This is a genomic window from Rhizomonospora bruguierae, assembly GCF_018397995.1.
Classification (GTDB): Bacteria; Actinomycetota; Actinomycetes; order Mycobacteriales; family Micromonosporaceae; genus Rhizomonospora; species Rhizomonospora bruguierae.
The window spans coordinates 105,656-161,663 of the sequence record NZ_BBQH01000010.1; the positions used below are offsets into that span (position 1 = coordinate 105,656).

57 protein-coding genes and 1 pseudogene (1 of these 58 only partly in view) are annotated in these 56,008 nt (G+C 73.4%); 26 read left to right on the forward strand and 32 right to left on the reverse strand.

Features of this window, described 5'->3' with window-relative positions:
• The coding region (locus KJS59_RS30790; RefSeq protein WP_249713754.1) for a DUF3866 family protein at positions 1-213 on the forward strand (213 nt) is incomplete at its 5' end.
• A gap of 98 nt (positions 214-311) precedes the next feature.
• Here KJS59_RS30790 and pafA read toward each other — a convergent pair.
• From pafA to rfbA, 4 genes are read right to left on the reverse strand one after another with little or no spacing between them, the layout of a single operon-like run.
• Positions 312-1,670 (reverse strand): Pup--protein ligase, encoded by a 1,359-nt coding sequence (gene pafA, locus KJS59_RS00535; RefSeq protein ID WP_213450183.1) that lies wholly within the window; start codon positions 1,668-1,670, stop codon positions 312-314.
• Positions 1,671-1,728: 58 nt separating this feature from the next.
• Complete coding sequence (locus KJS59_RS00540) at positions 1,729-2,346, reverse strand: dTDP-4-dehydrorhamnose 3,5-epimerase family protein (RefSeq protein WP_213450184.1); 618 nt, start codon at positions 2,344-2,346, stop codon at positions 1,729-1,731.
• A complete protein-coding gene (locus KJS59_RS00545; RefSeq protein ID WP_213450185.1) occupies positions 2,343-2,945 on the reverse strand; it encodes a class I SAM-dependent methyltransferase in 603 nt (200 codons plus the stop codon). Before KJS59_RS00545 ends, KJS59_RS00540 begins: the two co-directional genes overlap by 4 nt.
• Before the next feature lie 9 nt (positions 2,946-2,954).
• On the reverse strand, positions 2,955-3,824 hold the full coding sequence (rfbA, locus tag KJS59_RS00550) for a glucose-1-phosphate thymidylyltransferase RfbA (protein ID WP_213450186.1): 870 nt from the start codon (positions 3,822-3,824) through the stop codon (positions 2,955-2,957).
• A gap of 71 nt (positions 3,825-3,895) precedes the next feature.
• Between rfbA and rfbB the strand changes: the two genes are divergently transcribed.
• The 6 genes from rfbB to KJS59_RS00580 are packed head-to-tail and all read left to right on the forward strand — an operon-like array spanning position 3,896 to position 9,187.
• The gene (gene rfbB / locus KJS59_RS00555) at positions 3,896-4,888 is read left to right on the forward strand and encodes a dTDP-glucose 4,6-dehydratase (protein WP_213450187.1); all 993 of its coding nucleotides are present in this window, start codon (positions 3,896-3,898) and stop codon (positions 4,886-4,888) included.
• Entirely contained in the window at positions 4,885-5,763 is an 879-nt protein-coding gene (gene rfbD / locus KJS59_RS00560) for a dTDP-4-dehydrorhamnose reductase (protein WP_213450188.1), read from the forward strand. Before rfbB ends, rfbD begins: the two co-directional genes overlap by 4 nt.
• Positions 5,760-6,194 (forward strand): DUF2304 domain-containing protein, encoded by a 435-nt coding sequence (locus KJS59_RS00565; RefSeq protein WP_213450189.1) that lies wholly within the window; start codon positions 5,760-5,762, stop codon positions 6,192-6,194. Before rfbD ends, KJS59_RS00565 begins: the two co-directional genes overlap by 4 nt.
• Positions 6,195-6,198: 4 nt before the next feature.
• Positions 6,199-6,882 carry a glycosyltransferase family 2 protein gene (locus KJS59_RS00570; RefSeq protein WP_249713755.1) on the forward strand — a complete coding sequence of 228 codons (684 nt, stop codon included), beginning with the start codon at positions 6,199-6,201 and terminating at the stop codon, positions 6,880-6,882.
• On the forward strand, positions 6,879-8,162 hold the full coding sequence (locus KJS59_RS00575; RefSeq protein ID WP_213450191.1) for an MATE family efflux transporter: 1,284 nt from the start codon (positions 6,879-6,881) through the stop codon (positions 8,160-8,162). The genes KJS59_RS00570 and KJS59_RS00575 overlap by 4 nt, the downstream gene beginning before the upstream one ends.
• A complete protein-coding gene (locus KJS59_RS00580; RefSeq protein WP_213450192.1) occupies positions 8,159-9,187 on the forward strand; it encodes a glycosyltransferase family 2 protein in 1,029 nt (342 codons plus the stop codon). The genes KJS59_RS00575 and KJS59_RS00580 overlap by 4 nt, the downstream gene beginning before the upstream one ends.
• Positions 9,188-9,287: 100 nt before the next feature.
• On the opposite strand, the gene prcA is transcribed toward KJS59_RS00580, so the two are convergent.
• The 7 genes from prcA to arc form a co-directional block, all read right to left on the reverse strand.
• Positions 9,288-10,133: a proteasome subunit alpha gene (gene prcA, locus KJS59_RS00585; RefSeq protein ID WP_213450193.1), complete on the reverse strand. Its 846-nt coding sequence runs from the start codon at positions 10,131-10,133 to the stop codon at positions 9,288-9,290.
• Positions 10,134-10,187: 54 nt separating this feature from the next.
• A complete protein-coding gene (gene prcB / locus KJS59_RS00590) occupies positions 10,188-11,027 on the reverse strand; it encodes a proteasome subunit beta (RefSeq protein WP_213450194.1) in 840 nt (279 codons plus the stop codon).
• A 133-nt stretch (positions 11,028-11,160) separates the two neighbouring features.
• A complete protein-coding gene (locus KJS59_RS00595; protein ID WP_213450195.1) occupies positions 11,161-11,370 on the reverse strand; it encodes a ubiquitin-like protein Pup in 210 nt (69 codons plus the stop codon).
• Between the two features lie 143 nt (positions 11,371-11,513).
• A complete protein-coding gene (gene dop / locus KJS59_RS00600) occupies positions 11,514-13,031 on the reverse strand; it encodes a depupylase/deamidase Dop (RefSeq protein ID WP_376771102.1) in 1,518 nt (505 codons plus the stop codon).
• Between the two features lie 9 nt (positions 13,032-13,040).
• The gene (locus KJS59_RS00605) at positions 13,041-14,288 is read right to left on the reverse strand and encodes a hypothetical protein (protein ID WP_213450196.1); all 1,248 of its coding nucleotides are present in this window, start codon (positions 14,286-14,288) and stop codon (positions 13,041-13,043) included.
• Positions 14,289-14,365: 77 nt separating this feature from the next.
• Positions 14,366-16,528, reverse strand: a complete 2,163-nt coding sequence (locus KJS59_RS00610) for a glycosyltransferase family 39 protein (protein ID WP_213450197.1) — start codon at positions 16,526-16,528, stop codon at positions 14,366-14,368.
• A gap of 114 nt (positions 16,529-16,642) precedes the next feature.
• Positions 16,643-18,424, reverse strand: a complete 1,782-nt coding sequence (gene arc, locus KJS59_RS00615; RefSeq protein WP_213450198.1) for a proteasome ATPase — start codon at positions 18,422-18,424, stop codon at positions 16,643-16,645.
• A 168-nt stretch (positions 18,425-18,592) separates the two neighbouring features.
• On the opposite strand from arc, the gene KJS59_RS00620 reads away from it, so the two are divergent.
• Positions 18,593-18,913, forward strand: a complete 321-nt coding sequence (locus KJS59_RS00620; RefSeq protein WP_213450199.1) for a ferredoxin — start codon at positions 18,593-18,595, stop codon at positions 18,911-18,913.
• A 119-nt stretch (positions 18,914-19,032) separates the two neighbouring features.
• Here KJS59_RS00620 and KJS59_RS00625 read toward each other — a convergent pair whose 3' ends face one another.
• The 3 genes from KJS59_RS00625 to KJS59_RS00635 are packed head-to-tail and all read right to left on the reverse strand — an operon-like array spanning position 19,033 to position 21,712.
• The gene (locus KJS59_RS00625) at positions 19,033-19,617 is read right to left on the reverse strand and encodes a hypothetical protein (RefSeq protein WP_213450200.1); all 585 of its coding nucleotides are present in this window, start codon (positions 19,615-19,617) and stop codon (positions 19,033-19,035) included.
• Between the two features lie 8 nt (positions 19,618-19,625).
• Positions 19,626-20,525: a tRNA (adenine-N1)-methyltransferase gene (locus KJS59_RS00630; RefSeq protein ID WP_213450458.1), complete on the reverse strand. Its 900-nt coding sequence runs from the start codon at positions 20,523-20,525 to the stop codon at positions 19,626-19,628.
• Positions 20,526-20,560: 35 nt separating this feature from the next.
• The gene (locus KJS59_RS00635) at positions 20,561-21,712 is read right to left on the reverse strand and encodes a M50 family metallopeptidase (protein WP_213450201.1); all 1,152 of its coding nucleotides are present in this window, start codon (positions 21,710-21,712) and stop codon (positions 20,561-20,563) included.
• Positions 21,713-21,786: 74 nt separating this feature from the next.
• Here KJS59_RS00635 and KJS59_RS00640 point away from each other — a divergent pair, with 74 nt between their 5' ends.
• The 5 genes from KJS59_RS00640 to KJS59_RS00660 all read left to right on the forward strand — a co-directional run bounded on the left by KJS59_RS00640 (position 21,787) and on the right by KJS59_RS00660 (position 28,408).
• The gene (locus KJS59_RS00640) at positions 21,787-22,674 is read left to right on the forward strand and encodes a RecB family exonuclease (protein WP_213450202.1); all 888 of its coding nucleotides are present in this window, start codon (positions 21,787-21,789) and stop codon (positions 22,672-22,674) included.
• Between the two features lie 110 nt (positions 22,675-22,784).
• Positions 22,785-24,089, forward strand: a complete 1,305-nt coding sequence (locus KJS59_RS00645; protein ID WP_249713756.1) for a sensor histidine kinase — start codon at positions 22,785-22,787, stop codon at positions 24,087-24,089.
• A gap of 29 nt (positions 24,090-24,118) precedes the next feature.
• Complete coding sequence (locus KJS59_RS00650; protein ID WP_213450203.1) at positions 24,119-24,802, forward strand: response regulator; 684 nt, start codon at positions 24,119-24,121, stop codon at positions 24,800-24,802.
• Between the two features lie 292 nt (positions 24,803-25,094).
• Positions 25,095-25,859 (forward strand): ABC transporter ATP-binding protein, encoded by a 765-nt coding sequence (locus tag KJS59_RS00655; protein WP_249713757.1) that lies wholly within the window; start codon positions 25,095-25,097, stop codon positions 25,857-25,859.
• Complete coding sequence (locus KJS59_RS00660) at positions 25,859-28,408, forward strand: ABC transporter permease (RefSeq protein ID WP_213450204.1); 2,550 nt, start codon at positions 25,859-25,861, stop codon at positions 28,406-28,408. Before KJS59_RS00655 ends, KJS59_RS00660 begins: the two co-directional genes overlap by 1 nt.
• Positions 28,409-28,544: 136 nt before the next feature.
• On the opposite strand, the gene KJS59_RS00665 is transcribed toward KJS59_RS00660, so the two are convergent.
• Both KJS59_RS00665 and KJS59_RS00670 read right to left on the reverse strand, forming a co-directional pair.
• On the reverse strand, positions 28,545-29,657 hold the full coding sequence (locus KJS59_RS00665) for a terpene synthase family protein (RefSeq protein ID WP_213450205.1): 1,113 nt from the start codon (positions 29,655-29,657) through the stop codon (positions 28,545-28,547).
• A gap of 105 nt (positions 29,658-29,762) precedes the next feature.
• Positions 29,763-30,434 (reverse strand): HAD family hydrolase, encoded by a 672-nt coding sequence (locus tag KJS59_RS00670; protein WP_213450461.1) that lies wholly within the window; start codon positions 30,432-30,434, stop codon positions 29,763-29,765.
• A gap of 136 nt (positions 30,435-30,570) precedes the next feature.
• Between KJS59_RS00670 and KJS59_RS00675 the strand changes: the two genes are divergently transcribed.
• Together KJS59_RS00675 and KJS59_RS00680 are read left to right on the forward strand one after the other, a co-directional pair.
• The gene (locus tag KJS59_RS00675) at positions 30,571-30,903 is read left to right on the forward strand and encodes a hypothetical protein (RefSeq protein ID WP_213450206.1); all 333 of its coding nucleotides are present in this window, start codon (positions 30,571-30,573) and stop codon (positions 30,901-30,903) included.
• Positions 30,900-31,040, forward strand: coding sequence for a hypothetical protein (locus tag KJS59_RS00680; protein ID WP_213450207.1), 141 nt, complete (start codon positions 30,900-30,902; stop codon positions 31,038-31,040). Before KJS59_RS00675 ends, KJS59_RS00680 begins: the two co-directional genes overlap by 4 nt.
• A 66-nt stretch (positions 31,041-31,106) precedes the next feature.
• On the opposite strand, the gene KJS59_RS31665 is transcribed toward KJS59_RS00680, so the two are convergent.
• The 4 genes and pseudogenes from KJS59_RS31665 to metH form a co-directional block, all read right to left on the reverse strand.
• Complete coding sequence (locus KJS59_RS31665) at positions 31,107-31,514, reverse strand: aminoglycoside phosphotransferase family protein (RefSeq protein ID WP_306345132.1); 408 nt, start codon at positions 31,512-31,514, stop codon at positions 31,107-31,109.
• Positions 31,515-31,566: 52 nt separating this feature from the next.
• Positions 31,567-32,016: pseudogene (locus KJS59_RS32080) on the reverse strand (aminoglycoside phosphotransferase family protein); the annotation flags it as partial.
• Between the two features lie 6 nt (positions 32,017-32,022).
• A complete protein-coding gene (locus KJS59_RS00695) occupies positions 32,023-32,451 on the reverse strand; it encodes a VOC family protein (protein WP_213450210.1) in 429 nt (142 codons plus the stop codon).
• A gap of 297 nt (positions 32,452-32,748) precedes the next feature.
• A complete protein-coding gene (metH, locus tag KJS59_RS00700; RefSeq protein WP_213450211.1) occupies positions 32,749-36,279 on the reverse strand; it encodes a methionine synthase in 3,531 nt (1,176 codons plus the stop codon).
• 163 nt (positions 36,280-36,442) lie between these two features.
• Between metH and KJS59_RS00705 the strand changes: the two genes are divergently transcribed.
• The gene (locus KJS59_RS00705; protein ID WP_213450212.1) at positions 36,443-37,312 is read left to right on the forward strand and encodes a PAC2 family protein; all 870 of its coding nucleotides are present in this window, start codon (positions 36,443-36,445) and stop codon (positions 37,310-37,312) included.
• 117 nt (positions 37,313-37,429) lie between these two features.
• Entirely contained in the window at positions 37,430-38,221 is a 792-nt protein-coding gene (locus KJS59_RS00710; RefSeq protein WP_213450213.1) for a GntR family transcriptional regulator, read from the forward strand.
• Positions 38,222-38,264: 43 nt separating this feature from the next.
• Here KJS59_RS00710 and mshC read toward each other — a convergent pair whose 3' ends face one another.
• From mshC to KJS59_RS00740, 6 genes are all read right to left on the reverse strand, one after another.
• Positions 38,265-39,503, reverse strand: a complete 1,239-nt coding sequence (gene mshC / locus KJS59_RS00715) for a cysteine--1-D-myo-inosityl 2-amino-2-deoxy-alpha-D-glucopyranoside ligase (RefSeq protein ID WP_213450215.1) — start codon at positions 39,501-39,503, stop codon at positions 38,265-38,267.
• Positions 39,504-39,587: 84 nt separating this feature from the next.
• Positions 39,588-40,391 carry an SCO1664 family protein gene (locus KJS59_RS00720; RefSeq protein ID WP_213450216.1) on the reverse strand — a complete coding sequence of 268 codons (804 nt, stop codon included), beginning with the start codon at positions 40,389-40,391 and terminating at the stop codon, positions 39,588-39,590.
• Positions 40,391-40,963: a DUF3090 domain-containing protein gene (locus KJS59_RS00725; protein ID WP_213450217.1), complete on the reverse strand. Its 573-nt coding sequence runs from the start codon at positions 40,961-40,963 to the stop codon at positions 40,391-40,393. The genes KJS59_RS00720 and KJS59_RS00725 overlap by 1 nt, the downstream gene beginning before the upstream one ends.
• 63 nt (positions 40,964-41,026) lie before the next feature.
• Positions 41,027-41,740, reverse strand: coding sequence for an MSMEG_4193 family putative phosphomutase (locus KJS59_RS00730; RefSeq protein WP_376771103.1), 714 nt, complete (start codon positions 41,738-41,740; stop codon positions 41,027-41,029).
• A gap of 10 nt (positions 41,741-41,750) precedes the next feature.
• Entirely contained in the window at positions 41,751-42,587 is an 837-nt protein-coding gene (locus KJS59_RS00735; RefSeq protein ID WP_213450219.1) for an undecaprenyl-diphosphate phosphatase, read from the reverse strand.
• A complete protein-coding gene (locus KJS59_RS00740; RefSeq protein WP_213450221.1) occupies positions 42,584-43,636 on the reverse strand; it encodes an LLM class F420-dependent oxidoreductase in 1,053 nt (350 codons plus the stop codon). Before KJS59_RS00740 ends, KJS59_RS00735 begins: the two co-directional genes overlap by 4 nt.
• Before the next feature lie 144 nt (positions 43,637-43,780).
• Here KJS59_RS00740 and KJS59_RS00745 point away from each other — a divergent pair, with 144 nt between their 5' ends.
• A complete protein-coding gene (locus KJS59_RS00745) occupies positions 43,781-44,752 on the forward strand; it encodes an aldo/keto reductase (RefSeq protein WP_213450223.1) in 972 nt (323 codons plus the stop codon).
• Between the two features lie 72 nt (positions 44,753-44,824).
• Entirely contained in the window at positions 44,825-45,016 is a 192-nt protein-coding gene (locus tag KJS59_RS00750) for a DUF5703 family protein (RefSeq protein WP_213450226.1), read from the forward strand.
• 29 nt (positions 45,017-45,045) lie between these two features.
• Here KJS59_RS00750 and KJS59_RS00755 read toward each other — a convergent pair whose 3' ends face one another.
• From KJS59_RS00755 to KJS59_RS00765, 3 genes are read right to left on the reverse strand one after another with little or no spacing between them, the layout of a single operon-like run.
• A complete protein-coding gene (locus tag KJS59_RS00755) occupies positions 45,046-45,729 on the reverse strand; it encodes a hypothetical protein (protein ID WP_213450227.1) in 684 nt (227 codons plus the stop codon).
• 29 nt (positions 45,730-45,758) lie between these two features.
• On the reverse strand, positions 45,759-47,066 hold the full coding sequence (locus tag KJS59_RS00760; RefSeq protein ID WP_213450228.1) for a M20/M25/M40 family metallo-hydrolase: 1,308 nt from the start codon (positions 47,064-47,066) through the stop codon (positions 45,759-45,761).
• A 54-nt stretch (positions 47,067-47,120) separates the two neighbouring features.
• Positions 47,121-47,774 carry a DUF2231 domain-containing protein gene (locus KJS59_RS00765; protein ID WP_213450230.1) on the reverse strand — a complete coding sequence of 218 codons (654 nt, stop codon included), beginning with the start codon at positions 47,772-47,774 and terminating at the stop codon, positions 47,121-47,123.
• Between the two features lie 133 nt (positions 47,775-47,907).
• Between KJS59_RS00765 and KJS59_RS00770 the strand changes: the two genes are divergently transcribed.
• The 3 genes from KJS59_RS00770 (at position 47,908) to KJS59_RS00780 (ending at position 50,667) form a co-directional block, all read left to right on the forward strand.
• Positions 47,908-48,894 (forward strand): LysR family transcriptional regulator, encoded by a 987-nt coding sequence (locus tag KJS59_RS00770; protein ID WP_213450231.1) that lies wholly within the window; start codon positions 47,908-47,910, stop codon positions 48,892-48,894.
• Positions 48,895-49,000: 106 nt separating this feature from the next.
• Positions 49,001-49,381 (forward strand): BatC protein, encoded by a 381-nt coding sequence (locus tag KJS59_RS00775; RefSeq protein WP_213450233.1) that lies wholly within the window; start codon positions 49,001-49,003, stop codon positions 49,379-49,381.
• Positions 49,378-50,667: a cupin domain-containing protein gene (locus KJS59_RS00780; RefSeq protein ID WP_213450234.1), complete on the forward strand. Its 1,290-nt coding sequence runs from the start codon at positions 49,378-49,380 to the stop codon at positions 50,665-50,667. Before KJS59_RS00775 ends, KJS59_RS00780 begins: the two co-directional genes overlap by 4 nt.
• Position 50,668: 1 nt before the next feature.
• Here the strand turns inward: KJS59_RS00780 and KJS59_RS00785 are convergent, their stop codons facing one another.
• Together KJS59_RS00785 and KJS59_RS00790 are read right to left on the reverse strand one after the other, a co-directional pair.
• A complete protein-coding gene (locus KJS59_RS00785; protein ID WP_213450235.1) occupies positions 50,669-51,310 on the reverse strand; it encodes a nucleoside/nucleotide kinase family protein in 642 nt (213 codons plus the stop codon).
• Positions 51,311-51,390: 80 nt separating this feature from the next.
• Complete coding sequence (locus tag KJS59_RS00790; protein WP_213450237.1) at positions 51,391-52,212, reverse strand: TrmH family RNA methyltransferase; 822 nt, start codon at positions 52,210-52,212, stop codon at positions 51,391-51,393.
• A 54-nt stretch (positions 52,213-52,266) separates the two neighbouring features.
• Between KJS59_RS00790 and KJS59_RS00795 the strand changes: the two genes are divergently transcribed.
• The 3 genes from KJS59_RS00795 to KJS59_RS00805 are packed head-to-tail and all read left to right on the forward strand — an operon-like array spanning position 52,267 to position 55,180.
• Positions 52,267-53,154, forward strand: coding sequence for a Rieske 2Fe-2S domain-containing protein (locus tag KJS59_RS00795; RefSeq protein ID WP_213450238.1), 888 nt, complete (start codon positions 52,267-52,269; stop codon positions 53,152-53,154).
• A gap of 34 nt (positions 53,155-53,188) precedes the next feature.
• A complete protein-coding gene (locus KJS59_RS00800) occupies positions 53,189-53,374 on the forward strand; it encodes a hypothetical protein (RefSeq protein WP_213450239.1) in 186 nt (61 codons plus the stop codon).
• Entirely contained in the window at positions 53,375-55,180 is a 1,806-nt protein-coding gene (locus KJS59_RS00805) for a thiamine pyrophosphate-requiring protein (RefSeq protein WP_213450240.1), read from the forward strand.
• A gap of 71 nt (positions 55,181-55,251) precedes the next feature.
• Here KJS59_RS00805 and KJS59_RS00810 read toward each other — a convergent pair whose 3' ends face one another.
• Entirely contained in the window at positions 55,252-55,524 is a 273-nt protein-coding gene (locus KJS59_RS00810; protein ID WP_213450241.1) for a hypothetical protein, read from the reverse strand.
• Positions 55,525-55,634: 110 nt separating this feature from the next.
• Here KJS59_RS00810 and KJS59_RS00815 point away from each other — a divergent pair, with 110 nt between their 5' ends.
• Positions 55,635-56,008, forward strand: partial view of a hypothetical protein gene (locus KJS59_RS00815; protein WP_213450243.1) — the 5' end (the start) only. It continues 1,009 nt past the right edge of the window; the window shows 374 of its 1,383 coding nt (coding positions 1-374); it begins with the start codon at positions 55,635-55,637; its stop codon lies off the right edge, out of view.

Below are 56,008 nucleotides of genomic sequence, written 5' to 3' on the forward strand. Positions count from 1 at the left end.
CTCGCTCCGCTGCGCGCCCGCCACACCGTCGTCACGGTGCCGACCGAGGGCCTGGACGCGGCGCTGCGCGCGCTGCCGGTGAAGCTGTCGACGATGGGCCGCGACCTGGACGCCGACCACGCCTACTTCCTCGCCGCCGCGGCCGCGGGCCGCCACGCCGCCCGCCCCGGCGCCACCCCACCCGCGGCCAGCTCGCCACCGGGTGCCGGCTGACGCTACCCGGCCTGCTCCCCGTTCAGGTTGAGGACCGCGGCCGGCGAAACCCACCTCCGCGCCCCCGCGGCGTCGTAGGTGGCGACCGCCGCCCACCCCTACATGCTGGCGATCAGGCGCTCCACCCGCTCGTCGTACGCCCGGAACGGGTCCTTGCACAGGACCGTCCGCTGCGCCTGGTCGTTCAGCTTCAGGTGGACCCAGTCCACGGTGAAGTCGCGCCGCTTGTCCTGGGCGTGGCGGATGAACTCGCCGCGCAGCCGGGCCCGGGTGGTCTGCGGCGGGGTCTCCTTGGCCTCGAAGATCTCCAGGTCGCTGGCCACCCGGTCGACCTGCCCGCGCCGCTCCATCAGTGCGTACAGCCCCCGGCCGCGGCGCAGGTCGTGGTACGCGAGGTCCATCTGTGCCACCCGGGGGTGGGCCATCGTCAGGTCGTGCTTGGCGGCGTAGCGCTCGATGAGCTTGAGCTTGGCGACCCAGTCGATCTCCCGGGCGACCGGCTCCAGGTCACCGTTCTCCACCGCGGCCAGCACCCGGCCCCATAGCTCGACGACCCGCTTGGCCGTCTGGTCGCCGCCCCGGCGCTCGACGAACTCGCTGGCCCTGGCGAAGTACTCCTGCTGGATCTCCAGGGCGCTGGCCTCCTTGCCGGAGGCGAGCCGGACCTTGCGCCGGCCGGTGATGTCGTGGGAGACCTCCCGGATGGCCCGGATCGGGTTCTCCAGGGAGAGGTCCCGCATGACGACCCCCGCCTCGATCATGCGCAGCACGATGTCCGCGCTGCCGACCTTGAGCAGGGTGGTGACCTCGTTCATGTTGGAATCGCCGACGATCACGTGCAGGCGGCGGTAGCGCTCGGCGTCGGCGTGCGGCTCGTCCCGGGTGTTGATGATCGGGCGGGAGCGGGTGGTGGCCGAGGAGACGCCCTCCCAGATGTGCTCGGCGCGCTGGGAGAGGCAGTAGACGGCGCCGCGCGGGGTCTGCAGCACCTTGCCGGCGCCGCAGATGAGCTGCCGGGTGACCAGGAACGGGATCAGCACGTCGGCCAGCCGGCCGAACTCGCCGTGCCGGGAGACCAGGTAGTTCTCGTGGCAGCCGTACGAGTTGCCGGCCGAGTCGGTGTTGTTCTTGAACAGGTAGATCTCGCCGGCGATGCCCTCGTCGTGCAGCCGCTTCTCGGCGTCGACCAGCAGCCCTTCGAGGATCCGCTCGCCGGCGCGGTCGTGCGCGACCAGGTCGATGACCGAGTCACACTCCGGGGTGGCGTACTCGGGGTGGGAGCCGACGTCCAGGTAGAGGCGGGCGCCGTTGCGCAGGAACACGTTGCTGGACCGGCCCCACGAGACGACCCGGCGGAACAGGTACCGCGCCACCTCGTCCGGCGACAGCCGGCGCTGCCCGCGGTAGGTGCAGGTGACCCCGTATTCGGTTTCGAGACCGAAAATGCGCCGCTCCATGACAGAACACTAACCGTCCCGGCCGGTTCCGGTCACGACCGCGCGCCGGAATCCGCCGCTACCGGTCAACGCCGCCGGGAAGACTCCCGAGGCTTTCCGTGTAGGCCAGGCAGGCGCCGTACTCGGGCAGCAGGCCGGCGGCGCGGACCTCGGCGAACCCGGGCGCGGCAGCGTCCCGGTCGGACAGCAGGGGCCGCTCGATCGGCCATTCGATGCCCAGCTCCGGGTCCAGCGGGTTCACCGTGTGCTCGCCGGTCGGGTTGTACGTGGTGGAGCACAGGTAGCTCAGCGTGGCGTCGTCGGTCAGCGCGCAGAACCCGTGCCCCAGACCTTCGGCGATGTACACCGCCTTGCGGTCCACGTCGTCGAGGCGGACCGCCTCCCAACGGCCGAAGGTGGGCGAGCCGACCCGGATGTCCACGATCACGTCGAGCACCGCGCCGCGCGCGCAGGTGGCGTACTTGGCCTGGCCGGGCGGCACGTCGGCGAAGTGGATGCCGCGCACCACGCCGCGCGCCGAGATCGACAGGTTCGCCTGGGCCAGCCGCAGCGGGTGGCCGACCGCCTCGGCCAGCCGGTCGTACCGGTACGCCTCGAGGAACGTGCCGCGGGTGTCGCCGTGCTGCTGCGGCGTGATCTCCCAGGCGCCCTCGACGCCGAGCTGTCGGATCTTCATAACCGTGCCACCGTCACGAACTCGTTGTACGCGAAAACCCTGCCCGCCGCGCGGGGAAACGGGAACGAGTACTGCTTCTCGACGGTCAGCCCGAGTTCCTCGCAGAGCTGGGCGGCCTCGGCGAAGCCCACCCAGCGCACATGGGTGACGTCGCTGGCGTAGCCGCGCTCCTGCGGGGTGATGAACACGGTCCGGCCGCCGGGGCGCACGCACGGCAGGTACGACTTGACCACCTCGCGGGCCTGCCCGGCGGGCAGGTGCTCGAGCAGGTGGGCGGCGAGCATCGCGTCGAACGCGCCGGGTGCGGCGTGCCCGTCCCGGAAGAACTCCTCGCTGGTGTAGGCGACCAGGCCGCGGGCCCGGCAGGTGTCGATGGAGCTGGGGTTGTGGTCGACCCCGACCCCGTTGCCGCCGAGGTGCGCCAGGTTGCGCCCGATGCCGCAGCCGACGTCCAGGGTGCGGCCCAGGTTCAGCCGCCGGATGTTCCACCGGTAGGGCGCCTGCACGTCCAGGACCCGCTTCCACCGGGCGCCGGAGAGGCGCCGGAGGCGATCGGTGTAGTCGACACCCTCGGTGCCGGGGGAATCCGTCGGGGGCACCGGGGCAGCCTACTCGACATCGTCGAGCAGCCGGAGCAGGTAGTCGCCGTAGCCGCTCTTGGTCAACGGCTCGGCCAGCGCCCGCAGCTGAGCGTCGTCGATGAAGCCGGCCCGCCAGGCCGCCTCCTCCACGCAGCCGATCTTCAGCCCCTGCCGCTCCTCGATGACCCGCACGTACTCGGCGGCCTGCATCATCGAGGCGAACGTGCCGGTGTCCAGCCAGGCGGTGCCCCGGTCCAGCACGGTCACGGTCAGCTCGCCGGCCTCCCGGTACGCCTCGTTGACCGCGGTGATCTCCAGTTCGCCGCGGTCGCTGGGCTTCAGCTCGCGGGCGATGTCGACCACCCGGCGGTCGTAGAAGTACAGCCCCGGCACGGCGTACCGGGACTTGGGCCGGGCCGGCTTCTCCTCGATCGACAGGACCCTGCCCTCGTCGTCGAAGTCCACGACGCCGTACGCCTCGGGGTTGGCGACCTGGTACGCGAAGACCCGGCCGCCGGTCAGCTCGGTGCCCTCGTTGAGCTGCCGGCCCAGGCCCACCCCGTGGAAGATGTTGTCGCCGAGCACCAGGGCCACGGACGAGTCACCGACGAAGTCGCCGCCCAGCACGAACGCCTGGGCGATCCCCTCCGGCCGCGGTTGCGCCACGTAATCAATCGAGATGCCCCACTGGCTCCCGTCGCCGAGCAGCCGGCGGAACTGCGCCTGGTCCTCCGGGGTGGTGATCACCAGTACCTCGCGCACCCCGGCCATCAGCAGGGTGGTCAGCGGGTAGTACACCATGGGCTTGTCAAAGACCGGCATGAGCTGCTTGGAGACGGCCCGGGTGATCGGCCAGAGCCGGGAGCCGGTGCCGCCCGCGAGAAGGATGCCACGCACCCGAGAAGACTACCGGCAGCGGCCGCGCCGGCAGCGGCCGCCGCCGCCCGCTCGACTACACTGCGTGCCTCGTGAGGCTTCTCGTCACCGGCGGCGCCGGGTTCATCGGTTCGCAGTACGTGCGCACCCTGCTGTCCGGCGGTTACGGCGCCGAGGCGGCCAGCGCGGTCACGGTCCTGGACGCGCTCACCTACTCGGGCAACCGGGCGAATCTGGCGCCGGTCGTGGCCGATCCCCGGCTCACCTTCGTGCACGGGGACATCACCAACGCCGTGCTGGTGGACGACCTGATGCCGGGCCAAGACGCGGTGGTGCACTTCGCCGCCGAGTCGCACGTCGACCGGTCCATCCTCGGCGCGGCCCCGTTCGTCACCACGAACGTGCTCGGCACCCAGGTGCTGCTGGACGCGGCGCTGCGGCACGGCGTCGGCCGGTTCCTGCACGTGTCCACCGACGAGGTGTACGGCTCGATCGAGAGCGGCTCGTGGACGGAGGAGTGGCCGCTGGCGCCGAACTCGCCGTACTCGGCCGCGAAGGCCGGCTCGGACCTGATCGCGCTGGCGTACCACCGCACCCACGCGCTGGACGTGGTCGTCACCCGCTGCTCGAACAACTACGGTCCGTACCAGTTCCCGGAGAAGGTCATCCCGCTGTTCGTCACGAACCTGCTGGCCGGGCTGAAGGTCCCGCTGTACGGCGACGGCGGCAACATCCGGGACTGGCTGCACGTGGCCGACCACTGCACCGGCATCCAGCTGGCGCTGACCAAGGGGCGGGCCGGCGAGGTCTACCACATCGGCGGCGGCACGGAACTGACCAACCTCGAACTGACCCAGCGCCTGGTCGAGGCGTGCGGGGCCACGTGGGAGGCGGTGGAGCGGGTGCCCGACCGCAAGGGCCACGACCGCCGGTACTCGCTGGACATCACGAAGATCTCGCGCGAGCTGGGGTACGTCCCGTCGGTCGACCTGGACCGCGGCCTGGCGGAGACGGTCGCCTGGTACCGGGAGAACCGGTCGTGGTGGGAGCCGCTGCGGGCCGGGGTTGCGCTGGCCGAGGGATGAACTGGCTGATCACCGGCGCGGGCGGGATGCTCGGCCGGGACCTGCGGGCGGTGCTCGCCGGAGCGGGCGAGGCGGTAACCGCGCCGACCCGGGCCGAGCTGGACATCACGGACCCGGCCGCGCTGCGCGCCGCGGTCGCCGGCCACGACGTGGTGCTCAACGCCGCCGCCTGGACGGACGTGGACGCCGCGGAGACCGCCGAGGCGGCGGCCACGGCGGTGAACGGCGACGCGGTCGCGGCGCTGGCGCAGGCGTGCGCCGCCGGGGGCGCCGTCCTGCTACACCCCTCCACCGACTACGTCTTTCCGGGTGACGGCGCCACCCCGTACGCCGAGGACGCGCCCACCGATCCGATCAACGCGTACGGGCGCGGCAAGCTGGCCGGGGAGCGGGCGGTGCTGTCGATCCTGCCGGAGACGGGGTACGTGGTGCGCACCGCGTGGCTGTACGGCGAACACGGCAAGAACTTTGTGCAGACCATGCTCGCCCTGGCCGCCCGGCGGGAGACCCTGGACGTGGTTGACGACCAGCGCGGCCAGCCCACCTGGTCGTACGCGCTGGCCCGGCAGCTGGTGGCGCTGGCCGGTTCGGGCGCGCCGGCGGGCGTCTACCACGGCACCGCGGCCGGCGAGACCACCTGGTACGGGCTGGCCCGGGCGGTGTTCGCCGCGGCCGGTCTGGACCCGGAGCGGGTGCGGCCCACCACGAGCGATCGGTTCCCCCGGCCGGCGCGCCGCCCGGCGTACAGTGTGCTCGGCCACGACCGGTGGGCGGGTTCCGGCGTCCCGGTGCAGCCGGACTGGCGGGACCAACTCGCCGAGGCGCTGGGCCGGCCCGGGTTCCGTGCCCTGTTCCCCTCCGGAGATGTGCAGTGAACGTCCGGCTCACGATCCTCACCGCGTGCATCGGTCTCGTCGTGCTCGCGGTCATCCTCGAGTTGCTGCGCCGCCGGCAGCTGCGGGAGAAGTACGCGCTGCTCTGGCTCGGCACGCTCGTGGTGATCATCCCGCTGGCGGTCTTCCCGGGCCTGCTGGACAACCTCGCCGGCCGGGTCGGGATCGCTTCCGGCGTGAGTCTGGTGCTGTTCCTGGGTATCGTCTTTCTGCTTCTCGTCTGCGTGCACCTGAGCTGGGAGGTCAGCCGGCTGGAGGAGGAGACCCGAACCCTCGCCGAGGACCTGGCGCTGCTGCGTACCGAGGCGATGGCGGCGATCGCGCGGATCCAGGGACCGGGCGCCGCCGGGAAGAACGAGGATGTCCTGCACCGCACCGAGACCGAGGCAGGAACGCGTAATGATCAACAATAGCCGCGTGTTGATCGTCATCCCGGCGCTCAACGAGGCCGGGTCGATCGGCGACGTGGTGCGCGAGGTGCGCGGCGAACTGCCCACGGTCGACGTGCTCGTGGTGGATGACGGCTCGACCGACGACACCGCCCGGCTGGCCGCCGCCGCCGGCGCGATCGTCGCCCGGCTGCCGTACAACCTGGGCGTGGGCGGCGCGATGCGGCTCGGCTACCGGTACGGCTACGAGCACGACTACGACGTGGTCATCCAGGTGGACGCGGACGGCCAGCACGACCCCCGGTACGTGCCGAAGCTGGTGGACGCGCTCAGCGAGGCCGACCTGGTGATCGGGGCGCGCTTCGCCGGGGAGGGCGACTACACGGTGGCCGGTCCGCGCCGCTGGGCGATGGCGATGCTCTCCTGGGTGCTGTCGCTGCTGGCACACACCCGGCTCACCGACACCACCTCCGGCTTCCGGGCCGCCAACCGCAGCGCCATCGAGATGTTCGCGTTCTGGTACCCCGTCGAGTATCTCGGCGACACCATCGAGACGCTGGTGCACGCCTGCCGCCGGGGGTACCGGGTGCGCCAGGTGCCGGTGGCGATGCGCAAGCGGATGGCGGGCACACCCAGCCACTCCCCGGTCAAGGCGATGATCTACCTGGGCCGGGCGTTCGCGGTCCTGACCCTGGCCATGATCCGCCGGTGAGGCGCCTGCTGCGGCTGCTCCCGCCGGGCACCGTCGCCGTCGGTGGTGGCCTCGCGGTGCTGGGCGTCGCCGCCTACGTGCACCTGGCCATCGCGGGGCACACCCTGGACCGCGCCGACATGTCGTCGGTCTCGGTGCTCTGGTCCATCGTCTTCTCCATCGGGCCGGGCCTGTTCTTCCCCATCGAGCAGGAGCTCGCCCGCCTGGTCGCCGCCCGCCGGGTCGGCAACGAGCCGCCCGGCCCGGTGCTGCGGCGCGGCGCCACGCTCGCCGGTGGCCTGCTGATCGCGCTGATCGCGCTGACCGCCGCCGGCTCCCACCCGCTCGCGGACCGGCTGTTCGGCGGCGATACCGGCCTGGTCTGGGCGCTGTGCGGCGCGTTCGTCGGCCTCGCCCTCGCGCACACCACCCGCGGTCTGCTCGCCGGCCTCGGCCACTTCGCCTGGTACGGGGTGCAACTCGGGGCGGACGGGGCGCTGCGCATCGGCATGGCGGCCGCGATCGGGGTGCTGGGCATCCGGTCGGCGCTCTGGTTCAGCCTGGTCCTGGTGTTCGCGCCGGTGGTCTCCGTGCTGGTGACCCTGCCGCCGGTGCGCCGGGCGATCGGGCCGGGCCGCCCCATCCCGTGGTCGGCGCTGGTCCGCGGCCTCGGCCTGCTGACCGTCTCCGCGCTGCTCGCCCAGCTCGTGGTGAACATCGCGGTGGTCAACGTGCGCCTGATCGCCCCGGGCGACGTGGTGGTCGCTGGGGCGCTGCTGTCGGCCCTGGTGCTGGTCCGGGTGCCGCTGTTCGTGTTCGCCTCGCTCCAGGCGTCGCTGCTGCCCGGGCTCGCCACGCTGGTCGCCTCCGGCGACCGGGCCGGCGCCCGCCGCCTGCTCGTCCGCGCCCTCGCCGTGGTCACCGCGCTCGGCGTCGCCGGCGGCACGGTGGCGGTCGCGCTCGGCCCGTGGCTGGTCCGCCTGCTGTTCGACGCCCCCGACGTGCTCACCGCCGCCGACTTCGCCTGGCTGGCGGGCGGCACCCTCGCGTACCTGTGGGCGATGGTGCTCGGCCAGGGGGTGCTGGCACAGAACCGGCACCGCGCCCAGGCGCTGGCGTGGGTGGTCGGCACCGCCGCGCTCGTCGCCGCCACCCTCGCCCCGCTCGGGGTCGCGCTGCGGGTCGAACTCGGGTACGCGGTCGGCTCGCTGGTCGTGGCCGTCGCCATGGCCTGGCTGCTGGCCCGCGCCACGCCCGCCGCCCGGTCGCCGGAGGTGCTCGCGGGTAGGGTTTCGGCATGAGTCCCCGGGTGACCGCGGTGATGCTGGCCTACGGCGCCGAGCCGTACCTGCCCGAGGCCGCGCGGGCCGTGCTCGCCTCCACCGGCGTCGACGTCGACCTGGTACTGGTGGACAACGGCTGCACCACGGACGGCGTCGACGTCGTCAAGGGCCTGCCCGGCGCCCGGGTGCTGCGCCCGGCCCGGAACACCGGCTACGCCGGCGGCTGCCGGGTCGGCGCCGCCGAGGCCACCGGCGACGTGCTGGTCTTCGTCAACTCCGACGCGATTGTCGCGCCCGGGGCGCTGGCGTCGCTCGCCGCCGCGGTCGCCGACCCGGCCGTGGGCGGGGCGATGGCCTCCGTGCGCCTGGCCAGCGACCCGGACCTCATCAACACCGCCGGCAACCCGCTGCACTTCATGGGCCTGTCCTGGGCCGGGGGCAACGGCTCACCCGCCACCCGGTTCGCGACCCGGCGCCCGGTCCCCTCGCTCAGCGGGTGCTGTTTCGCCATCCGGCGGGAGCTGTGGGTGGAGCTCGACGGCTTCGCCGAGGAGTACTTCGCCTACCACGAGGACACCGAACTCAGCCTGCGCCTGTGGCAGCGCGGCCTGCGCGCCGAGTACATCCCGGACGCGGTCGCCGTGCACCACTACGAGTTCTCCCGCAACGCCCTCAAGCAGTACCTGGTCGAGCGCAACCGGCTGATCACCCTGTTCACGGCGTACCAGGCCGGCACGCTCACCGTCCTCGCCCCCATGATCGTGGTGACCGAGGGCGCCCTGCTGGTCGCGTCCCTGCTCGGCGGCTGGTCGGGCCCGAAGGTACGCGGCTGGGGCTGGCTTTGGCGCAACCGGGCCTGGCTGCGCGCCCGCCGCGCCCACCTGCGACGGGAACGCACCGTCCCCGACGCCGCCCTGGCCCACCTGATGACCGCCACCGTGGACCCGTCGAACGTCGAGGCACCACCCGGCATCGGCGCCTACAACGTGCTCGCCCGCCTGTACTGGCGCGCCGCACGCCCCCTGCTCCCCCGCCGCCTGTAACCCCTTCACCTCCGCGAAGCGCGGCGGCACCCAGCGACCCGGTACCTTCCCGCTGGGCGTTCCATCGGAGCGCCCAGCGGGCCTTGGCCTGACCTCTCGCTCAGTCGGTCGACGGGGTCTGATCGTCGTCGTCGCCGGCCGGGGCGGTGGGCTCCTCGTTCACCTGGTTGGCCGAGGTCGGGGTCGAGGGCTTCTTCGCCCCGGCCTCCGGACCCGGCTCCTCCTGCGCCGCCTCGGCCGCGGCCGAGGAGTTGCCGAGCAGGGCGGTCAGCGCCGCGCCGGTGATGCGGCGGAAGGTGCGGCCGGGGCGACGGCGGTCGAGGATGGCGACCTCGAGCTGGTTGGCGGCGATCTCACGGGAGCCACCGCCCTCCCCGCCGGTGCTGCCCAGCGCCTCGACGGCGAGCTTCAGCGCCTCGGCGAGGGTGGCGTCCTTGCGGTGCCGGGAGCGCAGCGACCCGGAGATCTGCTCCGCCTGGCCGCCCATGACCATCACGCCCGGCTCATCGTTGACCGAGCCGTCGTAGGTGATCCGGTACAGCTCGTCGGTCTCGGGCGAGGAGCCGACCTCGGCGACGCAGATCTCCACCTCGTACGGCTTCTGCTGCTCGGTGAAGATGGCGCCGAGCAGCTGCGTGTACGCGTTGGCGAGGGCCTTGCCGGTGACGTCCCGGCGGTCGTAGCTGAACCCGTTGAGGTCGGCCATGCGCACGCCGCCCCGACGGAGGTTCTCGAACTCGTTGTACCGACCCACGGCGGCGAAGCCGATCCGGTCGTAGATCTCGCTGACCTTGTGCAGCGCGCTCGACAGATTCTCCGCGACGAACAGCACGCCGCCCTCATAGCTCAACACCACGGCGCTGCGCCCGCGGGAGATGCCCTTGCGGGCCAGCTCCGCGCGGTCGCGCATGATCTGCTCGGGCGAGGCGTAGAACTGCATGGCCACTGCGGCTGGGCTCCTTCAACCGGTCGACGTCGGGGCGGTGGGTGGCGCGCGGGGTCACCCGCCGGGGTTGCTCATACGGTCGTTGATCACGGCCTGGCCGACGGCGGCGGCCTCGTCATCGCTGAGCCGGCGAGTGCCCTCCGCCGTGGCCAGCATGACGACCGGGAAGATCTTGCGGCTGAGGTCCGGGCCGCCGGTGGCGGTGTCGTCGTCGGCCGCATCGTACAGCGCCTCGACCGACAGCCGGACGGCCTCGTCGGCGGTCAGCCCGGTGCGGAACCGCTTCTTCAGCGCCGACTTGGCGAACAGCGAGCCGGAGCCGATCGCGTCGTACCCGGTCTCCTCGTAGAGCCCGCCGGCCACGTCGAAGCTGAAGATCCGGCCGGCCCGGCCGGGGTCGGCGGCGGCGAGGTCGAAGCCCGCGAACAGCGGGACGACCACCAGGCCCTGCATGGCGGCGCCGAGGTTGTTGCGGACCATGGAGGCGAGGCGGTTGGCCTTGCCGTCCAGCGAGAGCATGGTGCCCTCGATCTTCTCGTAGTGCTCCAGCTCGACCTGGAACAGCCGGATCAGCTCGATGCCGACGCCGGCGGTGCCGGCCATGCCGATCAGCGAGTACTCGTCCGCGGGGTGCACCTTCTCGATGTCCCGGCTGGCGATCATGTTGCCCATCGTGGCCCGCCGGTCGCCGGCCATGACGGCGCCGTCGGCGCAGGTGATCGCGACGATCGTGGTGCCGTGCGGCGCGATGTCGGCGGACAGCCCCGGCGGCAGCGGCCGGCGCCCGGGCAGCAGCTCCGGAGCGGCCTGCGTGAGGAACTGCGTGAAGGAGGACGTCCCGGGCGCGGTCAGCAACTGCGACAGCCGCCCGGATGGTTCAGAACCCGCTGGCACCGATATCCCTTCGCTAAACGATCCCGCGGCACTGGGCCGCAGCGCTGAGGCCGTTGAGGCAAGCACAATATCCCGCGCGGTCCCCGGGCGTGCGAGGCACGCCCGGAGGCGTCGCACACACGCGCCCGGGCGGCTACTGGCCGCCCTTCTGCACGTAGCCGCGCACGAACTCCTCGGCGTTCTCCTCCAGGACCGAGTCGATCTCGTCCAGCAGGTCGTCCACGTCCTCGCTGATCGCCTCGTGCCGCTCGGCAACCTCGGCGTTCACCTCCGGCGTGGCCTCGACATCCTCGTCCCGCCGGGATCGGCCCGACTGCGACTGGCCTGAATCGCGGGTAGCCATCCCTGCCCCCTCCTCCAAGGTCGGTTAGGAAGAACCTACCTCGCCCCACCGACCAAACCACGGCCCCGGACCACGTTTCGCACCGAACCGAACAAAGTGAGCGGGCGCGTCGAGCGGCCGGCGCGTCGGGCAGCGGGCGGGGCTCACCCGCCGGTCAGCGCCTCGAGCAGGTCCTTGGCGCTTTCGCACCGGTCGAACAGGGCACCGACGTGCTTGCGGGTGCCCCGCTCGGGCTCCATCATCGGCACCCGGACCAGCGACTCACGCCCCACGTCGAAGATGACCGAATCCCAACTGGCGGCGACCACCTCGGAGGCGTACTGGGCCAAGCAACGGCCCCGGAAATAGGCGCGGGTGTCCTCCGGCGGCTCGACCATCGCCTCCCGGATCTGCTCGTCGGTGAACAGCCGCTTCATCGCGCCCCGGGCCACCAACCGTTGGTACAGGCCCTTCTCCGGGCGCACGTCGGCGTACTGGAGGTCGACCAGTTGGAGCTTGTGCGAGGCCCAGCCCAACTTCTCCCGCTCCCGGTACCCCTCCAGCAGGCGCAGCTTGGCGACCCAGTCCAGTTCGTCGGCGCAGAGCATCGGGTCCCGGCCGAGCCGGTCGAGCACGCTCTCCCAGCGGGCCAGCACGTCGGTGGTGATCTCGTCGGCGTCCGTGCCGTACCGACTGTCCACGAAGGAGCGCACCCGCTCGTAGTACGCCCACTGCAGGTCCAGGGCGGTCAGCCGGCGGCCGTCGCGCAGCCGCATCCGGTGGCTCAGGCTCGGGTCGTGGCTGACCGCCTTCAGCTCGCTGACCGGGTCGGCGATGCCCAGTTCGGGGGTGAGCGCCTTCTCCTCGATCATCGTGAGCACCAGCGCGGTGGTACCGGCCTTGAGGTACGTGGAGATCTCGGAGAGGTTGGCGTCCCCGATGATGACGTGCAACCGGCGGTACTTGTCGGCGTCCGCGTGCGGCTCGTCCCGGGTGTTGATGATCGGGCGCTTGAGCGTGGTCTCCAGCCCGACCTCGACCTCGAAGAAGTCGGCCCGCTGGGAGATCTGGAACCCGGTCTGCGAGCCGTCCTGCCCGATGCCCACCCGCCCGGCGCCGCAGACGATCTGCCGGGTCACGAAGAACGGCGTCAGGTACGTGACGATGTCGGCGAACGGCGTCTGCCGGCGCATGAGGTAGTTCTCGTGCGCGCCGTAGCTGGCGCCCTTGTTGTCGGTGTTGTTCTTGTACAACTGGATCGGGTGGCTGCCCGGGATGGTGGCCGCCCGGCGCGACGCCTCGGCCATCACCCGCTCCCCCGCCTTGTCCCAGCGGACCAGGTCGAGCGGGTTGGTCACCTCCGGGGTGGAGTACTCGGGGTGGGCGTGGTCGACGTAGAGCCGGGCGCCGTTCGTGAGGATGACGTTGGCCAGGCCCAGATCCTCGTCGGCCAGCGCCTCGGCGGGGTCGTACACGGCACCCGAGTAGGTGAACCCCCGGGCGTCCCGCAGCGGCGACTCCTCCTCGTAGTCCCAGCGGGCCCGGCCGCCGCGGGTCAGCTCCGGCCGCGCGCCGTAGGCGTTCACCACCTGGGAGGAGGTCACCATCGGATTCGCACCAGGCTGGCCGGGCACGGAGATGCCGTACTCCACCTCGGTGCCCATCACCCGTCTCACGCTCATTCTGCGAGCCTAGTCCGCCGAGGCGACCAACAGCGGGCGGCGGTCCGGCGGCGATTTCACGTCCACCGGGGGGCTGGCCCGCTCACCGGGCACCGGCGGCTCGGGGGCGGGCGGCGGGGCGCCGCCGAACAGGTCCGCGACGACCGTCGTGGCATAGACGGCGAGCAGCGGAAACACCACCGCGTAGTAGCGCAGGTGGGACGGCTCGGTGTTGAGCACGTGCAGCGCGAACGTCCCGCCGAGAGCCCCGGTGACCAGCCACGTCACCGGACTGCGGTACCGGCGCAGGGCACCGGCCACCACCAGCAACCCGACCAGGCAGATCGACGGATCGTCGAGGGCGTCCCACGCCTCGGCGCGGATCAGCCGCCACGCCACCCGCGGCAGGGCGCCCGGGATGCCCGCCACCGACCCGGCGCCGCTGTGCCGCACGAACGAGTCCACGATCGAGTACGCCGGCGCGATGAGCCCCTGCACCACGTTCGCCACCACCAGCACGGCGACCCCGACGGCCAGGAAGGGCAGCCACGGGTTGCGCAGCCGCCGGGCGGTCACGGCGGCACCGAGCCAGGCGGCGCCCACGCCCGCGACCACCACGGGGTGGAACTGGCGGGTGAACGCGAACGCCAGCAGCAGCACTCCGAACAGGGCCGGATCCCAGCGGCGGGCGTGCCGGCCCAGCGGCAGCACGACCACGCAGGCCACGCACAGCGCCATGGTCAGCGCTTCGGTGTAGGCGTAGTTGGACCACCGGGACATCTCCGCCGGCAGTACCGTCGCCAGACCCGCCAGCACCGACCAGCGCGGCCCGGCCAGCCGCGCCGCGAGCACCATCACCAGGACCAGGCAGACCGCGTACGCGAGGATCGGCACCACGAGCATGCCCTGCGGGCCGACCGCGCGCACGAACGGCGCGGACAGCAGCGGGTACAGCACCCGGGGCGCGACCAGTCCGCCGGTCCAGCCGTGGAACAGCCACGCGTACGTGTCGTCGGGGCGGCAACCCGGCCCGCAGAAGTCCCGGAACCACTCGAACGTGTCCAGGAACTCGTACGTGCGCCGGCCGGCCTCCCGCTCCGACAGCCCGCCGTACCGGTACGCCCAGGCGAGGTAGTACCGGGCATCGGGACCCCACCGGCGCAGGTGCTCGGTGCTCCCGATCAGGGCCGTGCCGTAGGCGGCGGCGACGAGCAGCCAGCCGGGCAGCGGAGCGACGCCGGCCAGCCAGGCCCGCGCGCGGCGGAGGGGGGTCTTCATGACGCGAGGAACCGTACCGGCTGCGGCGCCACCCGCCGCCCGCTGCGCCGAGGTTTGCGGCGCCGGCTACGAACAGTTCACGCCGTGGTCGGCTGCGCTACACCGAGCGGCGCCGCGACCTGCCCGCCGGCCAGACCGGGGTGGCGGCGGCCCGGCGGCCACGTGTGCACGGCGATGGCGGTGGCGGCCAGCCCCAGCACCGGCAGGGCGGCGGCGACCGGACGGATGCCGGTGAAGTCGCCGATGAACCACTGCACCACCAGCAGCCCGCCGCCCAGCAGCACCATGCCGACGCCGAGCGCGCCGGCCGGGTCCAGCCGCCACACCGGGTACCCGCCGGTGGCCACCCAGAGCGCGAGCAGCACCACGACCAGGTCGATGCCCAGTTCGGTGATGGTCAGCCGCAGCGGGGGGCGCTCCGCCGGGTACACGTTGGCGAGCAGACCGCCGGCGACCATCGCGACCACGCTCGCGGCCACCCCGGTCACCAGCGGCGGCAGCCACTCGTTGCGCCAGCCCGCCCGGGCCGCGCGCAGCAGGTACGCCAGCAGCACCCCGCCCAGGAGCACCGCCGCGTACGGGTCGAGGACGGCGGCCCACAGGGTGGCGGCGCCGAAGCCCCAGGCGGCCAGCCAGGGCGCCGTACTCGGGCGGGCGTGCAGCGGCAGGAACCAGAGCCCGCAGGCGACCGCCAGGGCGGCCACCGGCTCGGCCGGGGAGACCAGGTCCCGGCCGATGGTGGTGAGCACCGTCGGGGCGAGCATGGCGACCCCGGCGAGCAGCCCCCAGGTGCCCCACCGCCGCCCGGCCAGCGCCACCACGACCGCGATGGCCAGCCCGTACGCGATGATCGGGGCGAGCCCGCCGGGCAGGTGCGGCAGGTTGTTGCCGTACCGGGCCGGGCCGGAGCCGGTGCCCGCCCGCTCGAAGTTGGTCTGACCGGAGATGGTGACCAGCAGCGCGTACCCGCCGAGCAGGGCGGCCCAGGCCGGGACGGGCACCCCCGCCAGGCGGGGCCGGGCCCGGGCGCCGGGCCGCGGCGGTACCGGGACGGGGTTCGGCGCGGCGTCGGTGGAGCGGGCCGGCCGGCGGCCGTCCACCAGGTCCGCCAGGAGCGCGAGCGCGGTCAGCAGGTAGATCGGGAATACCGGCGCGTGGTACCGGAAGATCGAGTCGCTGTTGGTGATCAGGTTGAGCCCGAGGGTGCCGACGAAGGCGCCGAGGGCGAGGGCGGACAGTTCGGCCCGGTGCCGCCACACGATGCTCACCAGGCCGATGACCAGGACCGCGGTGAGGACCACGTCCGTGCGCACCTGGCGCCAGTCCCCCACCATGATGTGCCAGGCGGTGGTGGGGATCGCGAGCAGCCCCTCGGCCAGCCCGGAGGTACCGGTGTTGCGCTGGTACGTGGCGATCGCCGAGAAGTCGCTGGCGTACCCGGCGGTCATCCTGCCCTGCACGTAGACCGTGATCCCGGCGCAGGCCACCGCGAGGGCCGCGAACGGCGCCCAGGCGTTGACCGGCCGGCGGTCCCGCACGGTGCACCAAAGCCAGGCCAGGACGGTGCCGGCGACCAGGGTGACCGCGAACTGCCGGGTGAACAGGCTCGCCTCCAGCAGCAGCACGAACAGCACCAGGTCCCACTTCCCGGCGGTGCGGCGCAGCGGGAGCGGCAGCAACGTGGCGGTGGTGAACATCAGCGACACCGCCTCGGTGTTGGCGTGCACGCCCCAGTTCGACACCAGCCAGGCGGCCATCATCAGGCACCCGCCGAGCAGCGCCAGGCGGGTGCCGAACATCCGGGCCGCGAGCAGCACCACGCAGAGGATCGCCACGGTGTACGCGGCGATCGACAGCCCGACCACCGCCTTCGGCCCGAACAGCGCGACCCAGGGCGCGGACAGCAGCGGCAGGCCCACCCGGGGACCCACGGTGGCGGCGAAGTCCCCGGTGAAGAACATCGGGTAGTTCTCCGCCCTGCACCAGGGCAGCGACGAGTCGGCGCAGGTGACGCCCTGCTCGTGGGCGAGGAACTCGACCGAGCGGCGAACCGCCTCGGCGTCGTCGTACCCCAGCAGGCGGTACGTCCAGGCCAGGTAGAACGGGGTGTCCGGGCCCCACTGGACCCGGGTGGCGATCGCGATCCAGACCGTCAGCGCCCAGCCGCCGGCCAGCAACGCCCAACCGCGGGCGGGCAGCGCGGCGACCACCACGCCAACCCTGCTTCGTCGCGGCCGCACGGCCGACACGTTACCAATCCGTGCCCGAGACCGCACGATCTTGAACCGCCTCGCGAGGATCCCACCCCGGACGGCCGACGGCCCGCCCGGGCGTTCCCGGGCGGGCCGGCCGACTCACAGGTACTGGCCGGTGTTGTTGACCGTGTCGATCGACCGGCCCGACTCGGTGCCCTTGCCGCCGGAGACGAGCGTGCGGATGTACACGATCCGCTCGCCCTTCTTGCCGGAGATCCGGGCCCAGTCGTCGGGGTTGGTGGTGTTCGGCAGGTCCTCGTTCTCCCGGAACTCGTCGACGCACGCGTCCAGCAGGTGCTGCAGGCGCAGGCCCTTGCGACCGGAGGAGAGGAACTCCTTGATCGCCATCTTCTTGGCCCGGTCGACGATGTTCTGGATCATGGCGCCGGAGTTGAAGTCCTTGAAGTAGAGGACCTCCTTGTCACCGTTGGCGTAGGTGACCTCCAGGAACCGGTTCTCCTCGGTCTCCGAGTACATCCGCAGCACGGCCGCCTCGATCATGGCGCCGACGCAGGCCTTGGTGTCGCCGCCGTGCTCGGCCATGTCATCCGGGTGCAGCGGCAGATCCTCGAGGATGTACTTGGAGAAGATGTCCTTGGCCGCATCGCCGTCCGGCCGCTCAATCTTGATCTTCACGTCGAGCCGGCCGGGGCGCAGGATCGCCGGGTCGATCATGTCTTCCCGGTTCGAGGCCCCGATCACGATGACGTTCTCCAGCCCCTCCACACCGTCGATCTCCGACAGCAACTGGGGGACGATCGTGTTCTCCACGTCCGAGGAGACGCCGGAGCCGCGGGTGCGGAACACCGAGTCCATCTCGTCGAAGAACACGATCACCGGCGTGCCCTCGCTGGCCTTCTCCCGGGCCCGCTGGAAGATCAGTCGGATGTGCCGCTCGGTCTCGCCGACGTACTTGTTGAGCAGCTCGGGGCCCTTGATGTTGAGGAAGAAGCTGGTGTGCTTCTCCTCGCCCCGCCGCTCGGCGATCTTCTTCGCCAGCGAGTTCGCCACCGCCTTGGCGATCAGCGTCTTGCCGCAGCCGGGCGGGCCGTACAGCAGCACACCCTTCGGCGGGCGCAGCTGGTGCTCCCGGAACAGGTCGGCGTGCAGGAACGGTAGCTCCACCGCGTCCCGGATCTGCTCGATCTGGCTGTGCAGGCCGCCGATGTCCGAGTAGTTGACGTCCGGCACCTCCTCCAGGACCAGCTCCTCGACCTCGCTCTTCGGGATCCGCTCGAACGCGTACGCCGAACGCGGCTCGATCATGAGCGAGTCGCCGGCCCGCAGCGGTACCCCGATGAGCGTCTCCGCGAGGTGCACGATGCGCTCCTCGTCGGCGTGCGAGATGACCAGCGCCCGATCGCCCGGCGCGCCGTCGATGCCCTCCAGAACCTCCTTGAGCATGACGACCTCGCCGGTCCGCTCGTACCCGAACGCATCGACGATGTTCAGCGCGTCGTTGAGCAGAACCTCCTGCCCGCGCCGCAGCTGCGCCACGTCCAGCGAGGGCGACACGGCGACCCGCAGCTTGCGACCGCCGGTGAACACGTCGACGGTGCCGTCGTCGTGGCCGGCGAGGAACACGCCGTACCCGCTCGGCGGCTGGGCCAGCCGGTCGATCTCCTCCTTCAACGTGACGATCTGCGCCCGCGCCTCCTTGAGCGTGGCGACCAGTCGTTCGTTGTTCTCGGTCAGCCGGGCCAGCTGTGCCTGAGTGGCGGCGAGCCGCTCCTCCAGCTGGCGGACGTGTCGGGGGCTTTCGGTCAGCTTGCGCCGCACCAGAGCGAGTTCCTCCTGAAGGAACGCGACCTGGGTGGAGAGATCGTGGGCCTCCTTCTCCCACCGTGCGGCGCGCGAATCCGCGTCGTCGCTGCGTGCCACGTCCCACCTCCCCGGGGGCTTGTACGTTCTGCACTAACACTAACCGCTGGCGCCCCGAATCGAACCCACCCGACACCCACGTCACCCAACGTTGATCCGGTTCGTGGAACCGAAACATGAGGCGTGGTACGGCTTCGGGTACCGTCGGGACCGGGGAAAGGGGGCGGGATGTCCGAGGAGCCGACCGGGGACCCGGTGGACGAGGAGCCGCTGGAGGTCCGGGTGGACCAGGACCTGTGCACCGGCGACGGGATCTGCGTGCAGTACGCGCCGAGCGTGTTCGAGTTCGACATCGACGGCCTTGCGTACGTGAAGGGGCCGGACGGCGACCTGCGCACCGCACCGGACGCGCACGTCGACGTGCCGGCGCACCTGCGGCTGGACGTGCTCGACGCGGCCCGCGACTGCCCCGGCGAGTGCATCCACGTGCGCCGCCGCTCGGACGGCGTCGAGGTCGCCGGCCCGGCGGCCGCCGTCCCCGCCGCCTGACGGCAGCGGGCCCTGACGGCAGCGCCACCCGACGGCAGTACGGCCCGGGGGCCGTCCCCGCCGGCTGGCGGGAGTGGGGCCCGGCCGGGTCAGAGGGGGCCGGGTCAGAGCCGGCCGGGTCAGAGCATCGGGCGGCCGACCACCGAGGCGAGCAGCCGGGCGAACTCCTCCAGGCGGGCGATCTGCCCGGCACCGCCGTCGTCGAGGGTCTTGCCGAAGCGCAGCGCGTCGTGGCGCATCCCGGTATCGTCGCCGTCCGCGCCCGCGCCGCCCGGCGTCCCCTCGTCCAGCGAACTCAGCAACAGATAGACGTCAATGCTGTCGACCCGGGCCGGCCCGCCCGGGGTGCGGGTCAGCCGGCGCCGGCAGCCCACCTCGGTGACCGAGGACAGCGGCACCACCCGCAGCGACGAGGTCATCGAGCCGGGCGGCCCCTCGCCGGGCGGCACGTCCTCCCCGTGCCACAGGATCAGCCGGCTGCCGTCGCAGACGACGACCTCCTGCCAGACCCCGTTCACCTCGTTGACGAAGCGCTCCAGCGTGAAGCCCATCACGGTCGCGCCGCGCAGCACGCCGCCGAGGGCCTCCAGGGCCACCTCCGGGTCCCGCAGGTAGGCCCGGGCGGCCGACTCCAACTCCTGGTACGGCGACCAGTCGGGGAAGACCGCGGGCAGGTCCCCACCCCCGAACGTGGGTCGGCTCACCGTGCCTCCTACTCCTCCCCGGCCGCTGGTGCTTCCTCCCCGGCCGCCTTCAGCGCGCGGCGCAACTGGTACGCCTCGGCGCCCTTGCTCGGCTTGCGCCGGCGCGCCGGCGCGGTGACCCCGGGCGCCAGCCGCCGGGCGGTGACCAGGAAGGCGGTATGCGCGATCATACGATGATCCGGGCGGACCGCGAGGCCGTCCACGTGCCAGTCCCGAACGAGCGACTCCCACGCCCGCGGCTCGGTGAAGCCACCCCGCTCGCGCAGCGCCTCCACCAGATCGGACAGCTGCGGCGTCGTCGCCACGTACCCGATGAACACCCCGCCGGGGATCAGGGCGCGCTCGACCAGGTCCAGCGCCGCCCACGGGGTCAGCATGTCGAGGAAGATCCGGTCGTACTGGGGCTGGGCCGGCGCCTGCGCCACGTCCCCGACACGCAGGTGCCATGCCGGGTGCGGGCCGCCGAAGAACGCCTCGACGTTACGCCGGGCGATCGCGGCGAAGTCCTCGCGCACCTCGTACGAGTGCAGTTCGCCCCCCGCCCCGACGGCGCGCAGCAGCCAGCAGCTCAAGGCGCCCGACCCGGCGCCGGCCTCCAGCACCCGGGCGCCGGGGAAGATGTCGCCCAGCGCGACGATCTGCGCCGCGTCCTTCGGGTAGATGACCTGCGCGCCGCGCGGCATGGACAGGACGTAGTCGGCCAGCAGCGGCCGCAGGGCCAGGTACTGGGTGCCCCCGCTGGACGTGACCACGCTGCCGTCGGGCAGGCCGATCAGCGTGTCGTGCTCCAGCGCGCCCCGGTGGGTGTGGAACGCCTTCCCCGGCTCCAGCACGACCGTGTGCATCCGCCCCTTCGGGTCGGTGAGCTGGACCCGGTCGCCGGGTTGGAACGACCCCCGGCGCGGCATCGCGTGGTTCGGCGCGTCGGCGGTGTGTGCCAGGGTCACCGGCGGGGTCCCTTCGGTTCGAGCAGCTCGGCAAGATCGGCGACGTGCAGCACGCCGACCACATCCTCGCCGGTCGTCACCAGGTACTCCGCACCCGGGTCCGCCTGTACCGCCCGCACCACGTCCTCCCCGCGCAGCCCGGTCGGCAGCGTACGCATGCCCGCCGTGTCGCGGGCCACCGAATCCACCGGTATCCAGGGCCGGCGCTCCACCGGCACCGCCTCCGCCGCGCCCGTCTGCACCAGCGCCACCGGCCGGCCGGCGGAGTCCACCACCGCCAGCGCGGCCCGGGTCGCCCCCGACTCCGCCGCCCGCCGCTGCGCCTCGGCCAGCGGTGTGCCGCTCGGCACCCCGAACAGCGGCCGGGTCAGCGTCGCCAGATCCACCAGCGGGAACCGCCGGGCCGCCCGGCCGAGCCGGATCGCCTGCGTCGCGCCCTGCCACAGGGTCATCGCGACAAGCAGCGTGAACACGACCGCGACCGGGTTGATCAGCCGACTGACCAGCAGAGCGGTCGCGGTCAGCCCGGTACTCGCCGCCACCACCCGCCCGGTCCAGCCGGCCACCGCGGTGCCCTGGTGCCGGTTGCCGGTGCCGGCCCATACCGCCGCCCGCAGCGCACGGCCCCCGTCCAGCGGCAGCCCCGGCAGCGCGTTGAACACCGCGACCACCAGGTTGCTCAGCGCCAGCAGGAGCAGCACCTGGAACAGCGCCGTCCCCCGCGGCGCCAGTGCCGCCCCGAGCGCCGCCGCCAGCCCCAGCACCGCCGACACCGCCGGTCCGGCCAGCGACACCAGCAGTTCCACCTTCGGCGACGGGGCCTCCCGGTCCATCTCCGTGTACCCGCCGAGCAGTTCGAGCGTGATGCCGCGCACACCGATCCCGTACCGGCGCGCCGTCAGCGCGTGCCCCAACTCGTGCAGCAGCACCGACAGCAGCAGGCACAGCACGAGCGCGAGGCCCACCAGGTACGCCGCCGGCCCGGCCAGGCTCAACGCGGCACCGATCCGCTGGCCGTAGAACAGGGTCACCAGCACGGCCAGGATCAGCCAGGAGGCGTTGACGTACAGCGGCACGCCAGCGACCTGACCGACCCGGAACCCGGGCGGCCGCTCCGCGGGCCGCGGCGCGCGCGTCTGTTCGTCCACCACTCGATGCTACGGAATGGACTTTGGGGTACGGCTGGGTGGTTTCGTCGTACCGCGTGGTTACGGTGTGGGGCATGACGACGGATGTGGTGGCGGGTGTGGCGGAAGGTCCGGTGGCGGGCGAGCAGCCGGCGCTGCCCTCGCTCTCGCCGTCACGCGCGGCGGACTTCAAGACCTGCCCGCTGCTGTACCGGTTCCGCACCATCGACCGGCTGCCCGAGCGCCCGACCACCGACCAGGTGCGCGGCACCCTGGTGCACGCGGTGCTCGAGCGGCTGTTCGACCTGCCGGCCCCCGAGCGCACCGAGGGTGCGGCCGGTGGGCTGATCGAGCCGCAGTGGGCCCGGCTGACCGCGGCGGCACCGGAACTGGCCACCCTCTTCGCCGACCTGCCCGAGGGCGCGTTCGAGCAGTTCCTGTCCTCGGCCCGGGCGCTGCTCGCCGGGTACTTCTCGGTGGAGGATCCCCGCCGGCTCGAACCGGCGCAGCGGGAGAGCCTGGTCGAGACGGTCGTCGACGACCGGTTACGCATCCGCGGCTACATCGACCGGCTGGATGTCTCCCCCGCCGGGGACCTGCGCGTGGTCGACTACAAGACCGGCGGCGCGCCCCGCGAGGCGTTCGAGGCGCGGGCGCTGTTCCAGCTCAAGTTCTACGCCCTGGTCCTGTGGCGAACCCGGGGCGTCGTGCCGCGCGTGCTGCGCCTGCTGTATCTGAAGGACGCGGAGATCTGTGACTACGCGCCGGACGCGGAGGAACTGGTCCGCTTCGAGCGCACCCTCGTGGCCCTGTGGCGGGCGATCGACGAGGCCACCGCCGCCCGCGACTTCCGTCCCAAGCCGAGCCGGCTCTGCGGCTGGTGCAGCCACCAGGCGCTCTGCCCGGCGTACGGCGGCACCCCGCCCCCGTATCCCGAGCCGGCGGTCGAGCCGGCGGCCACCCTCCCGCTCATCGAGGAGTAGCCCGCCCACCATGAACGCCGCCGGGGCCGGCACGCCCTCCTCCTCGCGGAGGAGGCGATCTCATCGTCGGCGATGACCGGGCGCCGACCGGTACCGGATAGCGTCGCAGCATGACGACGCTGTGCCGCCCCCTGGTGCGATGGCACGCGCCCGCCGGTGCAGCGCGTCTGATGCTGGCGGACGGGCTGCTGGCGGCCGGGGTCGTCGCGGTGGAGGTGCTGCTGACCGCGACGGTGGCCCCCGGCCAGCAGGAGGCCGGTCTGAGCCGGGTCGGCCGGGACCTCGGCGCGGTCGGCGTCGGCGCGGGCCCGTACGGCGGGCCGCTGTGGCTGGTCGCCCTCTACAGCGTGCTGGCCGCGGCGCCGATCGTGCTGCGGCGGGTGGCGCTGCGTCCAGCGGCCCTGCTGGCGGTGGCGGGGCTGGCGATCCCGGCGGTGGTCGCGCGCTACCCGCTGAGCCAGATCGTCACCTTCGTGATGGTCACGTACTCGGCGGCGGCCGCGCTGACCCTGCGCCGGGCGGTGCTCGCGGCGGTGGTGCTGTGGGTGCCGGCGCTGGTCGTCAGCGTGCTGACGATCCAGCCGGAGGGCCCGCACGACATCGGGCCGCCGGTGATGGCGGCGATGAACGTCCTGATCGCGCTGGTCTGCTTCTTCATCGGGCGGACGGTGTGCGCGCGCCGCGCCTACACCCAGGCGCTGGAGGAGCGGGCGCGCAGCGCGGAGGCGAACCAGCGGTCCCTGGCCGCGCAGGCGGTGGCGGACGAGCGGCGGCGGATCGCCCGGGAACTGCACGACGTGGTGGCGCACCACGTGAGCGTGATGGGGGTGCTGGCGACCGGCGCGCGGCGGGTGCTGCATAAGGATCCGGCCGCGACGGACGAGGCGCTGGGCACCATCGAGGACACCAGCCGGACCACGCTGCGGGAGATGCGGCGCCTGCTGGACGTGCTGCGCACGGAGGCGGAGCCGGCGGCGGACCTGGCGCCGCAGCCGGGCCTGGCGGGCATCGAGGCCCTGGTGGAGCAGGTGCGCGAGGCGGGCCTGCCGGTCGCCCTCGCCGTCGACGGTGTACCGTCCAGCCTGGACCCGGGCGTGGCGCTGACGATCTTCCGGATCGTGCAGGAGGCGCTGACCAACACCCTGAAGCACGCCGGGGAGGCGACCGCGCAGGTGCGCCTGGCATTCGGGGTGTACTGGCTGATCGTGGAGATCTTCGATACCGGGCGGGGGCCGGCGCCCCGGTCCGAGCACGTCGGCCACGGACTGGTCGGCATGCGCGAACGCGTCGCCCTGTACGGCGGGACGCTGCGCACCGGCCCCCGGCCCGGCGGCGGATACCGGGTGTACGCGAAGATCCCCATGGAGCAGTTGGGCGTGCCGGTGGCCGACACCCGACGAGCCGAGACCCGTTGAGCCAGCGCCGAGCCGATGCGGAGGGACCGATGAGCGGCACACCCGGCGACCCTCCGGTGCGCATCCTCCTCGTGGACGACCAGCCCCTGCTGCGGACCGGCTTCCGCATGGTCCTCGGCGCGGAGGACGACCTTGACGTGGTGGGCGAGGCCGGCGACGGCACCGAGGCGGTGGAGCTTTCCCGCCGGCTGCTGCCGGACGTGGTGCTGATGGACATCCGGATGCCCCGGATGGACGGGGTGGCCGCGACCCGGGCGATCGTGGCGGCGCGGCTGCCGGTGCGGGTGTTGATCCTGACCACATTCGACCTGGACGAGTACGTGGTGGGCGCGCTGCGCGCCGGTGCCAGCGGCTTCCTGGCCAAGGACGTGCCGGCCGAGGATCTGGTGACCGCGATCCGCACGGTGGCGGCCGGTGAGGCGGTGGTGGCGCCGCGGATCCTCAAGCGCCTGCTGGACCGCTTCGCCACCAGCCTGCCGGACCTGGACGCGCCGCCGTCGCGGCTGCTGGACGCGCTGACCGACCGGGAGCGCGAGGTGCTGGTGCAGGTCGCCAGGGGGCTGTCGAACGCGGAGATCGCGCAGGCGCTGACGGTGAGCGAGACGACGATCAAGACGCACGTCGGGCACGTGCTGACCAAGCTGGGCCTGCGCGACCGGGTGCAGGCCGTCGTCCTGGCGTACGAGTCGGGCCTCGTGCGCCCGGGAGCGTAGCGGTCGACCCGCCCTCCTCCTCAGGGCGGAGCCGTAGCCCGCGCCCGGACGGAGAGCGGCGCACCCGAAGACCGTTCCGCGGGCCGAGGTGACCGGCCGCCCCGCCGCCTACCGTGATGTTTTGAGCGGCCGCGGTCAGGGGCATCCCTGAGCCGGCCTCGGGGCGGACCCGCAGCGCAATATCCGCGTTCGGCTACGCCGCTGGGTGGACGCCGCCGGCCGCCGGGCACGACAGCATGGGTACGCCGGCCGGGACCGTCCTGGTCGGTCCAGATTCTCGGGGGGATGGATCGTGACGGCGATATCGGAGGCCACCTCGGTGGCGGCCCGCGCCAACGACGTGTGGAAGGTGTACGGGGCCGGCGAGGCGCAGGTCGTCGCACTGCGGGGGGTCACGGCCGAGTTCGCGCGGGGCCGGTTCACCGCGATCATGGGGCCGTCGGGGTCCGGCAAGTCGACGCTGATGCACTGCCTCGCGGGGCTGGACGCCACCAGCCGGGGCGAGATCTTCATCGGCGACACGAAGGTGACCGGGCTGTCCGACGGTGGCCTGACCAAGCTGCGCCGCACCAAGGTCGGCTTCATCTTCCAGCAGTTCAACCTGCTGCCGACGCTGACGGCGAAGGAGAACATCCTGCTGCCGCTGGCGATCGCCGGGCAGAAGCCGGAGCCGGAGTGGTTCGAGACGGTGATCAAGACGGTCGGGTTGACCGACCGGCTCGGCCACCGCCCGGCCCAGCTCTCCGGCGGGCAGCAGCAGCGGGTGGCCTGCGCCCGGGCGCTGGTCTCCCGCCCGGAGGTCGTCTTCGCCGACGAGCCGACCGGCAACCTGGATTCCCGCTCCGGCGCCGAGGTGCTCGGCTTCCTGCGCAACTCGGTCCGCGAGTACGGGCAGACGATCGTGATGGTCACCCACGACCCGAACGCGGCCTCCTACGCCGATCGCGTCGTGTTCCTGGCCGACGGCCAGATCGTCACCGAGCTGTCCGAGCCTACGGCCGACGGCGTGCTGGACACGATGAAGCGCCTCGACGTGCTCGCCGGGGTGAACGGCTGATGTTCCGGGCGACCCTCAAGAGTCTGCTGTCGCGCAAGCTGCGCCTGGTGATGTCCGGCCTGGCGGTCGTGCTGGGCGTGATGTTCGTCTCCGGCGCCTTCGTGCTCACCGACACCCTCAGCCGCTCCTTCGACTCGCTGTTCCGCTCGGCCTACTCAACGATCGACGTGTCGGTCGGCGCCAAGCCGAAGATCGCCAGCGGCGGCCTGGAGGACGGGCCACCCGCGCCGGCGACGCTGCCGGCCGACGTGGTGGAGCGGGTCCGCGCGGTCCCCGGCGTCGCCTCGGCGGCCGGCGACGTGAGCGCGGAGGGCGCGCGGGTGATCGGCGCGAACGGCAAGGTCGTCCCGTCCTTCGGCCCGCCCCGGCTGGGCACCAACTGGGTGGACGGCTCCCGGCTGGCCGAGCTGCGCGAGGGGCACGGCCCGGCGGCCGACAACCAGATCGCGGTCAACGCGTCGCTGGCCAAGGCCGCCGGCATCAAGGTGGGTGACCAGGTCTCCGTGCTGACCCTCCAGCCGAGGAAGACGTTCACGCTGGTGGGCATCTTCGGCTACAGCGGCGGCCGGGACACGCTCGGCGGCGCCACGCAGGTCGCGTTCACCGACCCGGTGGCGCAGGAGCTGATGCTGGGCGAGAAGAACGCCTACTCCAGCGTCACGGTCGACGCCGCCCCCGGCGTCCAGCCGGCGGCGCTGCGGGACGCGATCCAGTCCGCGCTCGGCGACCGGTACGAGGTGAAGACCGGCAAGCAGCTCGCCGACGACGCGGCGGCCGGCTTCGAGCAGGCGCTGTCGTTCTTCAACAACATCCTGCTCGGCTTCGCCGCGGTGGCGCTGTTCGTCGGCGTGTTCCTGATCCTCAACACCTTCTCGATCATCATCGCGCAGCGGACCCGGGAGCTGGCGCTGCTGCGGGCGCTCGGTTCCAGCCGGCGCCAGGTGATCGGCTCGGTGCTGCTGGAGGCGGTGGCGATCGGCCTGGTCGCCGCGGTTCTCGGCCTCGGCGCGGGGATCGGCGTCGGCGCGCTGCTGGCCAAGCTGTTCACCGCCGCCACCGGCGGTCTGGAACTGGCCGGGATCGGGGTGCCGGCGGCGTCGGTGATCAGCGCGTTCGTGGTGGGCGTGCTGGTGACCGTCGTGGCGGCGGTGCTGCCGGCGCTGCGCGCCTCGCGCATCCCGCCGGTCGCCGCCATGGCCGACGTCGCCACGCCGGACCGCCCGCTGACCCGGGTCACGGTCCTCGGCGGGGTCGTGTCGGCCGCCGGCGCGGCGCTGCTCACCGTGGGGCTCAGCGGCGCCGGGGACGCCACGCTGTGGCTGATCCTGGCCGGGGTGCTCGTCAGCTTCATCGGCGTCGCCCTGCTCACCCCGCTGATCGGCCGCCCGGTGGTGTCGCTGCTGGGCCGGATCTTCTCCTGGTCCGTGCCCGGCCGGCTCGGCCGGCTCAACTCCGGGCGCAACCCGCGCCGCACCGCCATCACGGCGGCCGCCCTCATGGTCGGCATCGCCCTGATCACCGGAGTGAACGTGGTGCTCCAGTCCGCCACCAAGAGCCTGGACAAGATCGCCACGGACTCGGTCGACGCCCAGCTGTTCATCGGCGGCGATCCGACCGAGGACCGGCCGCCGACGTTCGATCCGACCGTCATCACCGAGGCGGGGAAGCTGCCCGGGGTACGCACGGCGGTCGGCGAGTACTTCGACCAGGCGATGGTCAACGGCACGAAGACCTACCTGGTGGCCACCACGGACGCGGTCGCCGCCGCGGACATCTTCTCCGTCAAGGTCAACTCCGGGGCGATCGGCGCGCTCGGGGCGGACCAGATGGTGATCAACTCGGACGCGGCCAAGAAGTTCGGCCTCGCGGTCGGGCAGTCCGCCACGGTGCAGCTGTCCCGGGGCGAGCCGCACCGGTTCACGGTCGTGGCCGTGACCGAGTCCTCGCCGGTGTTCCCGGGCATCCTGCTGCCACCCGCCGCGGCGGAGGACTTCGCGGTAAGGCAGCTCGTCGCCGGCTACATCCAGCTCCGGCCGGGCGTCCAGCCGGCGCAGGTGCAGCCGGACGTGGACCGGCTGCTCGCGGACAGCCCGGAGGTGTCGGTCGTGGACCGCTCCGGCTTCCTCAAGCAGCAGACGTCCGGCGTCGACCAGGTACTCCAGATGATCCAGATCCTGCTGGCGTTGGCCATCCTGATCGCCGTGCTGGGCGTCATCAACACGCTGGTGCTCTCGGTCATCGAGCGGACCCGCGAGCTGGGCCTGCTGCGCGCCATCGGCCTGCGGCGCGGCCAGACGGCGGGGATGGTGACCGTCGAGTCGGTGGTCATCTCCGTGTTCGGCGCGCTGCTCGGCCTCGCGGTCGGCGCCGGCCTCGGCGCGGCCGTGGTCCGGGCGCTGAACTCGCAGGGCATCACCGAACTGGTGTTCCCGTGGTCGCAGATGGCCACCTACCTGGCCCTCGGCGCGATCATCGGCGTGGTCGCGGCGCTGCTCCCGGCGCTGCGGGCGGCCCGGCTCAACGTGCTGAACGCCATCGCACACGAATAGCCACTACCGAGGGGGTCGGTGCCCGCCGCCCGCGTCACTGCGACGCGGCCGGCGGGCACCGCGCTATCCCCCACCCGCTGTGTCGATCTTGGATTTGTGGTGCCCGGTTCAGCGGTGTTTGGCGGTCGGTCGGTGATCAGGAGTAGCGGCCGGTTTCGAGATGCCAGGTCAGGCAGCCGGCAACCAGGTCACGCAGGTCCGCGACATAGCCGGTGAGCGCGGGGCCGGCCCAGTCCAGCACCCGGCCTTCGGCGGCCAGGTAGCCGTCCAGTTCGATGGTGAGCAGGTCGGCGGCGGCCTCCAGGGCGCGCTGCTCGGGGAGGCCGCGCTCGCGCCCCAGCACCGTCGGCAGGCTCAGGACCCGCACGCCGGAGGCGAGTTCCGCCCGGTACGAGACGATGTCGTTCTGCCAGGTGAGCACGTCGGCGATCCGGGTGCTGAGGGCCACCATGTCCGGGTGGGCCAGGTCGCCCGGGCTCGGCCGGTTGCCGCCGAAGATCTCCATGAGCATCAGCCAGGTCGGCACGCCACCCGCATGGCGGCGGATGTATCGGTAGTCCTCGAAGGAGACCGACCCCTCGCCCAGTCGGCGGTGGCCGCCCTCCCACAGCAGCCCCATGAAGTAGCCGTGGACGCTGAGCGCGAGCCGGCGCATCTGGTCGGCGGTGGCCCGGGCACGGACCCGGTCGCGCAGATCAGCGAGGGCGGCGGCGAACGGGTCCGCGGCCCGGGACCAGCCGTCGCCAGCCACCACCCCATCCGGAACGCCGCCGGTCGCCGGGAAACCGCCAGCCGCTGCCGGGATGCCGCCGCTCGCCAGAGCACCATCGGCAGCCAGAGCGCCACCGGGCGCCAGAGTGCCGCCTGCCGCGTCAGCGCCGTCGGGTAACGACGCGCGGGAGGTGTCGGACTCCAGGACGCGGAGCAGGCGGATCAGGTGGGCGCCGAACCGGACCGGGTCCCGGACCGTGGCGGGCTCGTCGCAGTACCCGTCGAAGATCGCGAGCCAGGCGTACCAGACGGCCACGTCGGTGACCGTGTCGACGTCGGCGCGGGGGTGGGTGCGGCCCGCCAGCAGGCCGAGGCGGGAGCGGCGCAGCGGCGCGGTCCGCTCCTCGGGGGCGAGGCCGGCGTGGAGCGCCCACTCCACGACGCGCCCGTCCACCTCGTCGGAGTGTGGGCTGGCGGCGCTGTCGAACGGAACCCTCAGGGCCGGGCGGACCACCCGGACGGGGTCGGCAGTGTTCACCGGCGTACCTCCCGTTCCAGGGGCGCAACCGGCGCGGGGGCATGACCCCACCCCGGCCGGCTCCCGGACCGGGGGTGCGCCCCCACCTGTTGAGTTTGGTGATGATCAGAGTACGTCGAGCGGGCGGCTCCGCGCGTGCCGGCGCCCGTGCAGTCCGGCGAGGTCGGCGGCGGTCAGCCCGGCGAGGGACTCCCGGACGGTGACGCCGGCGGTGTCGGTCAGCGGCGCGTCGCACGGGACGGCGAGGACCACCGCTCCGGCGGCCCGCGCGCTGGTCAGGCCGGTCGGCGAGTCCTCGATGGCCAGGCAGTCCCCGATCGGCACGTCGAGGCGGGCGGCGGCGGTGAGGTACGGCTCCGGGTCGGGCTTGGTGCGGGCGACCTCGTCGCCGACGACGAGCGCGTCGAAGTTGGCCGGACCGAGGAACGGCAGGGCCAACTCGACCAGGCGCCGGTTGGTGGAGGTCACCAGGGCGGTCGGCAGCCCGGCGGCGCGCACGTCCACCAGCAGGTCACGGGCGCCGGGGCGCCACTCCAGGTCAGTGGCGAACAGTTCGCCGACCCGGGCGTTCACCCAGGTGGCGCTCTGTGCGGCGTCGCGCCAGGGCTGGCCGAGATCGTCGTGCAGCAGGTGCATGGAGTCCGCCACGCTCATGCCGATCATCGCGACGCGCACCGCCGGCGACAGCCGGCCGCCGTACCGGTCGGCCAGTTCGGCCAGCGCGACCTCCCAGACCTTCTCGCTGTCGACCAGCGTGCCATCCATGTCGAACAGCACCGCGCGCAACGTCACGCCCCGCATCATGCCGGACCGCGCGCGGCGCGAGTGGCCTGGTCGCGCCGGGGGTGGCCGGCGTCACCCCGGCCGACCGGCGGCAACCCCGCGGGGCCACCCGCTATCGATCGCGGCCGCTTTGTGTTACCCGCCGGCACCCGAGTCGTTCTCCGCCGTCGCCCGCAACGCCATCTCCATGGCGCTGGTCATCGGCACCGCGCTGCTGGCCGGCTTCTCCCCGCACGCCGACCCGGTGCACTGGCTGAACGCCCTGGGCCTGCTTCTGCTGTTCATGGTGGCGATCTCCTGGGTGGCCGTCTGCCTCGGGCTGCTGGCCCGCAGCGCCGAAGGCGCCAGCGGCTTCACCTTCGCGATCTGTTCCTGCCGTGCCTCAGCAGCGCGTTCGTTCCCACCGAGACGATGCCGGCCGCCATCCGCGCCTTCGCCACCCACCAACCGATCACGCCGGTGACGGAGACGGTACGCGGGCTGCTGATGGGTACGCCGATCGGCTCGAACGGCTGGATCGCGGTGACCTGGCTGGTGGGGCTTCTGGTCGCCGCCTACGTCGCCGCCACCGTCCTGTTCCGGCGCCGCACCGCCCACTGAGGAAACCGCGCTTCCCCACCCCGATCGGCGGCCCTCGGTCGCCGATCGGGGTGCCGGGACTCCCGGCTACGGCAGGCGGGGCATGAGCAGTTCCGCTACGTCCAGGGCGCGGCCGCCGGGGGTACCGCCCTGCGCCGTCCACACTTCGGACAGCACTCCCATGACGAATCCCCACGCCACCACCCGCTCGACCGGTAACCCGAAGCCCTCGGCCAACTGCTCGATCCGCCGGGGTACCAGCGCCAGCAGGTTGTCCTCCCGGCGCCACGGCCACGGGTTGTGGAGCATCGCGCCGCAGTCGTACCCCTGGTCCCCGATGGCGCCGTGCGGGCCGATGGCCAACCACGGCTCCCGCTCCGCCCGCAGGACGTTGTCGTGGTGCAGGTCGCCGTGCAGCACCACCACGGCCCCGGGCGTACTCGCGCACAACTCGTCGAACAGCCCAGCCGCCCGCTCGACCAGGCGCCGGGGCAGCGGGGTCGTCGCCCGGGAACCGCCGCAGGTGCTCGGTGAACGCCGCGCCCGCCCGCCGCAGGTGCGGCAGCTTGCACCCCTCGGGCGGTGGCCGGTGCAGCCGCCGGCCGACCCCGATCAGCGCCGCCATCGCCGCCTCGTCGTCCTCCGGGACCAGCGCCGCCGCCATCGTCCCCGGCACGGCCCGTTCCACCAGCAGGGCACCGCGGTCCGCGTCCTCCGCCAGCAGTCGTACCGCCCCGCGCCCGTCGAACGCGCGCAATGCCGCCGCCTCATCCGCCAGGTGCCCCGCCGGCACGCCCAGTTTCAGGACCGCCAGGCTCCCGTCCGCCCGGGTCGCCGGCACCACCCGGTTGAAGCTGAGGTGGTAAGGCTCACCGAGGGTGAGGTTCCAGTCGCGGGCGACCTCGCCCAGCAGCGCGGGAAGCCGCTCCAGCCACCGGCGCCCCGCCTCGCCCCAGTTCTCCACGACGTTGCGCCGAAGCGCCGGCGGGACCGACACACGTCATCAGGCGACAAAGATGCAGAACGGGTGGCCGGCGGGGTCGGCGTACACGCGCAACGGCTCCTCCGGGTCGTCGAACCGGTCGAACAGCAGACGCGCACCGAGCCCCAGGGCGCGTTCGTGCTGTACCAGCAGCTCATCCGCCGACGGCACCGTCATGTCCAGGTGCATCTGCTGCGGCACCCGGTCCTCCGGCCACGTTGTCGGCGCCAACTGCTCCACCTGCTGAAAGGCCAGCTTCGGGGCGCCCTCCGGCGCGCGCAACACCAGCCAGTCCCGCCCGCGCTCGTCGTCCCGGCCGGGCCCGGACGGCTCGTCACCGGGCCGGTACGCCAAGCCCAACAGCCGCCGGTAGAACTCCGCCAACGCCCTGGCATCCGTGCAATCGAGCACCACCTGCCGTAGGTGAGGCACACTCTCGCGTTCGACCACGGTGACCACCTCCGAGCGGATTCTGCCCCTCGGCTACGACAAATCCAGCCCCACCGGTCATCGCCCTCCTGCCAGCCCTGCATCTGAACCTGGCCGTGGACCACCGGTGCTGGCGGCACCGTCAAGGTAACCGGTGGTCATCGCAGCCCACCGGGCTCGCTGCCGCTATCAGTGCCTCCACGGCTACCCGCTTGGGCAGGTGCGCCGAGGCGGGCACAGCGCGGCACATCGTGGTTACGCCGGCCCGGCGGCGCGGGCCTCTGGGCCTTGCGCCGCAGGTCACGGCGGGTGTGGCGGCTACTTGGCGTTGAAGTAGTTCGCGTCCGGGTGGTGGACGACGATCGCGTCCGTCGCCTGCTCCGGGACCAACTGGTGCTCCTCGGTCAACTCCACGCCGATGCGCTCCCCGCCGAGCAGGTCCATCACCTTGGCGCGGTCCTCCAGATCCGGGCAGGCGGGGTAGCCGAACGCGTACCGGCAGCCGCGGTAGTCGTTGCGGAGCAGGCCGGCCGCGTCGGCCGGGTCGTCGTCGGCGACGGTGCCGCCGCCCGGGAGCGCCAGTTCGGAGCGGATGCGCTGGTGCCAGTACTCGGCCAGGGCCTCGGTGAGCTGGACGGAGAGCCCGTGCACCTCCAGGTAGTCCCGGTATGCGTTCTGGGCGAACAGCTTCGCGGTGTACTCGCTGATCGGCTGCCCGATGGTGACGAGTTGCAGGGCGACCACGTCCAGTTCGCCGTCCTGCCCCTGCCCCGGGCGGAAGAAGTCGGCCAGGCACAGCCGGCGCTCCTGCCGTTGCCGCGGGAACGTGAACCGGGCGCGCTCGGCGTGCCCGTTCTCGTCGAGCACCACGAGGGTGTTGCCCTCGGAGTAGGCCGGGAAGTAGCCGTAGACCACGGCGGCCTCGAGTACCTTGTCGGCGGTCAGGCGGTCCAGCCAGGAGCGCAGGCGCGGGCGGCCCTCGGTCTCGACCAGTTCCTCGTACGTCGGTCCGCTGCCGCCGCGGGCGCCGCGTAGGCCCCACTGGCCGAGGAACGTGGCGCGCTCGTCGAGGACTGCCGCGTAGTCCGCGAGCGGGATGCCCTTGACCACGCGGGTGCCGAAGAACGGCGGGCGCGGGACGGCCACGTCGGCGGCCACGTCGGAGCGGACCGAGGCGTCCGTCAGCTCGGGCAGCGCCTCCGAGACGCGGGCCCGGGTGCGGGCGCGGCGCTCCCGGCGGGCGGCGAGGGCGGCCTCGCGATCCGCGTCGACCACGACGCCACCGCCGCGCTTGGCGGCCATCACGCGGTCCATCAGGGACAGTCCCTCGAACGCGTCGCGGGCGTAGTGGACCTGGCCGGTGAACATGGACCGCAGGTCGTCCTCGACGTAGGCGCGGGTGAGCGCGGCACCGCCGAGCAGGACGGGCCAGCGGTCGGCGACCCCGCGGGCGGCCATCTCCTGGAGGTTCTCCTTCATGATGACCGTGCTCTTGACCAGCAGGCCGGACATGCCGATGGCGTCGGCGGCGTGCTGCTCGGCGGCGTCCAGGATGGCGTTGATGGGCTGCTTGATGCCGAGGTTGACCACCTCGTAGCCGTTGTTGGACAGGATGATGTCGACCAGGTTCTTGCCGATGTCGTGCACGTCGCCCTTGACTGTGGCGAGCACGATGCGCCCCTTCCCGGCGCCGTCGGTCTTCTCCATGTGCGGCTCCAGGTAGGCCACCGCGGTCTTCATCACCTCGGCGGACTGGAGCACGAACGGCAGCTGCATCTGGCCCGAGCCGAACAGCTCGCCGACGGTCTTCATCCCGTCCAGCAGGATGTCGTTGATGATGGCCAGGGCGGTGACGCCGCCGGCCAGGGCCTCGTCGAGGTCGGCCTCCAGGCCGTTGCGCTCGCCGTCGATGATGCGGCGCTTGAGCCGCTCGGTCAGCGGCAGCGCCGCCAACTCCTCGGCGCGGCTGGCGCGGGCGGACGCCGCGTCCACGCCCTCGAACAGGTCGATGAACCGCTGGAGCGGGTCGTAGCCCTCGCGCCGCCGGTCGTAGACCAGGTCCAGGGCGATCTGGCGCTGCTGCTCCGGGATCCGGCTCATCGGCAGGATCTTGCTGGCGTGGACGATGGCGCTGGTCAGGCCGGCCTGCTGGCACTCGTGCAGGAACACCGAGTTGAGCACCTGGCGGGCGGCGGCGTTGAGGCCGAACGAGACGTTCGAGACGCCCAGGGTGAAGTTCACGTCCGGGTACCGGCGGGTGATCTCGCGGATCGCCTCGATCGTCTCGATGGCGTCGCGGCGGGTCTCCTCCTGGCCGGTGGAGATCGGGAAGGTCAGGCAGTCGATCAGGATGTCGGACGGGGCCAGGCCCCACCGGCCGGTCAGGTCCTCGATCAGCCGGGACGCCACCCGCACCTTCCACTCGGCGGTGCGGGCCTGCCCCTCCTCGTCGATGGTCAGCGCCACCACGCCGGCGCCGTGCTCCTTGATGATCGGCATGACCCGGGCGTACCGGGAGCCGGGGCCGTCGCCGTCCTCGTAGTTCACCGAGTTGATGACGCAGCGGCCGCCGAGCATCTCCAGGCCCGCCTCGATCACCTGCGGCTCGGTGGAGTCCAGCATGATGGGCAGGGTGGACGCGGTGGCGAAGCGCCCCGCGGCCGCGCGCATGTCGGCGGCGCCGTCCCGGCCAACGTAGTCCACGCAGAGGTCGAGCAGGTGCGAACCGTCCCGGGCCTGGCCGCGGGCGATCTCCACGCAGGTCTGCCAGTCGCCGGCGAGCATCGCCTCGCGGAACGCCTTCGAGCCGTTGGCGTTGGTCCGCTCCCCCACCATCAGGACGCCGGCCTCCTGGGCGAACGGCACCGAGTGGTAGATGGACGAGACGGCGCCCTCGCGGCGCGGCGCGCGGGCCGGCGCCACCGTGCCGTGCAGCCGCTCGACCACCAGGCGGACGTGCTCCGGGGTGCTGCCGCAGCAGCCGCCGACCAGGTTCACCCCGTACTCGGTGACGAAGCGCTCCAGCGCGTCCGCCATCTCGGCCGGGGTGAGCGGGTAGCGGGCGCCCTGCGAGGTGAGCTCGGGCAGGCCGGCGTTCGGCATCACGGACAGCCGGATGCGGGCGTTCTGCGCCAGGTAGCGCAGGTGCTCGGTCATCTCGGCCGGGCCGGTGGAGCAGTTCAAGCCGATCAGGTCGATGCCCAGCGGCTCCAGCGCGGTCAGCGCGGCACCGATCTCCGAGCCGAGCAGCATCGTGCCGGTGGTCTCCACGGCCACCTGGGCGATCACCGGGACGGTGCGGCCGACCTCGCTCATCGCCCGCTTGGCGCCGACCACGGCCGCCTTGGTCTGCAACAGGTCCTGACAGGTCTCGATGATCAGCGCGTCCGAGCCGCCCGCGATCAGGCCGGCGGCGTTCTCCTGGTACGCGTCCCGCAGGGTGGCGTACTTCGCGTGGCCGAGGGTCGGCAGCTTGGTGCCCGGGCCGATCGAGCCGAGCACGAACCGGGGTCGGCCGGGCGTCGCGTGGGCGTCCGCGGACTCCCGGGCCAGGCGCGCGCCCGCCTCGGACAGCTCCCGGATGCGGTGCGCGATGCCGTAGTCGCCCAGGTTGGGCAGATTGGCCCCGAAGGTGTTCGTCTCCACGCAGTCCGCGCCCGCGGCGAAGTACGCGTCGTGCACCCCCTGGACGACGTCCGGGCGGGTCACGTTGAGCACCTCGTTGCAGCCCTCGTGACCCTCGAAGTCGCCGTCCACCGTCAGGTCCGGCGCCGCCTGGAGCATCGTGCCCATCGCACCGTCGGCGATCAGCACCCGCTCGCTCAGGACGCTCAGGAACGAATCACGCACCGTCCCAGGCTACTGTCTCGCGCGTCACGACTCACGCCCCGCACCCTCCCGCGGTCCCAGATGTGACCGCCGTCGCCCCTCCCGCCCCCCGGGGCGCGATCATCGCGACACCCCGACGGGCAGCCAGCGGGCCGGATGTGGCGGCGGCACGTAGGGTAGGAACGTGACCGAGTTCGACGGCCTGCCCATCCTGCGCTCCCCCGTGGCGATCGCCGCCTTCGAGGGGTGGAACGACGCCGCGGACGCCTCGACCGCGGCCGTGGAGCACCTCGAACAGGTCTGGGACGCCCGGCCGGTGACCGAACTGGACCCGGAGGACTTCTACGACTTCCAGGTCAGCCGGCCGACCATCGCGATGGCCGACGGGGAGACCCGGCACATCGAATGGCCCACCACCCGGTTCCAGAAGGCCAGCCCGCCCGGCACCGAGCGGGACGTGGTGCTGATCCGCGGCATCGAGCCCAGCATGCGCTGGCGCACCTTCTGCGAGCAGATCCTGGAGATCTGCCACAGCCTGGAGATCAACCGGGTGGTACTGCTCGGCGCGCTGCTCGCCGACGTCCCGTTCACCCGGCCGCTGCCGATCAGCGGCAGCGCCACCGACAAGGACGCCGCCGAGCGCTACCAGATCCTGCCGACCCGGTACGACGGCCCGACCGGCATCGTCGGCGTGCTGCACGAGGCGTGCGTGCGCGCCGAGTTGGACGCCGTCTCGTTCTGGGTGCACGTGCCCCACTACGCGAACAACCCGCCCTGCCCCAAGGCCACCCTCGCCCTGCTGCACCGGGTCGAGGAGCTGCTGGATCTGCCCGTCCCGACGGCGGATCTGGCGGAGGAGGCCGCCGAGTGGGAGCAGCGGGTGCGCACCGCCGCGGACCAGGACGCCGAGCTGGGCGAGTACGTCCGCGAGCTGGAGGAGCGGGTCGGCGACGCCGGCATCCAGCCGCTGACCGGCGACGAGATCGCCCAGGAGTTCGAGAAGTACCTGCGCCGCCGCGGCGGCTCCGCCGGCCCCACCGCCGGCTCCTGGTAACCCGCCCGCCCGTCCCAGCCCCAGCGCGCTGGATGCGCCGGCCGGGGTCGGGGCGTGTCGGGCAGCGCGGGGCACCGCTCGTACCGCATCCTAGGAACCTAGGGACGGAGGCGTGGCATGACGATCAATCCCGGGGCGGCGGAGTTCCCCCACCGGCAGATCGCGGCGCAGCTGCGCGAGCGGATCCGCCGCGGCGAGTGGCAACCCGGCGAACGGCTGCCGTCGATCCCGGCGATCGCCGAGATGTTCGGCGTCGCCAAGCAGACCGTGCAGCGCACCGTCGACCAACTGCGAGTCGAAGGGCTGCTGATCACCAAGCCGGGCTCCGGCACCTACGTGCGCGGCACACGGCGGCGGCTCAACCGGCTCTCCCGCGGCCGGTACGGCACCTTCCGGGGGTACCACTCGGACCTCGCCGCCCGGTACCGCCAACACCTCATCGAGGTGACCCGCGACCCCGCCCCCGCCGAGGTGGCCGACGCCTTCGGGGTACCCGACGGGACGCCGCTGGTGGTGCGCCGGCACCTGGTGCGCACGGACGACGCGCCGGTGGAGGTCGGCGCCTCCTGGTTCCGCACCGCCGACGCCGACGGCACCTCCCTGGCCCGCATGGAGGCGTTCGGGCGCCCGCTCTACCAGGAGGCGGAGGAGGTCATCGGCCGCCGGTACGCCAGCGCGACCGACCAGATCACCGCCCGGCAGCCGTCCCGGGAGGAGGCGGAACTGCTCCAGATCCGGCCGGACACGCCGGTACTGCACCTGCTGCACGTGGCCTACGATCCGGCGAACAAGCCGATCGAGGTCTCCCAGGCGACCTGGCCCGGGCCGCAGACGACGCTGACCGAGGAGTACAAGATCCCCGCGCCGGCACCCGAGCCGGACCTGGACCCGGGGCTGGCGCTGGGCTGAGAAGGTACCCGCCGGGTCCGGCCGCGACAGCGCGGGCCCGGGGCTACAGGGCGATGCCGAGGAGGGCGTCCGCGGTGCTGCGGATCAGGGTGGGGGCGCCCGGGTCGGACCGGTCCCCCGCGAGGGTGGCCTCCGCCCACGCGTCCAGCGCCGCGATCGCGCCGACCGTGTCCAGGTCGTCGGTGATCCGGTCGCGCACCCGCTCCAGCACCGGCGCGCCGGCCGGGCCGACCGGGGTCGCCACCGCCTCCCGCCACCGCGCCAGCCGCTGCTGCGCCACCTTCAGCAGGTCGTCGGTCCACTGCCGGTCGGCCCGGTAGTGGTCGGCCATCAGCGCCAGGCGCAGCGCCATCGGGTCGACGTGGTCGGCGCGCAGCCGGGAGACGAAGACCAGATTCCCCAGCGACTTGGACATCTTCTCGCCGGCCAGCCCGATCATGCCGGCGTGCACGTAGTGCCGCGCGAACGGATACTCGCCGGTGAGCCGCTCGGCGTGCGCGGCGGAGCACTCGTGGTGCGGGAACAGCAGGTCGTTGCCGCCGCCCTGCACGTCGATGGTGGTGCCGAGCAAGTCCAGCGCGATGGTCGCGCACTCGATGTGCCAGCCGGGGCGCCCCGGGCCGACCTGCCCGCCGTCCCAGGCCGGCTCCCCGCCGCGGGCGCCCCGCCACAGCAGCGGGTCGAGCGGGTCGCGCTTGCCGGCGCGCTCCGGGTCCCCGCCGCGCTCGCCGAACAACTCCAGCATCCGGGCCCGGTCCAGGTTCGACTCGTACCCGAACCGCGGGCTGGCCGCGATGTCGAAGTACACATCGCCCGAACCGTCCGCAAGCCGGTACGCGGCGCCCCCGGCGAGCAGGTCCTCCACCCGGGCGACGATCGCGGGGATGGACTCCACCGCGCCGACGTACCGCTCCGGCGGCAGGATCCGCAGCGCCTCCATGTCCTCGCGGAACAGGGCCGTCTCCCGCATCGCCAGGACCACCCAGTCCTCGCGGTCCCGGGCGGCCCGCTCCAGCAGCGGGTCGTCGATGTCGGTCACGTTCTGCACGTACCGGACCGGGTGGCCGGCGTCCCGCCAGGCCCGGTTGACCAGGTCGAACGCGATCATCGTGGCGGCGTGGCCGAGGTGCGTCGCGTCGTACGGGGTGATCCCGCAGACGTACATGGTCGCTGCCCCGCGCGGCCGGCTGGGGTGGACCCCCTGGCGCGCGGAGTCGTACAACCGCACCGGGCGCCCCGCGCCCGGTAGCCGCGGCACCCGGTGACCCGCCCAAGATTCCATAGCGCCAGCGTAGCGATTCCCGATCACGGGGCCGCCGGGTACCACGGCCCGTCGCACCAAGGCCGCCCCGGGCGGGCGTCCGCCTCAGACCGGGGGCCAGGGGACGGCGGGCCAGTCCTCGGACGGCAGCGGAAAGCGGCCGGCGGCCAGCAGGCGGTCGACCCGCTGGCGGGTGGCGGCCACCTCGCCCAGCGTCAGGTGCTCGGCCAGTGCCTCGCCCAGCACGCCGTCCAGCACGCCGCGCAGGGCGCGCAGCACCTCCACCGCCTCCTGCGGCAGCGGGTCGTTCACCCAGCCCCAGAGGATGGTGCGCAGCTTGTCCTCGGTGTGGAAGGTGACGCCGTGGTCGACGCCGAAGAGGTGACCGCCGTCGCCGGTCAGGACGTGGCCGCCCTTGCGGTCGCCGTTGTTGATGACGGCGTCGAAGACCGCCATGCGGGCCAGCCCGGGGGCGTTGGCGTGGGCGAGGACGTACCGCTTGCCGTCCTCGCCGCGCGCCGCCGTGATCGGGAACCACCCCGGCGGCGCCTTGCGGCCGGGGAGGAAGCCGACCACCGGCTGGGCCTGCGCCGGCTCCTCGATCCACAGTTGGCAGGCACCCACCCCGAGCGGGCCGTCGCGCAGCACCGTGGGCGGGACGAGTTCCCACCCGGTCGCCTCGGAGACCAGGTACGCGGAGACCTCCCGCCCCGCCAGGGTGCCGTCCGGGAAGTCCCAGAGCGGGCGCTCCCCGGCGACCGGCTTGTACACGCAGCGGGCGCTCACGCCGTCCAGCGTGATCTGCCCCCGCAGCGTGGTGTTCGACGCATCGACCAGGCGCCCCTCCACCTCGATGGCGCCACGACGCAGCAGGTCGAGGGCCTCGCCACCCAGGTCAGCAGCGAGCACTAGCGGTGGTAGCCGTTGTGCCGGGGGCACAGGTGCCCCTTGGGGTCCAGCGGCTGACCGCACAGCGGGCACGGTGGGCGGCCGGCGTTGATGACCCGGCGCGCCCGGTCGATGAAGGCCCGAGTGGCCTGCGGGGTGAGGCGCACGCGCAGCCGGTCGAGGTCGTCGTCCGGCTCGGCCTCCTCGACCTCGTCGGACTCCTGCGCGTCGTCGGCCGCCGCGGCCTCCTCGCCGACCGCGATCGCCTCGATGACGACGGTGGCGGAGTCCACGTCGAAGGCCAGGCCGAGGGTGCCGACCCGGAACTCCTCGTCGACCGGGTTGTCCAGCGGCTCATTGTCCGACGGGCCCGGCGCGGCGTCCGGCAGCTCGATGCCGAACCGGCGGTGCGCCTCGCTCAGCAACTCCTCCAGCTTCTCGGCCAGCAGCGTCATCTGGACCTTCTCCAGCGTGACGCTGACCAGCCGGCCGCCGCCGCGGGCCTGGAGGAAGAACGTCCGTTCACCCGGCGGGCCCACGGTACCGGCGACGAACCGCTCCGGCGGCTCGAAGGCGTACACCTGGTGGGTCATACCAAGACCCTAACCGCCCGAAGCACGACACGGGTAATGACCCTCAGCGCGTACCGGGCCGCCTCATTCCTGCCCCCCGACGGCGCCGCCGCCCACCGCCGCGTCCGACTCGACCACCGCGCGGGGGGCGCGCCGGGGCCGCCGGCGGCGCTTGGGCGGCAGGAGGGCGCCCAGGTCGGCGCCCGGGTCGTTGATCCGCACCACGAACGGGCGTACCGGGGTGTACCGGATCGCGCTGATCGACGCCGGGTCCACCACGATGCGCTGGAACCCGTCCAGGTGGACGCCGAGCGCGTCGGCGAGGATCGCCTTGATCACATCGCCGTGGCTGCACGCGACCCAGAGCGCGTCCGGGCCGTACTCGGCGGCGATCCGGGCGTCCCAGGCCCGGACCGCGGCGACGGCCCGGGCCGCCATCGCGGCCATCGCCTCGCCGTTGGGGAACGTGACGGCGCTGGGGTGCTGCTGCACCACCGTCCACAGCGGATCCTTGGCCAACTGCTTGAGCGGGCGGCCCTCCCAGTCGCCGTACCCGCACTCGATCAGGCCCTCCTCGACCGCCGCCGGGGTGCCGGGCAGGGCCAGTTCGACGGTCTGCCGGCACCGGATCAGCGGGCTGGTGACGACCTCGGCCAGCGGGATGGCCGCCAGCCGGGGGCCGAGCGCGGACGCCTGGGCCCGGCCCACGTCGTCCAGTTCGACCGGCTGGCGGCCGGCGAGGCCGCCATCGGCGTTGGCGGTGGTGCGGCCGTGGCGCAGCAGCAGGACGGTGGGCACGCCGCCCACCCTATGTCGCCGCGAGCGCCCCGGTGGTGAGGGCGCCGAGCAGGACGCCGCCGAGTGCGATCCGGTAGAAGACGAAGACGTAGATGGTGTGCCGCGCCACCCAGTTCAGCAGCCAGGCGATGGACGCGTAGCCGAGCACGAACGCGATCACCGTGGCCACGGCCATCTGGGCGGGACTCGGCGCCGGAGCCTCCGGCGTGCCGGGGAGGAACACGTCCGGGAGGCTGAAGATGCCGGACGCGAGCACCGCCGGGATGGCCAGCAGGAACGAGACCCGGGTGGCGGCCTCCCTGCGCAGCCCGAGGAACAGACCGGCCGAGATGGTGGCCCCGGAGCGGGACACGCCGGGAATCAGCGCCAGGCACTGGCCCAGGCCCATGGTGATGCCGTCGCCGAACCGGGCCTGCTCCAGCGGGCGGGACTTGCGCCCGAGCAGCTCGGCGAACGCGAGCACCAGGGCGAACACGATGAGCACGGTCGCGGTGATCCACAGGTTCCGGGCGGCGTGCCGGACCTGGTCCTTGAGCAGGTAGCCGAGCAGGCCGATCGGGATGGTGCCGATGATGACGTACCAGGCGAGGCGGTAGTCGAAGGTCTGCCGGGTGGGGCGGTCCCAGAGCCCCACGATCCAGGTCTTGGTGATCCGCCAGATGTCCTTGGCGAAGTAGATCAGGACGGCGGCCTCGGTGCCGAGCTGGGTGACCGCGGTGAACGAGGCGCCGGCGTCGTGGTGGAAGAAGACCTCGCCGGTGATCCGCAGGTGCGCGCTGGACGAGACCGGCAGGAACTCGGTGAGCCCCTGGACGATCCCCAGGACGATGCACTCGATCCAGCTCACGACGCGACTCCAGCCAGTTCGAACGCGTCCGCGACGGTGCGCAGGGCGGCGAAGCCCGACTCCCGGTCGGCCACGAACGGGCTCACCGAGAGCGTGGTCACCCCGGCTTCGGCGTACTCGCGGAGCCGGTCGGCGATCCGCTCCTTCGGCCCGAGCAACGAGGTCCGGTCGATGAACTCCAGCGGGACCGCGGCCGCCGCCTCCCGGTGCCTCTTGGCCAGGTAGAGATCCTGGACCGTGGCCGCCGCCTCCTCGTACCCCATGCGCACCGCGAGCCGGTTGTAGAAGTTCTGCTCCCGGCTGCCCATGCCGCCCAGGTAGAGGGCCGCGTACCAGCGCACCAGTTCGGCGCAGGCGGCCACGTCGTCGCCGACCACCACCGGCACGCTCGGGGCGATGTCGAAGCCGTCCAGGGACCTGCCGGCCCTGGCCCGGCCGGCGGCGACGTGCGCGAGCTGGTCGGCGGCGCTGTCCGGGCTGAGGAAGACGGCCAGCCAGCCGTCCGCGATCTCCCCGGCCAGCTCCAGGTTCTTCGGGCCGACCGCGGCCAGGTAGACGGGTATGTGGTCGCGTGGCGGGTGGAAGCTGAGCCGCAGCGCCTTGCCCGGGCCGTCGGGCAGCGGCAGCCGGTAGTGCGCGCCGTCGTACTCGACCGGCTTGCGGGCCACCGCCAGCTGCACGATCTCCACGTACTCGCGGGTGCGGGCCAGGGGCTTGGCGAACCGGACGCCGTGCCACCCCTCCGAGACCTGCGGGCCGGAGACGCCGAGCCCGAGCCGGAACCGGCCGCCGGAGAGCGCGTCGATCGTGACCGCGGTCATCGCGGTCGCGGCCGGGGTGCGCGCCGGGATCTGCATGACCGCGCTGCCCACGTCGATCCGCGCCGTCTGCCCCGCGATCCAGGCGAGGATGCTCGGCGAATCCGAGCCGTACGCCTCGGCCGCCCACACCACCGAGTACCCCAGCCGGTCCGCCTCCTGGGCGAAGGCCAGATGGTCCGCCGGCGTGCTCCACGCGGTCTGGTAACCCAGGCTCAGTCCGAGCCGCATCCCGGCCCCCTTCGTTTCCCGCCCCGAGAGTCGACCCAGGGTACGCAATCCCGCTGGCGGCCCGGTGAACCGGTGGTCGTGACTCGCCCAGATTGGTCGCGGCGTGGATATCCGTGACGGGCGGTGGACGAATATCGTGCACCCATGCAACAGCGACCGCTCGGCCGAAGCGGGCTGGCGGTTTCCCGGCTCGCGCTCGGCACCATGACCTGGGGCCGGGACACCGACGCCGACGACGCGGCCGCCCAGCTCAAGAGCTTCCTGGACGCCGGCGGCACGCTCGTGGACACCGCCGACGTGTACGCCGACGGCGAGGCGGAGGCGGTCATCGGCGCGCTGGTGGGCAGCCTAGTGCAGCGCGACGAACTGCTCATCGCCACCAAGGCGGGGCTGCGCCCGGGCGGCCCGCGCCGCCGCGACAACTCCCGGTCCCACCTGCTGAGCAGCCTGGACGCCTCGCTGAACCGGCTCGGCACCGACCACGTGGACCTGTGGCAGGTGCACGGGTACGACCCGGACACGCCGCTGGACGAGACGCTCGCCGCCCTGGACCACGCCGTCTCGTCCGGCCGGGTCCGGTACGTCGGCGTGTCCAACTTCTCCGGCTGGCAGACCGCCCGCGCCGCCGCCTGGCAGGTCGCCTGGCCGGGCCGGGCGCCGCTGGTCGCCGCGCAGGTCGAGTACTCGCTGCTGGAGCGCGGCATCGAACGCGAGGTGGTGCCGGCCTGCGAGGCCATGGGGTTGGGTGTGCTGCCCTGGTCGCCGCTCGGCCGGGGCGTGCTGACCGGCAAGTACCGGCACGGCCGCCCGGCGGATTCGCGGGCCGCGTCCGCGCACCTCGAACGCTTCGTCGCGCCGTACCTGGAGCCGCGCTGCTCCGGCATCGTGGAGGCGGTCGCCACCGCCGCGGACGGGCTGGGCGTCTCCCCGATGGAGGTGGCCCTGGCCTGGGTCCGGGACCGGCCGGGCGTGGTCGCGCCGATCCTCGGCGCCCGCACGGTGGGCCAGCTGCTCGGCGCGATCGCGGTGGAGCGGATCACCCTGCCCGACGAGATCACCAGGGCGCTGGACGACATCTCGACCCCGCCGGTCGGCTACCCCGAACGCGCCGGCTGAGCCGCCCGTTCCGGCGAAATCCGGCCAAATCGGGGGTGGCCACCGGCGGCCGGGCGGGACACCATGTGTCGCATGGACTACGAATACGCGCCGCTGCGGTTGCCACCGAATGTCGATCGCCTGACCGCCACGGCGCAGCTGGCCATCCAGGCGGAATTCGGGGGTTGGGAACTGGCCCGGGTGCGGCTGTTCCGCGACGGGACGCGGCAGGTGATGCTGCGCCGCCGCCGGCGGAACGAACCGCAGCCCGGGCTTTCGATCTAGCGGGTCGACGGGACCCCACCCCGGCGGGCCTACCGGTCGGCGGGCGCCGGCTCGTCCTCGCCGCTGTCCTCGCCGAACTCCACATAGGGGTGGTCGTCCAGCCGGCCGACCAGCCGGTCCTCGGGGCCCTGCTGGAACGGGCCGGTGCCGTCCTCCGCCGCGTAGCCGTCCACATCCAGCGGCGCGGACACCTCCGTGACGGTGACGACGCCCTCCAACGGCTCCAGCTCGGGAACGTCCAGCGAGGCGAGCGAGACGTCCCCGGACTCCAGCAGCTCCAGCACGGCCGCGCCGACCGAGTCCACCGGTTCGTCCGGCTCCTCGCCACCGAGCGCGGTGCGCCGGGCCGCCTCCGCCACCCGCAGCAGCGCGGCGACGCTGGGCACCCGGTAGTCGCGGCGCTGCCGCACCGAGATCACCCGCGGGTGCGGGTCGCCCGGCTCGGTGCCGTCCACCCCGCCGAGGCCCACGCCGAAGCGCTGGTCCGCCTCGTCCGGGTCGATCGACTCCACGTCCCACGGCGTGACCTCGCCGAACGCGTCCAGCAGCAGCTCGTCGTAGGCGTGCGAGGCGTTGTTCAGGTCGACGTACGCCTGCCAGACGTCGTCGTCGTCCACCTTGCCGGCGGCGCGGCGGACAGCGGCCAGGTGCTCCCGGGCCGCCTCGATCACCCGCTCCAGGGCGGCATCCAGCTCGGCGTGCTCGTCGGTCATGACAGGTTGGGTCCCTTCTGCATGGGGGATCAGCAGTTGCGGAGAAAACGGTCGAGCACGGAGACCCCGAACCGCAGCCCGTCCACCGGCACCCGCTCGTCGATGCCGTGGAAGAGTGCGGCGAAGTTCAGGTCCGGCGGCAGCCGCAGCGGCGCGAAGCCGAAGCAGCGGATACCGAGGGTGTGGAACGCCTTGGCGTCGGTACCGCCGGAGAGCATGTAGGGCACGGCCCGGGCGCCCGGATCCTCGGCGCGCAGGGCGGCCGCCATCGCGTCCACCAGCGCGCCGTCGAACCCGGTCTCCAGGGCCGGCTGGCGCTGGACGTACTCGATGTCCAGGTCCGGGCCGATCACCTCGCGCAACTGCTCGACGAACAGCTCGGACTGGCCCGGCAGGGTACGGCAGTCGATCGTGGCACTGGCCCGGCCGGGGATCACGTTGTGCTTGTACCCGGCGGTCAGCCCGGTGGGGTTGGCCGTGTTTCGGATGGTCGCGCCGATGATCGCCGAGATGGGACCGAGCTTGGCGATCGCGGTCTCCGGGTCGTCGGGGTCCAGCTCGATGTCGAGCAGTTCGCAGACCTCGGTCAGGAAGGCCCGGACGGTCGGGGTCACCACCACCGGGAAGCGGTGCCGGCCGAGCCGGGCGACCGCCTCGGCGAGCGCGGTGACCGCGTTGTCGTCGTGCACCATGGACCCGTGCCCGGGCCGGCCACGCGCCACCAGGCGCAGCCACTCGATGCCCTTCTCGGCCGTCTCGATCAGGTACAGCCGCAGGTCGTCGCTGACCGAGTAGGAGAAGCCGCCGACCTCGCCGATCGCCTCGGTGCAGCCCGCCAGCTCCTCCGGGTGCTCGTTGACCAGGTACCGGGCGCCGTAGTCGCTGCCGGCCTCCTCGTCGGCGGTGAACGCCAGCACGATGTCCCGGGGCGGGGTGACGCCCTCGCGCCGCCAGCGGCGGACCACCGCGAGCACCATCGCGTCGAAGTCCTTCATGTCCACCGCGCCGCGGCCCCACAGGTACCCGTCCCGGATCTCGCCGGAGAACGGGTGCACCGACCACTCCGACGCGTCGGCCGGGACCACGTCGAGGTGGCCGTGCACGAGCAGGGCGCCGCGGCCCGGGTCCGCGCCCGGGATGCGGGCGAGGACGTTGGCCCGGCCCGGCGCGGACTCGTAGATCCGTGCGTCGATGCCCACCTCGTCCAGCCGGGTCGCGACGTACTCGGCGGCGACCCGCTCACCGGCGCTGGTCGCGTTGTCCCCGGTGTTGGTCGTGTCGATCCGGATCAGATCCCGGCAGAGGTCGACCACCTCGTCGGCCACGGCATCGTTCATGCGCCCTTCTTACCAGCCGCCCGGTTTCGCCGGGTGCCGGAGGGGTAGGGCTTGTCAGGCGACCCGGCTGCGCACCGCGTGCCGCGGCCCGACCCTGCTGGCCGCCGGCGCCCGGCCGACCCTGGTGCCCACCGGCGCCCGGCCGACCCTGGTGCCCACCGGCGCCCGGCCGACCCTGGTGCCCACCGGCGCCCGGCCGACCCTGGTGCCCACCGGCGCCCGGCCGGTCAGCCGGCGCGCCACGGACTCGGCGCGCGAACGGGTCGCCGCGACCACCCGCTCGCGGCGCGCCAACTGGCCGCCGACGATCGCGCCGGCGACCCCCACCAGCAGCGCGAGCACCTCAAGGAGGACCAGGGCCCTGCCCGCCGCGTGCGCGCGGCCGCCCGCCGGGCCGTTCAGTCGGGCGAAGAAGATCAGGGCGAACAGCGCCGCGCCGGCCGAGGCGGCCGCGCCGTGGACGGTGGCGATCCGGCGCGCCCGGCTCCCGTGCGGGGTCGCCCGCAGGTCGATCAGCGCGCCGATGCCGGCCACCGCCGCGCAGAGCAGGCCGAGGGCGAGGGTCCAGAACCCCACCAGGGCGAACAGGTCGGAGCCGGTGGCCAGCGCGGCCAGGTCGCACACCAGCGCGGTCACGAGCAGGTGCAGCGGCACCACCAGCAGCAGCGGCCGAATCGGCTGCCCCACCACCTTGACCCGATCCTCCACGGCTCCCACCTCCCCATATCGACTCCTCAAGATGTCTGGAGAATGGGTACCCATCGGTCCGAACCGGAAACAACGATGAGCCTCGACACTTAGGGGCTTCCGGTTGCCAGCCCACTGGTCCTACCGTCACGCTATGGACCTGGAGCTGCGCCATCTCAGGGTCGTCTGCGCGATCGCGGAGACGGGCAGCGTCACCAAGGCGGCCGCCGCCCTCGGGCTGGCCCAGCCGGCGCTGACCGCGCAGCTGCAACGCATCGAACGGACGCTCGGCGGCGCGCTGTTCGACCGCGACCGCCGCGGCGCCCGCCCCACCGCCCTGGGCGAACTGGTGCTGGCCCGGGCCCGGGTGCTGCTGCCGGCGGTCAAGGGCCTCCAGGACGACGCGGCCCGGCTGGCCGGCAGCGGCGACCCCGGTGGCCCGCCCGGCCCCGGGCGGTTCCGCCTGGGCGTGACCAGCGGCCCGATCCTCGGCGGCCTGGTGCACCGGCTCGCCGCGGCGCACCCCCAGGCGCACATCACCACGCAGGCGTCGTTCTCCGTGTCGCGGCTGGCCGAGATGCTGCTCGCCGGCCGGCTCGACTTCGCCCTCGCCGGCGCCTGCGGCGACTCGCTGCCGGCCCCGGACCCGGGGCTGACCTGGCACGTCATCGGGGTCGACGCGGTGTTCCTGCTGATGTCGCGGCGGCACCCGATGGCCGGCCGGCGGGAGGTGAACCTGGCCGAACTGGCCGACGCCCGGTGGATGGCCGCGCCCGGCGACGGCTGCTTCGCCGACTGCTTCGCCGACGCCTGCGCCCGCGCCGGGTTCACCCCCCGGCACGTGCTGGAGATCGACATCCGGGGCGCGCAGGATTTGCTCGACTCCGGTGACGCGGTGGCGCTGTGCCAGTCCACCTTCCGGCCGCTGGACGGGCTGGTCACGGTGCCCATCACCGGGACGCCGCTGCGCTGGCGGCAACTGCTCGGCTGGCAGCCGGGCGGCCCGGCCGCCGGGGTCGCGCCGCGGGTGGTGGCGTACGCGTCCGAGTCCTATGCGGAGGCGATCGCCCGCAACGCCCGGTACACCGAGTGGCTGGCCGGGAACGAGGGCTTCGGGATCCAGCAGTTCGTACCCGTGTGAACCCCTCCGCGCGGGGAAGGGTAACGGGCCACGTGTAAAGGGCCACGGCGCCGGGCACTAGCGCGACGACGAATCGCAGCGGTTCCCGACGACGTGGAGGATTTTCATGAGGCTCGACGACGACGACATCGCCACCAGCGGGGTTGGCGGGCTCGGCGAGGGTCCGGCGGACGGCGGGGCCAACCCCACCGGCGCCGACGGCGGCGCGGACGGGGTGGCCGACGCCGAGGGCGAGGGCCCGGCGGACGGCGGCGCGAACCCGGCCGGCCGGGACGGCGGCGCGGACGGCACCGCCGACGGCGGGCCCGCGGACACCGCGGCCGACGCCGGGCCCGCGGACTTCGCCGCCGACGGCGGCCCCATGGACAGCCCGGCCGACGGCGGGCCGGTCGACGACGGCGCGACCGGCGGCGAGGGCCCGGCCGACGGCGGCGCCAACCCGGCCGGCATGGACGGCGGCGCGGACGGTGGCGCGCGGCAGCCGTGACCCGGGTCGCCGTGAACGAGGACGCGACGGTGCCGGGCGGTCCCGACCGTCCGGCACTGCGCCGCTGCGTGTCGGTCGAGCCCGGTGCGTTCGCCGAGGGGTACTGGGGCCGCGAGGCGCTGCTGTCCGCCGGCGCCGACGTGCACTCCCGCTTCGCCGACCTGCTCAGCGTCGACGACGTGGACGAACTGCTGTCCCGGCGCGGGCTGCGCACACCGTTCCTGCGCCTGGCCGACCGGGGCCGGGTGGTGCCCGGCCGGGAGTTCACCGGACCGGGCGGCGCCGGCGCCGAGATCTCCGACCAGGTGCTGGACGAGCGGGTGCTCGCCCGGTACGCGTCCGGGGCCACGGTCGTGCTCCAGGGGCTGCACCGGCTGTGGCCGCCGCTGGCCGCGTTCGCCGGCCAACTCGCCCGCGACCTGGGCGCGCCCGTCCAGGTCAACGCGTACCTGACGCCGCCGCAGAGCCAGGGCTTCGCCACCCACTACGACACCCACGACGTGTTCGTCCTCCAGGTGGCGGGGCGCAAGCGGTGGCGGATCCACCGGCCGGTGCTGCCCGAGCCGCTGGAGGCGCAGGCGTGGGGCGGCCGCGCCGGCGAGGTCGCCGCCGTGGCGGACGGCGAGCCCGAACTGGACGTGGACCTCGAACCGGGCGACGCGCTGTACCTGCCGCGCGGCTGGCTGCACTCCGCGCAGGCGCTCGGCGAGCGGACCCTGCACCTCACCTGCGGCATCCGGGCGCTGACCCGGTACGCGCTGGTCGAGGCGCTGGCCGGGCTCGCCGCCGAGCACCGGTCACTGCGCGCGGGCTTCCCGATGGGGCTGGACCTGTCCGATCCGGATCAGCTCACCGCGCCGCTGGCGCAGACCGTGGCGGCGCTGCGCGACTGGCTCGGCACCGTCGAGCCGGCCACCGTCGCCGAACGGCTCCGCCCCCGGGTGTGGTCCGCCACCCGGCCCGACCCGATCCGCCCGGTCGCCCAGGCCGCGGCCGCGGCCGGCGCGGACGCCGAGACGTTGATCGAACCCCGGCGGGGCCTGCGCTGGCGCCTCGACGGCGCGGACGGCGGGGTGGCACCCGGCCGGGTGGCCCTGCGCCTGCCCGACCGCACGGTCACGTTCCCGGCCTTCTGCGCGGCGGCGCTGCGCGCCGCGCTGACCGCGAACGATCCGGTCCGGGTCGGCGACCTGCCCGGCCTGGACGACGACCACGACCGCGTCGTCCTCGCCCGGCGCCTGCTCCGCGAGGCGGTCGCCGTCCCCGCCGAGAAACCCGTTCCGTGACTCAGCCCGGCTCGACCACCGCCGGGTGGCGCGGGTCGTCGACGCGCACCACGAGGTCCGCGAAGGAGCCGGGGGCCACCTCGTCGGTGTAGCGGGCGAACGCGGGCAGGGTCCACGCCTCGTCCGGGTCGGTGCGGCGGGCGAGGGCGGCCGGCGACATGGCCAGGTGCACCGCGTACTCGAACGGCAGCCCGCCGCCGAGCAGCAGCGGACCGCTGACCAGCAGCACGCCGCCGGCGGGCAGGTCCACATACGCGGCGCGGGCGGACCGGTCGGTGCGCGGGTTCCACAGCGCCGGCAGGATCTTGCCGGTACCGCCGGGCCCCAGCGGGTCGAGGACCTCCCGGCGTAGGCCGGCCTCGTCGAACCAGCCGGTGTAGTAGTTGTCCGGGTCGGTGCGGCCGAACTCGAAGCGCAGCGACGCGGGGCGCAGGAAGTCCGCGGTGCGCACGTGCAGGGCCGGCCGGCCGCGCACCCGCAGCGGGTCGATCAGTGCCTCGGCTAGCGCGTCGGGGCGGGTCGCGGGGGCACCGTCGAGGGCCACCCGGAGCCGTCCCGCGGGGTCGCTGCCCGCCACGCTCCCGGCCAGGCGGTCGGCCAGTTCGGCTACCAGGGTGGCGAAGGAGACGGGTCGGGCGCGCACGGCTCCATCCTGCCCCCTGGCCCTGCTTCCACCCCGGCTGCGGGCGTCGTGCCGGCCGTGGGTCGCGGCGGGTCTCCCGGCTACCCGGCCCGGCCGGCGCGCTGGCGGGCGGCCTCGTACAGGGCGATGCCGCCGGCCGTGGCGGCGTTCAGCGAGCTGGCCGCCCCGCCGATCGGGATGCGGGCCAGCGCGTCACAGGCGCCGCGCCAGGCGGCGCTCAGGCCACTGGTCTCGTTGCCCACCAGCAGCAGCGTGGGCCGGGTGAGATCCACCGCGGACAGCTCCCGCTCCCCCGCCTCGTCGGTGCCGACGATCTGTGCCGGTACCCCGCCGGCGCGCAGGCCGGCGACCCAATCGAGCACGTCGCCGTGGCCCGACGCGCGCACCACGGGCACCGCGAACAGCGAACCGGTGGACGCGCGGACCGCGCGGGGGTCGTACGGGTCGGCGGCGTGACCGGTGACCACGAGCCCGGCGGCGCCGAACGCGTCGGCCGAGCGGACCAGGGTGCCGATGTTGCCCGGACTGGTGGGACGGTCGAACACGACCGCGAGCAGGTCCGGCGCGGCGGGGACGCGGGCCAGGTCGTCCGGCGGGAGGGCGACGACGGCGACCAGTTCCGGCAGCCCCTCGTCCTTGTCGCCGAGTTCGGCGAGCAGGTCGGGGGCGAGGGCGTAGCGGGGCGCGTCCACCCGGTCGAGCAGGTCGGCCGCCCAGCGGGACGGCCGACGGGCGGCGTCGTGCAGCAGCGCCCGCACCGGCCAGCCGCGCCGCACCGCGAGCCCGATCGGGCGTACCCCCTGGACCAGGAACTCGCCGGCGCGCTGCCGCTTGGCGCGGTTGCGCAGCAGCGCCTCCCACTGCTGGAACCGGGCGTTGCGGGTACTGACCGGAAGCGACATCACCGGAATTATTCCGCCCTCGTTTCGACCGGTGGGCAGCGGGAACCGGGGGGCATGTCGGAAGCTCAGGTACTCACCAAACTGGAGCAGGCGTCCGGGCTGGACCCGGCGAGCGAGCGCGTGCGCCAGGCGGTCGATTCGGTGATCCGCCCCCAGCGGCTGCGGGACGCGCTGCACGGGGTCTGGCTGGGTCACCCGCTGCACCCGGCGATGGTGCAGGCGCCGGTGGGCGCGTGGATGGCGACGGCGGTGCTGGACGCGCTGCCGGACCGGCGGTTCCCCGGCCGGATGTCCGGCATGGAACGGGCCGCCACCGCACTGACCGGCTTCGGTGTGGCCACCGCGGTGCCCAGCGCCGTCGCGGGCTGGACCGACTTCTCCACGCTCTCCCGGGAGCAGCAGCGCGTCGGGCTGGTGCACGCGGTGAGCAATCTGATCGCCGTCGGCCTGTACACCGGCTCGTTCGTCGCCCGCCTCGCCGGCCGCCGCCGGGCCGGCAAGGCGCTGGCGTACGCGGGCATGGGCATCGCCAGCCTGGGCGCCTACCTCGGCGGCCACATGGCGTACGGGCTGGGTGCCGGAGTCAACCACTCGATTGCGGACCTGCGCCACCTGCCGGACGGCTGGCAGCCCCTGGTCCGCTTCAGCGAACTGCCGGACGGCGAGCCCACCGTCCGCCGGATGGGCGAGGTGCCGGTGCTGGTCTACCGGCAGGGCGCCGAGGTGACCGTGCTGATGGAACGCTGCGGGCACCAGAGCGGCCCGCTCGGCGAGGGCCAGGTGGTCCGCGACGGCGGCGACCCCTGCGTGGTCTGCCCCTGGCACGGCAGCGTGTTCCGGCTGCGCGATGGCGCGGTCATGCACGGCCCCGCCGCCACCGACCAACCGGTCCTGGCCAGCCGGATCTCCGAGGACGGGCTGGTCGAGGCGCGCCTGCCGTAGGTGTGAGCCGGCCCACCGCGGGTACGCCCGCTGCATGACCGACAACGACACCAGCGAGCGCCAATCGGCACAGGCGTACCGCACGGGCGCCGAGCAGCCGTGGGAGCCGGAGGACCTGGCCGTGGCCGAGGGGCGCGACCCGACACCGGACAACGTGGAGCGGGCCCGCCAGGAACTGGACGAGGACGGGCCGTCCGCGATCGAGAAGACGGTGCCCTAGATGGCGCGGCTCGTCGCGGATGTCATCGTCGACCGGCTGCGGGCCTGGGGCGTCCGGCGCGTTTTCGGGTACCCGGGCGACGGCGTCGACCCGGTGCTGGGCGCCCTGCGCCGCGCCGGCGGGGACCCCGTCTTCGTGCAGGCCCGGCACGGGGAGAACGCGGCGTTCATGGCGACCGGCCACGCCAAGTACACCGGCGAGGTGGGCGTGTGCATGTCCACCCAGGGCCCCGGCGCGGTGCATCTGCTCAACGGCCTGTACGACGCCAAGCTGGACGGCAAGCCGGTGGTCGCCCTGGTCGGCCAGCGGACCACGCCGATTCTGGGCGGCACGCACCAGCAGGAGATCGAGCTGAACCGGTTGTTCGCCGACCCGTGCCCGCAGTTCGTGCAGACCGCGCACGCGCCGGAGCACGTGCCATCGATGATCGACCGGGCGTTCCGCACGGCGCTGGCGACCCGCAGCCCCGCCTGCGTCATCGTGCCGCACGACGTGCAGTCCGCCGACGTGCCCGAGCCCCTGCCGCAGGCGTCCGGGGTGGTGCACGACAGCGCGGGGCACCGCCACGCCGAGGTGCTGCCCCGCGAGGAGGACCTGCGGGCCGCGGCCCGGGTGCTGATGGACGGCCAGCGGCTGGCGATCCTGGTCGGCCAGGGCGCGTACGGCGCCGCCGACCAGATCACCGCGCTGGCCGAGAAGCTCGACGCCGGGGTCGCGACGTCGCTGCTCGGCAAGCCAGTGCTGGACGAGCGGCTGCCGTTCCACACCGGCGTGATGGGTCACCTGGGCACCACCGCCAGCGCCAACCTGCTGGCCGGCTGCGACACCCTGCTGCTGGTGGGCACCAACGACCCGTGGACCGAGTACTACCCGGAGCCCGGCCAGGCCCGGGCGGTGCAGATCGACATCGACGGCCGGCGGCTCGGCGCCCGGTACCCGGTGGAGGTGCCGCTGCTCGGCGACGCCGCACCGACCCTGCGCGCCCTGCTGGACCTGGTACGGCCGCGCCGCGCCCAGCCCTGGCGGATGACGATCGAACGGGCCGTGGACGCCTGGCGCGAGACCGCGATCCTGCGGGCCGAGGCGCCCGCCGAGCCGCTCAACCCCCAGTTGGTGGTGCGCGAACTGTCACCCCGCCTGCCCGACGACGTCGCCGTGTCGGTGGACGTGGGCTCGGTCACCTACTGGTACGCCCGGCACATCCAGTTGCCGGTGGGCGCGCCGGCGCACCTGTCCAGCACACTCGCCTCGATGGGGTCCGCGCTGCCGTACGGGATCGCCGCCAAACTCGCCCGCCCGGACCGCCCGGTCATCGCGCTCGCCGGGGACGGCGCGATGCAGATGAACGGCCTCGCCGAACTGATCACCGTGGCGGACCGGTGGCGCGGCTGGGCCGACCCCCGGTTCATCGTGTTGGTGCTGAACAACCAGGATCTCGCGGAGGTCACCTGGGAGCAGCGCGAGATCGAGGGCGATCCCCGGCACGACGACTCCCAGCGCCTGCCCGACGTGCCGTACGCCCAGTGGGCGCGCCTGCTCGGCCTGCACGCCATCCGCCTGACCGACCCGTTTAGGGTCGGGTCGACCTGGGACGAAGCGCTGGCCGCCGACCGCCCCACGCTGATCGAGGCCGTGGTCGACCCGGCCGTGCCGCTGCTGCCGCCGGACCGCCCGTTCGAGATGATCGAGAAGATGTACCAGGGCTTGGCGCAGGAGGACGGCGCGGACGGCCAGCGGGCCCGGGAGTACCTGCTCCGCGAGCGCGCCAGCGAGGGCCACGACGACACCGCCCGCCTCCCCGTCTGATCGCCGGGCGGCGGGCCTCAGCGCTGGCGGGCACCATCGACCCAACGCGGCGGGAGAGCGGCGGCGGAGCCTCAGCGCGGCGGGCGGCGGCGGCCTCGGGTGAACAGGAGGACGGCGAGCACGATGGCACCCACCACCACCAGGCAGCACACCACCGAGCCGCCGATGAAGCCGAAGCCGCCCCGGTAGTACGGACCACGCCGCACCGCCTCGCTCAGCCCGGAGCCGGCCGGGGTGGCCGCCCAGGCGGCGGCCGGCACCAGCAGCACCGCGGTCACCGTTGCCAGAACCGTCGCCACGGCCGGGCCCACGCGGGCCCGGCCGCGCGTCACGGCCCCCGTCATTTTCCGCATCAGAGTGGGCACCGGTTCCTCTTTCCCCGCTCACGCAACCCCAACCGGCTTTCCGGGTCGCCCTCTTGTGCGCAGGAAAGCGCTTGCCTAGGGTGGCCGGCATGCAGATCCGCCACGACCTCAAGGCCGCCGACCTCGCCGGCCGACTGGACGCCCTGTGGGCCGCCTCGGCTGCGAAGATCGACTCCATCGAGCGGAGCTGCCCGCCGGGCGCCGCGTCGCCCGTGTTCACCGTCGAGGGCCGGTACACCGCCCGCGGCTGGACCGAGTGGACGCAGGGCTTCCAGTACGGCTCGGCCATCCTCCAGTTCGACGCGACCGGCGACGAGCGCTTCCTCGAGCTGGGCCGGGACCGCACGGTGCGGGTCATGGCGCCGCACGTCAGCCACGTCGGCGTGCACGACCACGGCTTCAACAACGTCAGCACGTACGGGAATCTGCTGCGGTTGGTGGCCGAGGGGCGCATCCCGGCGGA

Excerpts from the sequence above, each read along its gene's own strand:
- pafA (WP_213450183.1), bottom strand. The coding sequence starts at position 1,670 with ATGGAGCGGCGCATTTTCGGTCTCGAAACCGAATACGGGGTCACCTGC.
- KJS59_RS00540 (WP_213450184.1), bottom strand. The coding sequence starts at position 2,346 with ATGAAGATCCGACAGCTCGGCGTCGAGGGCGCCTGGGAGATCACGCCG.
- rfbD (WP_213450188.1), top strand. The coding sequence starts at position 4,885 with ATGAACTGGCTGATCACCGGCGCGGGCGGGATGCTCGGCCGGGACCTG.
- KJS59_RS00580 (WP_213450192.1), top strand. The coding sequence starts at position 8,159 with ATGAGTCCCCGGGTGACCGCGGTGATGCTGGCCTACGGCGCCGAGCCG.
- KJS59_RS00595 (WP_213450195.1), bottom strand. The coding sequence starts at position 11,370 with ATGGCTACCCGCGATTCAGGCCAGTCGCAGTCGGGCCGATCCCGGCGG.
- dop (WP_376771102.1), bottom strand. The coding sequence starts at position 13,031 with ATGAGCGTGAGACGGGTGATGGGCACCGAGGTGGAGTACGGCATCTCC.
- KJS59_RS00605 (WP_213450196.1), bottom strand. The coding sequence starts at position 14,288 with ATGAAGACCCCCCTCCGCCGCGCGCGGGCCTGGCTGGCCGGCGTCGCT.
- KJS59_RS00620 (WP_213450199.1), top strand. The coding sequence starts at position 18,593 with ATGTCCGAGGAGCCGACCGGGGACCCGGTGGACGAGGAGCCGCTGGAG.
- KJS59_RS00630 (WP_213450458.1), bottom strand. The coding sequence starts at position 20,525 with ATGCCGCGCCGGGGGTCGTTCCAACCCGGCGACCGGGTCCAGCTCACC.
- KJS59_RS00640 (WP_213450202.1), top strand. The coding sequence starts at position 21,787 with ATGACGACGGATGTGGTGGCGGGTGTGGCGGAAGGTCCGGTGGCGGGC.
- KJS59_RS00645 (WP_249713756.1), top strand. The coding sequence starts at position 22,785 with ATGACGACGCTGTGCCGCCCCCTGGTGCGATGGCACGCGCCCGCCGGT.
- KJS59_RS00650 (WP_213450203.1), top strand. The coding sequence starts at position 24,119 with ATGAGCGGCACACCCGGCGACCCTCCGGTGCGCATCCTCCTCGTGGAC.
- KJS59_RS00660 (WP_213450204.1), top strand. The coding sequence starts at position 25,859 with ATGTTCCGGGCGACCCTCAAGAGTCTGCTGTCGCGCAAGCTGCGCCTG.
- KJS59_RS00710 (WP_213450213.1), top strand. The coding sequence starts at position 37,430 with ATGACGATCAATCCCGGGGCGGCGGAGTTCCCCCACCGGCAGATCGCG.
- mshC (WP_213450215.1), bottom strand. The coding sequence starts at position 39,503 with ATGGAATCTTGGGCGGGTCACCGGGTGCCGCGGCTACCGGGCGCGGGG.
- KJS59_RS00725 (WP_213450217.1), bottom strand. The coding sequence starts at position 40,963 with ATGACCCACCAGGTGTACGCCTTCGAGCCGCCGGAGCGGTTCGTCGCC.
- KJS59_RS00740 (WP_213450221.1), bottom strand. The coding sequence starts at position 43,636 with ATGCGGCTCGGACTGAGCCTGGGTTACCAGACCGCGTGGAGCACGCCG.
- KJS59_RS00745 (WP_213450223.1), top strand. The coding sequence starts at position 43,781 with ATGCAACAGCGACCGCTCGGCCGAAGCGGGCTGGCGGTTTCCCGGCTC.
- KJS59_RS00750 (WP_213450226.1), top strand. The coding sequence starts at position 44,825 with ATGGACTACGAATACGCGCCGCTGCGGTTGCCACCGAATGTCGATCGC.
- KJS59_RS00755 (WP_213450227.1), bottom strand. The coding sequence starts at position 45,729 with ATGACCGACGAGCACGCCGAGCTGGATGCCGCCCTGGAGCGGGTGATC.
- KJS59_RS00760 (WP_213450228.1), bottom strand. The coding sequence starts at position 47,066 with ATGAACGATGCCGTGGCCGACGAGGTGGTCGACCTCTGCCGGGATCTG.
- KJS59_RS00770 (WP_213450231.1), top strand. The coding sequence starts at position 47,908 with ATGGACCTGGAGCTGCGCCATCTCAGGGTCGTCTGCGCGATCGCGGAG.
- KJS59_RS00775 (WP_213450233.1), top strand. The coding sequence starts at position 49,001 with ATGAGGCTCGACGACGACGACATCGCCACCAGCGGGGTTGGCGGGCTC.
- KJS59_RS00790 (WP_213450237.1), bottom strand. The coding sequence starts at position 52,212 with ATGTCGCTTCCGGTCAGTACCCGCAACGCCCGGTTCCAGCAGTGGGAG.
- KJS59_RS00795 (WP_213450238.1), top strand. The coding sequence starts at position 52,267 with ATGTCGGAAGCTCAGGTACTCACCAAACTGGAGCAGGCGTCCGGGCTG.
- KJS59_RS00800 (WP_213450239.1), top strand. The coding sequence starts at position 53,189 with ATGACCGACAACGACACCAGCGAGCGCCAATCGGCACAGGCGTACCGC.
- KJS59_RS00805 (WP_213450240.1), top strand. The coding sequence starts at position 53,375 with ATGGCGCGGCTCGTCGCGGATGTCATCGTCGACCGGCTGCGGGCCTGG.
- KJS59_RS00810 (WP_213450241.1), bottom strand. The coding sequence starts at position 55,524 with ATGACGGGGGCCGTGACGCGCGGCCGGGCCCGCGTGGGCCCGGCCGTG.